Source organism: Polaromonas sp. OV174 (assembly GCF_900112285.1).
Classification (GTDB): Bacteria; Pseudomonadota; Gammaproteobacteria; order Burkholderiales; family Burkholderiaceae_C; genus Polaromonas.
On sequence record NZ_FOKZ01000004.1, the window covers coordinates 223,289 to 271,442 of the forward strand.

The following is a 48,154-nucleotide window of genomic DNA, read 5'->3' on the forward strand; positions in this document are numbered from 1 at the left end:
CTGCTCATGGCGCTTCCTTATTTCCTTGTGGTGGGCAAAGGCTTTGAGCGTTGCAAACAGGCCTTGCCTTAGCGCATTATGATGAGCTTGCCCCAACCTTTTTCGGAGTGTCATCACCATGAGCGGTCGAATTCTTGTCACGGCGAGCCTGTTCGCGCTGGTTTCAGCGGGCGCCGTTGCGGGCGTCTCTGAAACCGCCAGCGCGACGGCGCACAAGGCTTCGGGGGTTGCCACCAAGGTGGAAGGCGCGGTCAAGCGCGGTGTCGGCAAGGCCGCTGGCGCCGTCGAGCATGGCGGTGCCGTTGCGGGAAAGGCCGTCAACCGTACTGCCGGGAAGCTTGGTTTACCGGCGTCGGCGGCATCCAGCCCCAGCTTTCCACCCAATCCAAACAGATAGATAGGGGCCTGGCAAACCGCCATGCAGGCAAAAAAAGACCACCTCTCGGTGGTCTTCCCAATTCATGGTGCCAGGGCCTCAGGCCGCCACCGGCAATTCAACAATGAATGAGGCGCCGCCGCCGGGCCGGGCTTCGCAGTGCACCGTGCCGCCGTGGCGCTCGCTGATGGATTTCACCAGGGCCAGGCCCAGGCCCACGCCGCCTTCGCGCTCGCTGGCGCCGGGCAGGCGATAAAAGGGTTCAAAAATGCGCTCACGCTGGGCGGCGGGCACGCCCGGGCCGCGGTCGTGCACCTTGATCACGGCCCTTTGCTGCTTGCCGACGCGAATCTGCGTCAGCTCCAGGCTGATGTCGCCGCGGCCGTAGCGCCTGGCGTTTTCCAGCAGGTTGCGGATCAGCCGGCGCAGCAGGCGCGGCGAGCCCTGCACCGTCAGGCTGTGGCCGTTGTTGGCCACGCCCATTCCCAGTTCCTGGCCGCTGGCCTGCTCGGCCTGCAGTTCGGCGTTGACGCGCGAGCACTCCTCGGCGGCCAGCCCGGTCAGGTCCAGGGTCTCAAAGGGTTCGGCATCGGCCTGCTTGGCATCGAGCCGGCTGGCCAGCAGGATTTCGTCGATCAGCTGGTCGAGCTCATTGATGCTGCGTGCTATTTCCAGGCGCTGCGGCGAGGCCGGGTCCACGCCCATCAGCTCCAGTCCCATGCGTATGCGCGCCAGCGGTGAGCGCAGCTCGTGTGAGGCATTGGCCAGCAGCGATTTGTGCGAGTTCATCAGGGATTCGATGCGCTCTGCGGCATGGTTGAAGCGCTCGGCCAGAAAGGCCACCTCGTCGCTGCCACTGGCGTTGACCCGCGCCGACAGGTCGCCCGCACCCCAGCGCTCGACGCCGCGCTGCAGCGCCTCCAGCCGCAAGGTCAGGCGCCGCATGACGGGGTAGGCGCCCAGCGCCACGGCCAGACCGACCAGGCCCAGCATCCAGCCAAAACCAAAACCGAAGGGCAGGCGAATCCAGCTGTTGCCGGGCGGGCGTTTCGGCCGGGGCAGCAGCAGGTTCAAGGTCTGGCCGTCATTGGTGACGACATCAAATTCCAGATCCTCGCCGAGTTTGCGATCCGGCTTGGTTTGCGCCGTGCCTATGACTTCGCCGGCGGCGTTGTGCACCAGCACCTCGCGAATGGGCAGTTGCGGCGGGTCCACGCTCAGGCGCCAGGCGGCGCCGACCAGAAAAGTCAGCACCACCACGGTGGCCACCACGGCCAGCCAGATGCGTACATAAAGATGGGAGGTAAAACGGGCCCACATTTTCAGCATCAGTCTTGTTGCTTGGCAAAGACATAACCCACGCCGCGCACCGTGAGAATGCGTTTCGGGTCCTTGGCGTCCAGTTCGATGGCGCTGCGGATGCGGCCCATGTGCACGTCGATGGAGCGGTCAAAGGCTTCGAGTTCGCGGCCGCGCACGGCTTCCATGATCTGGTCCCGGCTGAGCACGCGGCCGGCGCGTTCGGCCAGCGCCACCAGCAGGTCGAACTGGTAAGAGGTCAGCTCGCAGGGCTTGCCCATGACAGACACGGTGCGCGCATCGCGGTCGATTTCCAGCGAACCAAAGCGCATCACCTTTTGGCCACCGGCGCTGGCCGCCGTGCTGCTTTCGCCGCCGCGCCGTAGCACGGCGCGAATGCGGGCCAGCAGCTCGCGCGGCTCAAAGGGCTTGGGCAGGTAGTCGTCGGCGCCGATTTCCAGTCCGACGATGCGGTCCATAGGATCGCCCTTGGCGGTCAGCATCAGCACGGCGGTGTGCGCCGTCTCATTGCCCAGGGCCTTGATGCGGCGGCAGACTTCCAGGCCGTCCATGTCGGGCAGCATCAGGTCCAGAATCACCAGATCTGGCGGGCTGGCCTGCAGCGCGGCCAGGCCGCTGGCGCCATCGGCGGCATGGCTGAAGCCATAACCCGACTGGCGCAAATATTCACCCACCATGGCGGCCAGGCGGGTGTCGTCTTCGATCATTAAAAGTTGCTGGGTCATGGGCGGGTCCTCGGTTGCGGGCGATGTTCTGTGGGTTGGCGCATCACCATGAAACGCATGGTGCGCCGGACGCAATAATTGCGCTTGAAGCCGCCGTAAAGTTACGGTAAACCGTGACGGCCAGGCGCCTGCCAGCCGGCTGGCATAGGGCGCCTAGTTTTTATGAAATGCTATTTAATTAATAGCTGTCAGCGTTTGTTGTTATTGGCTTGCAGGCTTAATTTGTCTTGAAGCCAGGGCCACCAGAACGAGTACCGGCAAGCCCAGCAAGGCCGAGGCGGTGAAAAACTGGCTGTAACCAAAGGCATCGACAAACTTGCCCGAATAGCCGGCCAGAAACTTGGGCAGCAACAGCATCATGGAGCTGAACAGCGCGTATTGCGTGGCCGAGTAGTTGACGTTGGTCAGGCTGGACAGGTAGGCGATGAAGGCGGCCGAGGCAATGCCGCTGGACAGGTTGTCGGCCGAAATCACGAAGATCAGCGCCGTGACATCATGGCCGCGCGTGCCCAGCCAGGCGAACAGCAGGTTGCTGGCGGCGCTCAGGATGGCGCCCAGCATCAACACCTTCATCACACCAAAGCGCATGGCCAGACCGCCGCCGACAAAGGCGCCGACCAGGGTCATGATGACGCCGTAGATTTTGGTCACGGTGGCGACTTCGTCCTTGGTGTAGCCCATGTCCACGTAAAACGGATTCGCCATGATGCCCATCACCACATCGCTGATGCGGTACACCGCGATCAGCGCCAGGATCAGCAAGGCCTGCTTGCCGTAGCGGCGCAGAAAATCGGCAAAAGGGGCGATCAGCGCGCCCTTGAGCCATTCGGCCAGGTTTTTGCTGGGCGGCAGCTCGCGGCGCTGCGGTTCGGGCGAGCACAGCACCGTCACCATGCCCAGCAGCATGGAGGCGGCCATCACCAGGTAGGCGGTTTGCCAAGCGCCATGCTGGTAGCCGGTGAGGCTGGTGATTTCGGCGCGCGCGGCAATCCACAGCGCGCCGGCGCCGGCCCAGATCATGGCGATGCGGTAGCCGGTCTGGTAGGAGGCGGCCAGCGCGGCCTGGCGCTGGATGTCGGCCGACTCGATGCGATAGGCGTCCAGCGCAATGTCTTGCGTGGCCGAGCCAAAGGCCACCGCCAGCGCGCACCACACCACCGGCAGCAAAGCCTGTCGGGGATCGGTCAGGGCCATGGCCACCAGCGCCGTCATGATGAGGGTTTGCGACAACAGCAGCCAGCTGCGGCGCCGGCCCAGCCAGCGCGTCAGCAAGGGAATCGGCAGCCGGTCCACCAGCGGCGCCCAGACCCACTTGAAGCCATAGGCCAGGCCGACCCAGCTCAGGTAGCCAATGGTGGTGCGGTCTATGCCGGCTTCGCGCAGCCAAAAACTCAAGGTGCCAAATACCAGCAGCAGCGGCAGGCCGGCCGAAAAACCCAGCAACAGCATGCGCAGGGTGGCGGCCTCGGTGTACACATGCCAGACATCACGCCAGCTTTTTTTGGGGGCGGCGCTAGCCGGCGCCGCTGCTTGGCTAACAGGGAGAGAAGAGATTTTGTCGGTCATGAGGTTTTGAGATTCTGGCTATTATTGACGCATGTGCTTTTTATGCGACGCCAAACATTCCGCCTGGCCAGGCCGCCGGGCTTTTCTGCTGGCGGCCGCCGGCGCAACGGCGGCGGCAGTCGCTACGCCCTTGCAGGCCCAGGTCAATGTCGGGCCGGCTTCGGGGCTGCGCAATCTGGTGCCGGCCGACGAGCTGGAAGGCGCGGCGACGCAGGAATACGACAAGCTGCTGGCCGAGGCCCGCGCCAAGGGCACGCTGGCGGCGCCAAGCAGTCCACAGCTGCAACGCCTGCGCAAGATTGCCCAGCGCCTGGTGCCGCAAACCGCTCAGTGGAATGACCGGGCCAAGGACTGGCGCTGGGAAGTCAACCTGATCAGCAGCAAGGAACTCAATGCCTTTTGCATGCCTGGCGGCAAGATTGCCTTTTACACCGGCATTCTGGAGCAGCTCAAACTGAGCGACGACGAGGCCGCCATGATCATGGGCCACGAGATGGCCCATGCCCTGCGCGAGCATGCGCGCGCCCGCATTGCCAAAAGCCAGGGGACCGGCACCTTGCTGTCCCTGGGCGCGCAACTGCTGGGGCTGGGGCAGCTGGGCGACGTGGCGGCCAGCATAGGCACGCAACTGCTCACGCTGCGCTTTAGCCGCGATGATGAAACCGACGCCGATCTGGTCGGACTGGAGCTGGCCGCGCGCGCCGGCTACAACCCGCAGGCCGCCGTCAGCCTGTGGGAGAAGATGGGCCAGGCCAGCGCTGGCGCGGGCGGCCCGAGCTTTCTGTCCACCCACCCTTCGGGGCCGGATCGCATCCAGCAGCTGCAGTCCAATGTGCCCAAGGTTCAGGGTCTTTATCTGCGCGCGCGTGGCTGAGGCCGCCTAGGCCACAGCACGCCGTCTTGGTTTTGCCGGCCCCGCGTTCATGAGCGATCCTGTTCCGCCCGACTTGCGTACTGGTGATCAGCTCCGCTTGCCGGCTTTCTTCAGCCGGGCCTGGTGGCGCGCTTTCCGGCCGGCCCGCACCCGTATCAACACGCGTGAGCGCCTGCGCCTGGTGGCGGGCTCGCTGATCGGCATTTTTCTGACCGGTCTGCTCTGTCATCTGGTCAGCGGCACGGCGGTAGCGAGCCTGCCCTGGCTGGTGGCGCCTTTGGGTGCCAGTGCGGTGCTGGTGTTTGCCCTGCCGGCCAGCCCTTTGGCCCAGCCCTGGTCCGTGGTGGGGGGCAATACGGTGTCGGCCCTGGTGGGCATTGCCGGGGTTCATGGCATGCACCTGTTGGGCTCACCCGAGTTGGCGGCCGCGCTCGCCGTGGCCACGGCCATCGCCCTGATGCTGGCGCTGCGCTGCCTGCATCCGCCGGGCGGGGCCACCGCGCTGATGATGGTGCTGGGCGGCATTTCAGACCCGCTGTTTGCCTTTTATCCGGTGCTGCTCAATTCGGCCCTGCTGGTGGCCGCCGGCATTGTCTACAACAACGCCACGCGCCGGCCCTATCCGCACATGCAGCTGGCGCCGGCCACGGCGCCGCTTTCCGGCCAGGCCAAGCTGCTGGATGCCGACCTGGACGCCGTGCTGGCGCGCTACAACCAGGTGCTGGACGTCAGCCGGGATGACCTCAAGGCCTTGCTGGTGCAAACCCAGTCGCGCGCCTACGACCGCAAACTGGCCGAAGTGCGCTGCGCCGACATCATGTCGCGCGATCTGGTGACGGTGGAGTTCGGCACGCCGCTGCAGGAAGCCTGGGCGCTGCTGCGTGAGCGCCGCATCAAGGCGCTGCCGGTGGTGGACCGCACGTTTCGCATTGCCGGCATCATCACGCTGGCCGATTTCATGCGGGCCGCCGAGCTGGACCTGTATGAAGGCTTCGACGACAAGCTGCGCAAACTGATACGCAGCAGCCGCACCATCCACTCGAACAAGCCCGAGGTGGTCGGCCAGATCATGACGCGTAATGTGCGCGTGGCCAGCGAGCAGCGCCATCTGGTGGAGCTGGTGCCGCTGTTCGGCAGCACCGGCCATCACCACATTCCCATCATCGGCGAGGGCGAGCGCCTGGTCGGCATGATCACCCAGTCCGACCTGGTCGCCGCCTTGGGGCGGGCCGCCGACCCGGCCTCGTGAAGCCGGCGGCGCTTCAGGCCATGAAGGCCAGGGGAACGGGGTTTTCGCCCAGGGCATTGAGCAATATGGCCCAGTGCATGGATTCATCGCCCAGGATGCTGGCGGCGGCCTTGGCCAGATCACGGTCGGCGAACAAGGGCACGGCCCCCAGGTAGGCGCTGACGGCGCCTTTTTCCAGCGTGGCGGCAAAGCGCAGCACATCGGCCTGGTTTTTCAGCTTGTCGACCGGAAATTCGTATTTGTCCTTGGCCAGCACCGGTTTGCCGCCCAGCTTGCTGACCACCGAGGCCAGCAGTGCGGCATGTGCCTTGTGATGGCCCTGGAATTGCACGGCCAGATCCAGCACCGGCTTTTGCAGCAGCCCGCTTTCGGCGCCGACCTGATAGGCGGCAACCGCCTCCAGCTCCGCGCCCAGCGCCGAGTTCAGGATGCCGACATCCTTGCCCGGGGATTTGGTGGGCTTGCCGGCGGCCAGGCTTTCGCGTCCGGCCAGCATGGCAATGGCGGTGCCCGACAGGGTCAGGCCGGTGACGCGCAGAATGCCGCGGCGGCTGCTCAGGATTTGTTCGCCCTGTTGAATAAAGCTGAATGACATGATGATCTCCTCCAAGTGGACCGAGCGCAGACGAAGTTATTCCCAAGTCATCTGCGCTGAAAATGACTTGATGAAGTGACTGAGTGAGTGGGGGGACGTGGTCTAGGGCTAGGGCGGTGGCGTGCTGCCAACGCCGCTGCCATGGCGTATCGCCTGCAGCACCGTGTTAACCATGCGGTCGCAGCGTCCGCCTTCAAAGGCAAAGGCATCTTGCAGACCAAGCTTCACGTCACGCTGCAAGGACTGGCGCAGCATCTGGCGGGCCCGAAACAGCCGGGTCTTGACCAGGGCCGGTGAAATGTCCAGGCATTGGGCGGTTTCCTCAACGCTCAACTCTTCCACCGCGCGCAGCATGAACACCGTGCGGTGCTCGTCGGGCAGGCGGTCAATTTTGCTTTCGAGCAGACTTCGTAATTGTTCGCGCATGGCCAGGTCCTCCGGCGTTTCCGAAAGCATCAGTTCGATGGCGTTGAGGGCGTGGTTGTGATCCATGGCAAAGGCCGTATCGCCTTGCAGGCGCTGCCCGGCCCTGCTCTGCTGGCGTTTTTTGTTCAGGGCCTCGTTGATCACGATGCGTGTCAGCCAGGTGGAAAGCTGGGCCGTGCCCTGGAAGTTTTTCAAGGCCACGAAGGCGCGCAAATAGGCTTCCTGCACCGCGTCCTCGGCATCGCCATCGGCGTGCAATATGCTGCGCGCCACGCGGAACAGGCGCCGGTTGTGGGTGCGCATCAGCTGCTCGAAGGCTTGCAGATTGCCTGCGGCAAGTTGCGCCATCAGCACTTGCGGATCGCTGGGTGCCGGGGCTGCGGGCGACAGGGTTTGCATGCATTCACCTTTTTGGGTCGGTATTGCTGCATTAGATGGTTTGCGCGGCAGTCAGGTTACAGCTATTTATCGCAAGAGGGCGTTTGCGCTGGCGCATGCGCGGCTCGTCACCATCTGCTGTAATACGCTGACTCGGGCTGAGCGCTCATGGCGGCCCGGTTTTGGAGCCGTGCCGATGAAACTCAACATCCTGTCCGATCTGCACCTGAGCTGCGGTGATCTGGACCTTCCCGACAATGACGCCGATGTGGTCATTTTGGCCGGCGACATTGCGCGCCCGCTGGAGGCGGTGACGTGGGCCCGTGGTTTTGACAAGCCGGTGCTCTATGTCCCGGGCAACCACGAGTTTTACGGCGGCAGCCTGGCCGACACGGTGGCCGAACTCAAACGGCTGTGCAGTGGCAGCCGCATTCAGGTGCTCGACTGCGATGAAGTCATGCTGGATGGCGTGCGCTTTCTGGGCGCCACGATGTGGACCGATTTCAGGCTTTTTGGCGAGGGCGAGCCCCGCCTGCAGGCGATGAAAGAAGCGCAGGGCTTCATGGGCGACTTCAAGAGAATCCATGCCGACAAGCTTGCCGAGCGGCTGTTCACGCCCGAGGACTGCGCCCAGTTGTGCCTGCACCACGCCAACTGGCTGGAAGGCCGGCTGGCCCAGCAGCATGCCGGGCCTACCGTGGTGCTCACCCACCATGCGCCCTCGCGCGCCAGCATTCATCCGCGCTTTGCTGGCTCGGCGCTCAACGCCTGCTTTGTGTCCGATCTGGCGCACCTGGCCGGCGCCGACCGCGCGCAGCTGTGGGTGCACGGCCATACCCACGACAGCTTCGACTATGAGATCAAGGGCACGCGCGTGGTCTGCAATCCGCGCGGCTATGCCCGGGACGGCGTCAATGAAAACCCCTTGTTTGACCGCAATTTCGTGGTCGAGATAGGGCGCTGAAACGCCGGCATCCACGGCTTGGCAAGGAGGCAAGACATGAGCACATGGTTTTCAAAACAGCTGGGCGATGGCGTCTGGTCTTTCAGCATGAGGGACCAGGTCAAGGATGCCTTTTTGCCCTTGTATGTGCTGGCCGGCCGGCCCGTGGAGATGGCGGTGTTCACCCGGCATGAGTCGGAAGGGCGTTTGCAGTGTGAAGTCGTGGCCTATTTTTCGCCGGCGGCCGTTAGCGTGGCGCGTGCCCTGCACGCCACGCCGTGCCAGAAGCCGGCGCGCGGCGAGCTGGACTTGCTGGCGGGCGAGCCGGGCTGCTGGCCGCTGCTGTTTCCGTCTGACGCCGCGGAATGAACAAGGAGCCCGTCGTCATGGCGGGAATGTTCTATTTTATCGATAAAAATGGCATGTAGCGCCCGTATGACATGCGCCAACAGCTATATATTTGATAGCAAAAAAAGGCGCTTGCTAGCTCGGAGCTGCAAGCCGTACGCCACCGCAGGCTAGGCCGGCACGGCACACTGCCTGGATCGGTCAAGCTTCAGGCAGCGCTTGAACGGGTAATTGCGACCTTCCTTGATCGCCAGGATCATTTGCTCAACCTTCTTGGCAGAGCGAGTGCCGAAGTAATAGTCGTAAATCTCGCCATTGACGATGATGGCCACCTGTGGCGATCCATTTCGCCCGGAACTGGCCTCATCAAGTTTTGCCTTGTAGGGCTTCACCTCATCGGGCAGGAACATCGACGATGGCACGGGTGAGGTGACTGCTTTTGACACATACGAGAACCGAATCGCCTTAAACGCCGCAGTCTGTTGGAGCTTGGGCAATTCGAGCCCTCGCCAAGCCACACAAGGCGGGCAATCGTTGCCTCCCATGACGACCATGTGAATGTTCGGCGGCGTGGTTGGCGCCGCGGCATGATTGGCGGCAGCCGCCGTAGCCGAGTTAACGGCGACGCTCTCAAGCCGTTCCAGCTTGACCGGCTTCACAACGCCGTTCTTGGAAGTAAAGGTACCCGTAAAAGAGCCATCCGTGAGCTGTTTGGCAACGATTTTGCTGTCGGCTGGCGTCACTAGCTCCAGCCGGCGTTCTGTGCCCGATTGCGTCATCTCGCCCCGAATTGGCGAGCGCTTGCCGTCAAGCCATCCATAAGTCGCATCGAGCAGGAAGGCGCCGTTCGTCCCCGTCGCAACACCGCGAATGATCAAACTGCGCTGACGCGGCTCATCGGCAACCGTCACGACCCAGGAAGCAATCAGATCGCTCTGCGGTGGATTGACCGCAGGCTGGCCGGATTGCGCGGACACCGTATCTACCCGCGCAAAGAGAAGAAGAACCAGCAAGCACCTAAATGCCCAGAACAGCTGTCGCATGATGATGTTTCCGATTCGACAAAGAAAAAACACCTCAATTTCCTGGGCCAATCGTAAGCCGAGGTGAGGGCGCTGTGCAAAACCTCCTCAGCTGTGTGCTTGATGCCAGCCCAGGTTCTTGGCATAGGCTCGCCTTGAACCCGAACTCTTCCCGCTGGCGGCGTTGACCTTGTACCGCGGTTCGCTGCCACGGAATTCGGCGAGCCAGGGTCGTGCCAAGACATTGCGGTTAGCATATCCGGCTGGAGAACCAATGCGGATATTGCTTGTAGAGGATGACAAGGTGCTGGCGGACGCGCTCTCGCGGGCGCTGGTGCAGTCCGCCCACGCCGTAGACATGGTTTCCAACGGTGAGATGGCCGACCATGCGCTCACTATTGGCATTTACGACTTGGCGATCCTGGACATCGGCTTACCCGGGCTGAGCGGATTGGACGTGCTGCGGCGGCTGAGGGCACGCCGGTCCACGACGCCAGTGCTGATGCTCACTGCCTTCGACACCCTCCAGGACCGCGTCCGCGGGCTGGATCTAGGCGCCGACGATTACCTGGCCAAGCCCTTCGACCTGCCGGAGCTGGAAGCGCGCGTGCGGGCGCTGCTGCGCCGCGGTAGCAACTCCACGCCTTGCCTGGAGCACGGCCTGCTGCGCTTTGACACGGTGGGCCGCCGCGTGTTCTACGAGAAGCGACCGCTGGAGCTGTCGCCGCGCGAACTCGCCGTCCTGGAACTGCTGCTGATGCGCGCGGGGCGTGTCGTGAGCAAGGAGCAGATGGTCAACCATCTCTATGGCTGGGGCGACGAGGTCGGTGACAACGCGATCGAGGTCAACATCTACCGCCTGCGCAAGAAGCTGGAGCCGCTCGGATGTGAGATCCGCACCGTGCGCGGCATGGGCTATCTGATGGACCGCAACGATGCGGAGGCCTGAGCCCAGGCTGCAGCGCAAGCTGCTGGCTTGGCTGCTTGGGCCGCTGGCCGTGCTGCTGGTGCTGGACACCGGCGCCGCCTACTGGAACTCGCAGCGTTTTTCCAACCTCGCTTACGACCGTGCGCTGTACGAGATCGGACGCGAGATCGTGCTGCACGTGAAGCTCGACGGCACCCGCCCCCGGCTCGACCTCTCGGAGACCGCGGACAAGATCCTGCTGCAGGACTCGGACGACCGCCTCTTCTACCGTGTCGTCAGCGAGGATGGAACGCTGTTGGGCGGCGATGTGGATATGCCGTCGCCGCGCGTGGCTGAAACCGTCAAATCGCGCTTTTACGGCGATGTCTTGCGCGGGGAGCCGGTACGGATGATGGTGGCCCGGATGCCAATCAGTGCCGACGCCGCTGCTCCGCTGGTCTTGGTGCAGGTTGCTGAAACCCTCAACAAGCGCACGCGCTTCGCGTGGGAGATGGTGGCCAACGTGGTGCTGCCGCAGCTGCTGCTGATCGTGATGGCCACGGCGGTGGTCTGGTTCGGCGTTTCGCGTGGGCTCGAGCCGCTGCAGCGGCTGCGGCGCGCGGTGTCGGATCGCTCGCACCTGGATCTGAGTCCGATCGACACCCAAGACGTTCCGGGAGAGGTGCGACCGCTGGTGGACGAAGTCAACGAGCTGATGGCGCGGCTGGGGCGAACCTTTGATTTCCAGAATCGCTTTGTGGCCGATGCCGCCCACCAGCTGAAGACGCCGGTCAGCGGCCTGAAGGCCCAGATCGAGCTGGCGCTGCGGGAGAGCGACGCGGAGCGGGTGCGCCATTCGCTGGCGCAGCTCTACATCAGCGCCGACCGGCTGTCGAGGCTGGTGCGCCAGCTGCTTTCGCTCGCCCGCAACGAGCCCGGTGCGCTCGACTTCATGCAGCTACAGCCGCTGGACCTGAACGCTCACGTCCTGGAGATCAGCATGGACTGGGTGCCGGAGGCGATCAAACGCAACATCGACCTGGGCTTCGAAGGGGCCGGTCATCCGCTGATGATCGACGCCGACCGGGACCGGCTGCGTGAGCTGATCAACAACCTGATCGACAACGCAATCCGCTACAGCCAGGAAGGCGGCCGGGTGACCGTGCGCTTGGGCCAGAGCGGGGGAGACCAGTGCCGCCTGGCCATCAGCGACGACGGCCCCAGCATCCCGGTGCAGGAGCGCACCCGCATCTTCGAACGCTTTCACCGCCTCCTCGGTACGCAGGAGGATGGCAGCGGCCTCGGTCTTGCCATCGTCAGCGAGATCGCCACGCTGCACGGCGCGCGCATCACGCTGGAGGAAGACACCGACGGCGTGGGCAACACCTTCAGCGTCTTCTTCCCCTTGCGAGCGGTCTGAGCCCGAAGGCTTCCGAAACCGTCGCGCAGCAGCCGGCTGTAAGCTGGCCGACAGCTTGCCGATAACTGGCTGACAGGGCGCCGGCAGAAAGGTGACAGCACAGGCCCGTAACCTCGAAGAGCTCGGAACCACCGTGGTCCCGCATCTTTTTTCGAGGAGACATCATGTCGTTTTTGCTGAGTCCGGAATTCTGGATCGCCCTGTCGCAGATCATCTTGATCAACATCGTTCTGAGTGGCGACAACGCCGTTGTCATCGCGATGGCCTCCCGCTCGCTGCCGCCCGCGCAGCAGAAGAAGGCGATTCTGTTCGGTAGCGTCGGCGCCATCGTGCTGCGCCTGATCCTGACCTTCTTTGCCGTCTACCTGCTGACGCTGCCCTACCTCAAGCTGGTGGGCGCCGCGCTGCTGCTGTGGATCGGCATTGGCCTGATGAAAGGCGAGGGCGACGAGGAGAACCTGGCAGGCCACTCCAGCCTGGCTGCGGCCATCAAGACCATCGTGGTCGCCGACCTGGTCATGAGCTTGGACAACGTCATCGGCGTCGCAGCCGCCGCCAAAGGCAACATTCCGCTGCTGGTGTTCGGTCTCGTGATCAGCATTCCCCTGATCATTTTCGGCAGCACCTTGATCCTTAAGCTGATGGGCCGTTTCCCGATCATCATCACCCTCGGGGCTGGCCTGCTCGGTTGGGTGGCCGGCGACATGGCGATGTCGGATCCGGCCATCGCCGGCTGGGCCGCCAACCAGCATGCGCTGCACAACGCGGTTCCTGCGCTGGGTGCCATGTTCGTGGTGGCGGCAGGCAAGTGGCTGGCCAGCCGCCAGCAACCGGAACCGGCCAACCAACCCGCGACCTGAAGGTGCTCGCATGAGAAACATCCTGGTCCCCATTGACCCGACCCAGCCGGCTCGGACGCGCTCAGCCATTGATCAAGTCGTGTGCATTTTCCGGGAAGAGCCGGTCACCGTTCGCCTGCTGCGGGTGCAGCCCCAGGTCTCCGGTCACGTCGCGATGTTCTTCGACAAGCGCGAGTTGCGCGAGTTGCAGCAAGGCGCAGGCGCCGAGGACCTGCAGTTTGCGCAGAATCTGCTCGACGCGGCTGGCGTGCCTTACACCAGCACCGTGCTGGTGGGGCGCAGTGCCGAGACCATCATTGTGGCTGCGCGCGACCATGGCTGCGACCGCATCGTCTTTGGCCGGGAGGAGCCCAGCCTGGCAGGAAAGATCTTCGGTTCGCTGGCGCAGCAGGTGCACCAGCTACTGGGCGCGAGCGGCGACCCCCAGGTCATCGGCTCCTGACCCAAGGCCCCTCGGCGGGCTTCAGCGGCCCGGCTGCTCCAAGGGATCGGCCTGGCGCTGCGGTGAGCGTGTCTGAGCCAGTTAAGACGCGAATGCCTGCCCCGGGGCGTTAACACGGGTTCGCCGTCCCAAACGCAAGCCTCACAGCTTCATGTCGTAGTCCACGCTGATCGGCGCGTGATCGGAAAAGCGCTGTTCCTTGTAAATATGTTCGCTGCGCGCCAGCGCGGCAAAGGCCGGCGTGGCCAGGTGGTAGTCGAGCCGCCAGCCCACGTTCTTGGCGTAAGCCTGGCCGCGGTTGCTCCACCAGGTGTAGGCGGCGTCGGTGGCCGTGGGCTGCAGCTTGCGGTAGACGTCTACCATGCCGCCGCCGCGCACCGTGTCCTGGGTGAGCTCGTCGGCGGCCTCGTTGGCCAGTTCGGCGTCGCGCAGCAGTTCCGTCATCCAGGCGCGCTCTTCGGGCAGGAAACCGCTGTTCTTGCGGTTGCCCTTGAAGTTTTTCAGGTCGATTTCCTGGTGCGCGATATTGATGTCACCGCACAGCACGAAGTCGCGCGTCTGTTTCAGGGTCGCCAGATGCGGGTAGAACTCGGCCAGAAAGCGGAACTTGGCGGCCTGCCTGTCCTCGCCGGAAGATCCGCTGGGGAAATAGGCGCTGATGATGGAGAACTTGGGGCAATGCGAGCGGCCGGGGCGGTCAAAACGCAGCTCCACATAACGGCCTTCGGCATCGAATTCGGTCGAGCCATAGCCCACAATGACCTCGCTGGGCTCATGCCGGCTGTAGACGCCGACGCCGGAATAACCCTTTTTTTCGGCAAAATGAAAATGCCCCTTGAGGCCGGCAATTTCCTCGAACTTGCCGCTGATGTCGGCCGCCTGCGCCTTCAACTCCTGCACGCAAATACAATCTGGCATGGATTGGGCAAGCCAATCCTGCAAGCCTTTGCTGGTGGCAGAACGGATACCGTTGAGGTTGAGGCTGGTTAATTTGAACATGGGACTTTCAATGAGCACGACAGGGCAGACAACAAACAAGGGCCAGGCGGCGCAGGCGGACGACAGTCTGGCACAGGAATTCGTGCAGTTTGCCGTCGAATCGGGCGTGCTGCGGTTTGGCGAATTCAAGACCAAGGCCGGGCGCATGAGCCCTTACTTCTTTAATGCCGGCCTGTTTGACGACGGTGCCAAGCTGGGCCGGCTGGCGCAATTTTATGCCCGCCACCTGCTGGCCGAGGAGCAGCGCAGTGGGCTGGCCTTTGACATGATTTTCGGACCCGCCTACAAAGGCATTCCGCTGGCGGCCGCCGTCTCGGTGGAATTGGCGCGGCTGGGGCGCAATGTGCCCTTTGCCTATAACCGCAAAGAGGTCAAGGACCATGGCGAGGGCGGCTCGCTGGTCGGTGCGAAGGTAGCGGGTCGGGTGCTGATTGTCGACGACGTGATGTCCGCCGGCACCGCCGCGCGCGAGTCCATCGCCATCATCAAGGCCGCCGGTGCCATTCCCCATGCCATCGCGCTGGCGCTGGACCGGCAGGAAAAAGCCACCGAAAACGGTGTCGATGTGAACCACAGTGCCGTGCAATATGTCACACAACAACTGGGTTTGCAGGTTTGCGCGATTGCGCGTTTGACCGACTTGCTGCAGTATCTGTCCAGGCAAAGCAGCGCCTCGGACACCGATGCATCCGGCGCCTTGTCTTTGAAACAGCACTACCAGTCGGTGCTGGCTTACCGGGAACGCTACGGCGTCGATTAAGGAGACGAATGCTCGCGCCAACAATGCGTACTCTCGGGTTGCTGTGTACCGCATGGCTTTGCGGTTCTGCCGCGGCGCAAGGCATTTACACCTGTGTTGATGGCAAGGGCCGCAAGATCACTGCAGATCGCCCCATCATCGAGTGCATAGACCGCACGCAGCAGGAGTTGACGCGTACCGGCACCATCAAGCGAGAGCTGGGCCCGTCGCTCACCGCGCCGGAGCGGGCCGCCCAGGAAGAAAAAAACCGGCGGGCCGCCGAGCTGCTGGCTCGCGAAGCCGAGGAAAAGCGCCGCGATCGGGCCCTGCTGCTGCGTTACCCCAACCGCGCGGTGCACGACCAGGAGCGCAGCACGGCGCTGGCGCAAATCGACGAGGTCATCAAGGCGTCGAGCAAGCGAACCGGCGAGTTGGCCGCCCAGCGCCAGGCCATCGCCAGTGAGTTCGAGTTTTATGCCAAAGATCCGGCCAAAGCCCCGACCTCCCTCAAGCTTAGGCTGGAGGACAACGAGAGCAGCGTGGATGTGCAGCAAAAATTCATTGCCGATCAGCAGCGCGAGAAAAAACGCGTCAACCAGCGCTTTGACGAAGAGCTGGTCAAGCTCAAGGAGCTCTGGACGTTGAGGGGCGGCACGCCCGCCGGCGCGAGTACGGCAAAGAACTGATTTGCAAGCGAAATAAGCCTGTAGCCCAATCGAGGCGAGCGCTGGCAGCTATGTATTTGATAGTGTCAAGGCGCCGGCCCGGCGTTTGAAAACCAGGCCCCCACCGCAGCTTGGTGGCCTGGCGGCCCGGCAGGCCTCAGGCCAGTTTCTTCTTCAGCAACTCGTTGACCTGCGCCGGGTTGGCCTTGCCCTTGGTGGCCTTCATGGCCTGACCGACCAGGGCGTTAAAGGCCTTGGCATTGCCGGCCTTCACCTCTAGGGCGTTCTTGGCATTGGCCGCCAGCACCTCGTCGATGATTTTTTCCAGCTCGCCGCTGTCGCTCATCTGCTTCAGGCCCTTGGCCTCGATCACGGCGTCGACATCACGGCCTTCGCCGCTCCACATGGCCTCAAACACCTGGCGGGCGGCGTTGTTGGAGATGGTGCCGTCGGCAATGCGCTTGATCAGCTGGGCCAGTTGCGCCGGGCTGACGGTAGAAGCCTCAATCGATTTTTCCTCGGCATTGAGGCGGCGCGACAGCTCGCCCATGACCCAGTTGCTGGCCAGCTTGGCTTGCCCGCTGGCGCCGGCCACGGCCTCAAAGTAGGCGGCAGTGGCCTTGCTTTGCGTCAGCTGGCCGGCGTCGTACTCGTTCAAGGCGTAGTCGGCGATGAAGCGGGCCGCCATCACGCGCGGCAGCTCGCTCATCTCTGAACGGGTTTTCTCGACCCAGTCGCGGCCAATCACCAACGGCGGCAGGTCCGGATCGGGGAAATAGCGGTAGTCGGCGGCATCTTCCTTGCTGCGCATGCTGCGGGTTTCGCCGGTGTCCGGGTCGAACAGCACGGTGGCCTGCTGGATCGCGTGGCCGTCCTCGATTTGCTCGATCTGCCAGCGCACTTCAAAATCTATGGCTTGCTGCATGAACTTGAAGCTGTTCAGGTTCTTGATTTCGCGCCGCGTGCCCAGCGGCTCGCCAGGCTTGCGCACCGACACGTTGGCGTCGCAGCGAAAGCTGCCTTCCTGCATGTTGCCGTCGCAAATGCCTATCCAGGTGACGATTTTGTGCAGTTCCTTGGCATAGGCCACGGCCTCCGCCGATGAGCGCATGTCGGGCTCGGTGACGATTTCCAGCAGCGGCGTGCCGGCGCGGTTCAAATCGATGCCGCTCTGGCCGATGAAGTCTTCGTGCAGCGATTTGCCGGCGTCTTCTTCCAAATGGGCGCGCACCAGGCGCACCGATTTTTTCTCGTCGCCGAGGAAGAATTCGACCACGCCGCCTTGCACCACGGGAATTTCGAACTGGCTGATCTGGTAGCCCTTGGGCAGATCCGGGTAGAAGTAGTTCTTGCGGGCGAACACGCTGCTTTCGGCTATGTGAGCATTCACTGCCAGGCCGAACTCGATGGCGCGTTGTACCGCACCCTTGTTCATCACCGGCAGTGCGCCGGGCAGGGCGAAGTCCACCGCCGAGGCCTGGGTGTTGGGCTCGGCGCCAAAGGCGGTCGAGGCGCGGCTGAAGATTTTCGAATTTGTCGTCAGCTGGGTGTGGGTTTCAAAGCCGATCACGACTTCGTAGCCCTGCACCAGCAGGGAGGCGGTAGCTTTGCTCATGCCAGGGTTCCAGGTGCTTTTTGATGCCAATCGGTGGCCAGCTGGAACTGGTGGGCGGCGCCCAGCAGCTGGCCTTCCTTGAAGTAATTGCCTATCAGTTGCAGGCCGACGGGCAGGCCGCCGGCGCCAAAACCGGCCGGCACGCTCATGCCGGGCAGGCCGGCCAAGCTGGAGGACAGGGTGTAGATGTCGGCCAGGTAGTTGGCCACCGGGTCGTCGGACTTTTCACCGATTTTCCAGGCCACCGTGGGCGACACCGGGCCGGCAATGATGTCGCACTGCGTGAAGGCTTTTTGGAAGTCCTGCGCGATCAGGCGGCGGATTTTCTGCGCCTTCAGGTAGTAGGCGTCGTAGTAGCCGTGCGACAGCACATAGGTGCCTATCATGATGCGGCGCGTGGCCTCGTCGCCAAAGCCTTCACTGCGCGACTTTTTGTACATGTCGGTCAGGTCGCCGTAGTTGGCGGCGCGGTGGCCATAGCGCACGCCGTCAAAACGGCTCAGGTTGGAGCTGGCCTCGGCCGGGGCGATCACGTAGTAAACCGGAATCGACAGCTCGGTCAGCGGCAGGCTGACATCGACCAGGGTCGCACCGAGCTTTTCAAATTCGCCGAGCGCGCCGCGCACGGCGGCCAGCACGTCGGGCGAGCAGCCGGCGCCGAAGAATTGCGTTGGTAAACCAATTCTTAAGCCTTTTAGGGGTGTAGCGCCCGTCCCGCTTGCGCTGGCAGCTATCAAATCTGCAGCGTAATCGACGGCCGGCAGGTCCAGCGAGGTCGAGTCGCGGTCCGGGTCTGGGCCGGCCATGGCCGAGAGCAGCAGGGCGCAGTCGAGCGCGCTGCGCGCCATCGGGCCGGCCTGGTCCAGGCTGGAGGCAAAGGCCACCATGCCGTAGCGCGAGCAGCGGCCGTAAGTCGGCTTGATGCCGGTGATGCCGGTGAGCGATGCCGGCTGGCGAATCGAGCCGCCGGTGTCGGTGCCGGTGGCGGCGGGCACCAGGCGCGCTGCCACGGCGGCGGCCGAACCGCCCGAGGAACCGCCGGGCACGCGGCTCAGGTCCCAGGGATTTTGTACCGGTTTGTAAGCACTGTTGTCGTTGCCCGAGCCCATGGCGAACTCGTCGCAGTTGAGTTTGCCCAAGGTGACCATGCCGGCGCCGCCCAGTTGGCTGACGACGGTGGCGTCAAACGGGCTGCGGTAGTTTTCCAGCATCTTGGAGCCGGCGGTGGTCGGAAAGTCGCGGGTGACAAACACGTCCTTGTGCGCCAGCGGCACGCCCAGCAGCGGGCTGCGCTCGCCGGCGGCCAGACGCGCATCGGCGGCTTTGGCCTGCGCCAGCGAGACGTCGGCGTCGGTGGCCAGGAAGGCGCCGAGCGCCTCGCCCTGGACGCGCTTCAGGAAATGCTGGGTGACTTCGACGCTGGAGACTTCGCCGGCGGCCAGCTTGGCGGCCAGCTGGGCCACGCCCAGGTCGTGTAAATCTTGCTGGCTCATTCGATCACCTTGGGCACGAGAAACAGGCCGCGCTCGACGGCCGGGGCGCTGACCTGGCTGGCCTCGCGCTGGTTGGGTTCGCTGGCGATGTCCTCGCGCAGGCGCAGGGCCACCTCGCCCAGTACCGCCGCCGGGTGAGCCAGTGGCTCCACGCCGTCGGTGTTGACGGCTTCCATCTGTTCAACCAGGGCAAAAAAGCCGTTGAGCTGATGCAAGGTGTGCTCTGTTTCGTCGGGACGCAACTCCAGCCGCGCCAGATTGGCGACGCGTGCGATGTCTTGGGGTGTCAATGCCATGTTGAGATGTGAAGGAGTACGGGAAAGTTAGTGAAAATCAGGGGCTGAAACGAGTTGTAAAGCCAAAAAAACGCCACTTGCGCTGCCCTTGGTTCACAGGGGATGCGTTATTATCCCGCCTTTGATGTGAAATCAGGGCCGGATGCACTCTTTAGGCGCTTTTTAGGTGCTGGAAACCCGGTTTCATCAGGCTTTGGCCCGACTTTCCTCAGAATGGCTTAATCATAAAAGGCGATGGCGCAACGAAGTTTGCCCATGCCTCAACCGGACTCCTGCATATGTTTGAAGCATTCCGTCGGTACTTTTCAACCGACCTGGCGATCGATCTCGGCACCGCCAACACCCTGATTTTTGCACGCGACAAGGGCATCGTGCTGGACGAGCCCTCGGTCGTCGCGATTCGCCACGAAGGCGGTCCGCACGGCAAGAAAGTCATCCAGGCCGTGGGCCGCGAAGCCAAGGCCATGCTGGGCAAGGTGCCCGGCAACATCGAGGCGATTCGCCCGATGAAAGACGGCGTGATTGCCGACTTCGTCATCACCGAGCAGATGATCAAGCAGTTCATCAAGATGGTGCATCCGCGCCGCTTGCTGACGCCCAGCCCGCGCATCATCATCTGCGTTCCCTGCGGCTCCACCCAGGTCGAGCGCCGCGCCATCAAGGATGCGGCCGAGGCCGCCGGCGCCGCCGCGGTGTATCTGATTGAAGAGCCCATGGCCGCGGCCCTGGGCGCCGGCCTGCCGGTGTCCGAGGCGAGCGGCTCCATGGTCGTCGATATCGGCGGCGGTACCACCGAAGTCGGCGTGATTTCGCTGGGTGGCATGGTTTACAAGGGCAGTGTGCGCGTCGGCGGCGATCGCTTTGACGACGCCATCATCAACTACATCCGCCGCAACTACGGCATGCTGATCGGCGAGCCGACGGCCGAAGCTATCAAGAAAAACATCGGTTCCGCCTTTCCCGGCTCCGAAGTCAAGGAAATGGAAGTCAAGGGCCGCAACCTGTCCGAAGGCGTGCCGCGCAGCTTCACGATTTCGAGCAACGAAATCCTGGAAGCCCTGACCGACCCGTTGAACCAGATCGTCTCGGCCGTGAAAAACGCGCTCGAGCAGACGCCGCCCGAGCTCGGCGCCGACATTGCCGATCGCGGCATGATGCTGACCGGTGGCGGCGCCTTGTTGCGTGATCTGGACCGTTTGCTGGCAGAAGAGACCGGTTTGCCGGTGTTGGTGGCCGAAGACCCGCTGACCTGTGTGGTGCGCGGCTGCGGTATTGCGCTGGAGCGCATGGACCGCCTGGGTTCCATCTTCACTTCGGAATAAACCCTTGGACGCCGCCCTTCATGTGCATGTTTATGCTGCATGAAGCGGGGGCCAGCGCACCATGTCCCTAGGTACCCTAGACAGATCCCCGCCGCCCTTTTTCAACCAGGGGCCGTCGGCGCTGTCCAAGCTGATGTTCTTTGGCGCCTTGTCGCTGTTCCTGATGGTGGCCGATGCGCGCTTTGGCGTCACCCAGCCGATCCGCTCCGTGCTGGCCACGGCGCTTTATCCGGCGCAGTGGTTGGCGCTTCAGCCGGTGCACGCGATCAGATACGGCAGCGACTATCTCACCGGCCTGCGCCAGGCCCAATCGAGCAGCGAAGAGGCCGGCAAAAAGTTGGCCTTGCAATCGCTGCGTGCCGGCCAGGTCGAGCAATTGACGCAGGAAAATAACCGGCTGCGCAAGCTGCTGGGTCTGCGCGATCAGCTCACTACCTCGGTCATGGCGGCCGAGGTGCTGTACGACGCGGCCGATCCCTATACCCGCAAGGTCGTCATCGACAAGGGGCTGGCCCAAGGCCTGGAGTTGGGCTCGCCGGTGCTGGACGAATCCGGCGTGCTGGGCCAGGTGACACGCGTGCATCCGCTGCTCAGTGAGGTCACGCTGCTGGTGGACCGCGACCTGGCCATTCCCGTGCTGAATGTGCGCACCGGTGCGCGCAGCGTGGCCTATGGCGACCCGAGTGCCTCGGGCAGCGGGCTGGAACTGCGCTTCATGGGCAGCAATGCCGATGTGCAAGAGGGCGACTTGCTGACCACCAGCGGCGTCGATGGGGTTTATCCTCCCGGCTTGCCGGTGGCCAAGATCAGCCGCATAGAGCGCCGCGCCGAATCGGCATTTGCCAAAATTTACTGTGTACCGCAGGCGCTGGTTAGCGGCGCGCGCCATGTCATCGTGGTCAAGCCGGTGGCCGGCCAGATACCGCTGCGGCCCGACGCCCCCGCGCCGGAAGCGGCGGCGAAGAAAAAGGCTTCCAAATGATCATGCGATCAGGCCAGCAGTTGCTGTTGCCCGCCAATCCGGTATTCATCTGGAGCAGCCTGATCGTGGCGCTGCTGCTGGACATGCTGCCCTTGGGGCGCGTGCCCTGGATGCCGGATTTTCTGGCGCTGGTGCTGGTGTTCTGGAATGTGCATCAACCGCTGCGCGTGGGGATTGGCGTGGCCTTCATGTTTGGCCTGGTGGTGGATGTGCATCAGTCGTCGCTGTTGGGCCAGCACGCGCTGTCGTACACGGCACTGAGCTTTTTTGCCACCATGATTCACCGCCGCCTGCTCTGGTTTCCTGTGCCTTCGCAGGCCTTGCAGGTGCTACCGCTGTTTGCCGTGGCGCACGGCACCGAGCTCCTCATCCGCATGATGGGCGGGGGCATATTTCCCGGCTGGATCATGCTGGTGGCGCCACTGGCCGAGGCCTTGCTGTGGCCGGTGGTCAGCGTGCTGCTGCTGGTGCCGCAGCGCCGCGCGCCGAATCCGGATGAAAACCGGCCGCTGTGATGCCCCCACGGTCGTTCACTGCGTGTAACTCCCTGCCCCCCGAGGGGGCCGCCCGCCTGCGGCCCGGCGGAGCCGGTTCCGCGGCTCATGCTGGCCTTCGGTCGGCTCGCTTCGCATCGCCTTCGCAACAGGGAGTGTGGGCACTTTTTGCCGCTTGTAGAGTCGTATTGCGATGACTGAACTGCGCAACGTCGAAGCCGACCTGTCGCGCTTTCGCGCCCGTGTGCTGGCGGCTAGCCTGGTGGTGCTGTGCGCGTTCGGGTTGCTGGCGGCGCGGCTGGTGTATCTGCAGGTGTATCGCCATGCCGACCTGAGCGAGCAGGCCGAAAGCAACCGCACGGCGATTGTTCCCATCGTGCCCAATCGCGGGCTGATCCTGGACCGCAACGGCATCGTGCTGGCCTCCAACTACTCGGCCTACACGCTGGAAATCACGCCGTCCAAGGTCGCCGATCTGGAGGAAACCATTGCGGCGCTGGGCCAGTTGGTGAACATAGAGCCGCGCGACAAGCGGCGCTTCAAGCGCCTGCGCGAGGAGTCGAAAAGCTTTGAATCGATTCCTCTGCGCACCCGTTTGAGTGACGAGGAAGTGGCCCGCTTCGCGGCGCAGCGCTATCGCTTCCCGGGCGTGGACATCAAGGCCAGGCTGTTTAGAAGCTATCCCTATGGCGAGCTGGGCAGCCATGTGATCGGCTACATAGGCCGCATCAACCAGGCCGAAAAAGACGCCATCGAAGACCGCGAGGAAGAAGGCAATTACCGCGGCACCGACTACATCGGCAAACTGGGGGTGGAGCAGAGCTTTGAGCAGCAGCTGCATGGCACCACCGGCGTCGAGCAGATGGAGACCTCGGCGGGCGGGCGCGCCGTGCGCAAGCTGGCCAGCAACCCGGCCACGCCGGGCAATACCGTGATGCTGTCGCTGGACATCGGCCTGCAGAAAATGGTGGAGGAGCTGTTTGGCACGCGGCGCGGCGCGCTGGTGGCGATAGATCCGAAAACCGGCGAGGTGCTGGCCTTTGTCAGCAAGCCAACTTTTGACCCCAATCTGTTTGTCGACGGCATTGACCAGGAGAGCTGGCAGGCACTCAATGAGTCCATCGACAAGCCGCTGCTGAATCGGGCCTTGCGTGGCACTTATCCGCCGGGCTCCACCTACAAGCCCTTCATGGCCATGGCGGCGCTGCAAACCGGTACCCGTTCACCGACGACGCTGATCAACGACACGCTCACCTACACCTTTGGCGGCCGCCGCTTTGGCAGCCCCGCGGGCGAGCGCGGCGGCATCATGGACATGCACCGCGCCATTGCCGAATCCAGCAATGTGTACTTTTATTCGCTGGCCAATGAGATGGGGGTGGAGGCCATGCACGACTTCATGGCGCCGCTGGGTTTTGGTCAGATCACCGGCATTGACATCAACGGCGAGGTGCGCGGCGTGCTGCCCAACCAGGACTGGAAGCGCCGTTATTTCAAGCGTCCCGAGCAGCAGAAATGGTTTGCCGGGGAAACCATCTCGCTGGGCATTGGCCAGGGCTATAACAGCTTCACCATGCTGCAGCTGGCGCAGGCGACCGCCGCGCTGGCCAACAATGGTATCAAGCACAAGCCGCGGCTGGTGATGGGCACGCGGGACACCGTGACGGGCGCCTTGCATCCCTTGCCGCCAGACCCGCCTGTGGATTTGGGCTACAAACCCGAAAATGTCGCGATTGTGCGCAAGGCGCTGGTGAGCGTGACGCAGGGCGGCACGGCAACCCGGGTATTTACCGGCGCCGGCTACGTCAGTGGCGGCAAGACCGGTACCGCTCAGGCGGTGAGCATGGGCGCGAAGGAAAAATACAACAAAGCTAAGCTGGAGGAGCACCAGCGTGACCACGCGGTCTACATGGCGTTCGCCCCGGCCGACGAGCCCAAAATCGCGCTGGCGGTGATCGTGGAAAACGCCGGCTGGGGCGTAGGCGCGGCTGCACCGATCGCGCGCCGGGTGTTTGACTACGTGTTGATGGGTCAGTACCCCAGCGAGGACGACATGGCGGCGGTGCAAAAAGGGCTGGGCGCAGCCCCTATAGGCAAGCCGCGCCGGGCCGCCGACATGATCGGCCTGCTGGCTGGCGATAGTCCGGTCGCCGCACCATTGGCTGTTGCGGCCAAAGGCGCGGATGCGGCCATGGCCGCAGCCCCGGTGGTACCGGCACCGCCAGCGTCGCGCCCACAAGCCAAGCCCAACTGAGCCTGGGCGGGCGCTACCGCCGCAGCGCTTTATTTCAAAAAGGCATCAAAGCCGGTTTTCAGGATTAGCACGCTGACCACCGCGATGAAGACCAGCCGCACAAAACCGGTGCCATGCTTGAGCGCCAGGCGCGTGCCCAGCAGGCTGCCAAGCACATTGGCAACCGCCATGGTTAGGGCGAAATGCCACCAGATATGGCCTTTCCAGGCAAAAAGACCCAAGGCTGCCAGGTTGGTGGCGGTATTGAGCAGTTTGGCCGAGGCCGAGGCATTGAGAAAATCGTAGCCCAGCCAGCGCACAAACAAGAAAACGAAAAAGCTGCCGGTGCCGGGGCCGAAAAAACCGTCGTAAAAGCCCAGCAGCAGGCCTATGCAGCAGGCAGCCAGCGTTTCGGCCCGGCCGCTATAGCGCGGCGCGTGTTGGCTGCCCAGGTCTTTTTTCACCAAGGTGTAGAGCAGCACCGCCAGCAACACAAAGGGCAAGGCCTTGCGTAAAAAGCCAGGCGCCATGATGGTGACCAGCCAGGCGCCCGCCAGTGAACCAAAAAAACCGGCGAAGGCGGCCGGCAGCAGCGCGGCCCAGCGCATCTCGACACGCCTGGCATATTGCAGCGTTGCCACGCCCGTGCCCCAGATGGCCGCGCCCTTGTTCAGGCCCAGCAGTGTGGCGGGCGGACTGCTGGGAAAGACGGCGAACAGGGCAGGCACCAGAATCAGGCCGCCGCCGCCGACGATGGCGTCCACAAAACCGGCCAGCAGCGAGGCCAAGGAGACAATCAGTAATTCCATGGTCGGATTGTCTCATCGCCCTGGTTGGCGTTAACTATGATTTTTATAGCTTGCTACGCCCGTCGCTATTGGGCTAACGGTCAATTTGTACAAGATATTGAAAAGACAAGCGGACATAAAAAAGCGCTGGGGTTGCCAGCGCTTTTGTTAAACAGCCATCTTTTGGAATGCCTGTTTAATTTGTAGTTGCTCTTTTGTGTCTCCTCGACTCCCCGCATTGCGAGCAGCAAGGCTCGTCAGCAAGTACGTAAATATAGCGTGAACGCAGCGAATCGTGCATTGGGGGTTTCCCGCACCACCTCGGTGCCTTTTGTTACTTTTGTTGCTTGCTGCCCGGTGATAGCATCCTTGAAAAGGGTGACATGCCGCAGCTGCTGGCAACCGAGGCCCGACTGATCCCAACCTACAAGAGGCGTTCCTATGAAATCTGGTTTGATGATGCTTGCACTCGGCTTGTCTGCGCTCTGTTTTGGCCCGGCACATGCCCAGGGCCAGCAACTGGTTCTGGGCATCAGCGAAGGGACTTCGGGCGGGCTGGATCACGCACAGGTGATCACCAAATACCAGGGGCTGGCGGAAGCGGTTGGCCGGGCTCTCAAGGCCAAGGTCAGCGTGGTGTTCGCACGTGAATTCAAACAGCTTGAGGAAGGCATGCAGACCGGACGCTTTGACTTCGTGATGGCCAGACCCAGCGACTATCCGGCCCGCGGCATGCGCGACTATGGTTACAGCTACATTGCCAGCGCCAAGCCCGATGGTCAGTGCCTCATCATCGTTCCCAAGGGCTCGCCGCTCAAGTCCATCAATGAGGTCAAGGGCCAGCGCATTGCCTTGCCCGAGCAGGTGGCCTATATGTCGCGCTTTTGCGCGGCGGATCTCCGGGACCAGGGGGTCCAGGTGGAGAAGGAGAAAGTGCAGTACGTGCGCGAGCAGGCCGCCGTTGGCTTTTACCTTGACAACAAATTCGCCGATGTTGGGGGCATAGCCTCTTATTCGGGCATTGCCAAGAAGTGGGAAAAAGACGGCAACCGCATCCTGCACAAAAGCGTCGCGCAGCCTTATTTCCCCATGGTCGCCCACAAGCGGATACGGCCGGATCAGCTCAAGGCGATTCAGGCCGAGTTGCTGACGTTGCCCGACAGCGAATCCGGCAAGGAACTGCTCAAACGCATAGGCATAGACCGCTTCGACACCGGCTCCGAAGCGCGCATGCGCGAGCTGCTGAAGTGGCTCAATCTTTAGGCGGCGTCAGATGCCGGCCTGTATCCACTGCGCCGCTTTCTCGGCAATCATCAAGGTCGGCGAGTTGGTGTTGCCGCTGGTGATCAACGGCATCACACCGGCATCGACCACGCGCAGGCCGCGTATGCCGCGCACCCGCAGGTGCGAATCGACCACCGCCATCGGGTCATCGTCCCGTCCCATCTTGGTCGTGCCGACCGGGTGGAAGATGGTGGTGGCGATGTCGCCCGCCAGTCGCGCCAGCTCCTCATCGCTCTGAAACTGCAGGCCGGGCTTGAACTCTTCGGGCCGGTATTTGGCCAGCGCGCCCTGGCTGACGATTTTGCGCGTCACGCGCAGCGAGTCGGCCGCCACCTGGCGGTCCTGGGCCGTGCTCAGGTAATTGGGCGCAATCGCCGGGGCATCTTCAAAACGGGCGCTTTTGATCCGGACACTGCCGCGGCTGGTCGGATTCAGGTTGCAGACGCTGGCGGTAAAGGCATTGAAGCTGTGCAGCGGCTCGCCAAAGGCCTCCAGCGACAGCGGCTGCACGTGGTACTGGATGTTGGGGTAGGGCTGATCGGGCGAGGAGCGCGTGAAAGCGCCCAGCTGCGAGGGTGCCATGCTCATGGGGCCGCTGCGCTTGAGCGCGTATTCCAGCGCTATCTTGGCCTTGCCCAGCCATGAGCTGGCCATGGTGTTGAGCGTGGCCACGCCCTGCACCTTGTAGACCGAGCGGATCTGCAAATGGTCTTGCAAGTTGGCGCCCACGCCGGCCAGATCCTGCACCACCGGGATGCCGTGCTGCTGCAGCAGCGCCGCCGGGCCTATGCCCGAGAGCTGCAGGATCTGCGGCGAGCCTATGCTGCCGGCGCACAGCAATACCTCGCCGGGGTGGCCGGAGTCGCGCGTGGCCAGCGCCGTGACGCGCTCCTCGCCGGTCCAGACCTCGACACCGGTGCAGCGCTGGCTGCCGTCGGCCTGCTGCTGTATCACCAGCTTGCTCACCTGGGCGTTGTTCCAGAGCTCGAAGTTGGGGCGGCCAAAACAGGCCGGCCGCAAAAACGCCTTGGCGGTATTCCAGCGCCAGCCGTTTTTCTGGTTGACCTCAAAATAGCCCACGCCCTCGTTGTCGCCGCGGTTGAAGTCGGCGCTGGCTGGAATTCCGGCCTGGTTGGCGGCTTGGGCAAAGGCATCCAGGATGTCCCAGCGCAAGCGCTGCTTTTCGATGCGCCATTCGCCGCCGGCATTGCGGTGGCGCAGCAGCTTTTGATAGGGCGTGTTCTTGTCCTGCATCAGCTCGGGGGCGGTGCCGCGCGCGCCGTGCATCGCGTCGGCGCCCTTGTAGTGGTCTTCGTGCAGCTTGAAGTGCGGCAGGGCGTTGTCCCAGCGCCAAGCCATGTCGCCGGTCAGTTGCGCCCACTGGTCGTAGTCGCGCGCCTGGCCGCGCATGTAAATCATGCCGTTGATGCTGGAGCAGCCGCCCAGCGTCTTGCCGCGCGGGTAGCGCAGCGAGCGGCCATTCAGGCCGGCATCGGGCTCGGTGCTGTAAAGCCAGTCGGTGCGCGGGTTGCCTATGCAGTGCAGATAGCCCACCGGAATGTGGATCCAGTGATAGTCATCCTTGCGGCCGGCCTCTATCAGCAGCACGCGCTTGGAGGCGTCGGCGCTCAGGCGGTTGGCCAGCAGGCAGCCGGCCGTGCCGGCACCAATGATGATGTAGTCAAAAACGTGGCTCTCGTCGTGCATGGGGGCTCTTGTCTCTTGGTGTTTTAAGGGCGTCTTGTCTTGGCCTGCCGGTACTGGCCGGCTGAGGGCGGGTGCGCTGATGAGGGCTATCGTGCCTGTCTTGCCTAACGCGGAACTGACCGCCCTGCTGGCTGCCGATTGTGGCAAAGGCGCGCCGGCCCGTGCGGCGGGGATTACCCGCTGGCCGCTGCGGCGTGTGCAGTTACTATGGCACTTTCCCCAACCAGGTGTTTGCCCGTCCGACAGGCTCCCAGCCTCACCCAAGTTCATGGAAGAATCCACCCCCCGCATTGAAACGCAAGACACGCCGGAAGGCCGGCTGCTGGTCGTGCGCGGGACCTGGACGGCGACCCACCTCACGGGTCGGGCGGTGTGGACGGCGCTGACGGCGCAGCTCGAGAGCCTGAACGTTGACGCCCGTTTCGCCGCCGAGCCGCCCCAAGCAAGCACGACCGCCTCGGGAGACAGCGCAGCACACGCAGTGACAAGCGTGGGGGCCAACGGCCGCAGCGCCGGGCCGCCCCAAGCAAGGCCAGCCCCCTCGGGGGGCAGCGCAGCACACGAAGCGGCAAACGACGAGGCCGATGTGCGCAGCGCTGCACACGCAGTGGCAAGCGTGGGGGCCCATCTCGTGCGCTGGGACTTGCGCGCGCTGGAAAAACTCGATTACCTGGGCGCCCAGGTGCTGTGGCGGCACTGGGGTCAGCGCTGGCCGGCGCAGTTGCAGCTGGCGCCGGACCAGCGCGAGGTGCTGCAAAGCGTGGCCCGCTTCACCGTCAGTCCGGCCAAGCGCCCGCCGTTTGACTGGCGCGCGCCGGTGATTTTGCTGGGCCAGCGGGTGTTTGAGCTGCTGGATCACAGCAAAGGACTGGTGCGCCTGCTGGGTCAGTTGCTGCTCGACATCCTGAGCCTGTTTCGTCATCCGCGGCGTGGCCCATGGCGTGATCTTTCCGGCCATCTTTATCACTTTGGTGCCACGGCCCTGCCCATCACCGCGCTGGTGGGGTTTTTGATTGGCGTGGTGCTGGCCTACCTGATCGCCCAGCAGCTGCGTCAGTACGGCGCGGATGCCTTCATCGTCAACATCCTGGGCATCTCGCTGATCCGCGAACTCGGGCCGGTGCTGGCCGCGATCTTGATTGCCGGGCGCAGCGGCTCGGCCATCACGGCGCAGATCGGCGTGATGCGGGTCACCGAAGAGCTAGACGCCATGCGCGTCATGGGCATTGCCAAGGGCTATAGGCTGGTGATGCCGCGGGCGCTGGCGCTGGCGCTGGTGATGCCGCTGATCAGCGTCTGGACCACCCTGGCGGCCTTGCTGGGCGGCATGCTGGCGGCCCAGGTTTCCATGGGCGTGACACCCTCATTTTTCATCAACGCGCTGCCGGCCGCGGTGGATGTGGCCAACCTGACGCTGGCCACCGGCAAGTCCGTCGTCTTTGGCGTGCTGATTGCCCTGGTGGGCTGCCATTACGGCTTGCGCGTCAAACCCAATACCGAGAGCCTGGGCCAGGGCACCACGGCCTCGGTGGTGACCTCCATCACCGTCGTCATCCTGGTTGATGCGCTGTTTGCCGTGCTGTTCAAGGGCGTAGGCATATGAGCGAAGCCGTCGTTGACATCAAAAAGCTGTGGACCGTTTTTCAAAACGGCGACAAGCAAGCGGTGATCCACAAAAACCTGGACCTGCGCGTGGAGCGCGGCGAAATCGTGTCGCTGGTGGGCGGCTCGGGCACCGGCAAGACGGTGCTGCTGCGCCAGATGCTGGGGCTGGAAACACCAAGCCAGGGCGAGATCAGCGTGCTGGGCAAACCGGCTGCCGAATTGGGCAAACACGGCGCGGCCAGCCGGGTCGGCATGCTGTTTCAGCGCGGCGCCTTGTTTTCCGCCTTCACGGTGCTGGAAAACATCGCCTTTCCGCTGCGCGAGCTCAAGATACTGCCGGCCGAGCTGATACGCGAAGCCGCCATGGTCAAGCTGCAAATGGTGGGCCTGGGGCCAGAGGCGGCCGACAAGATGCCCAGCGATCTGTCGGGCGGCATGATCAAGCGGGTGGCACTGGCGCGTGCCCTCATCATGGATCCGCCGCTGCTGCTGCTCGATGAGCCCACAGCCGGGCTGGACCCGGACAGTTCCGACAGCTTTTGCGCGCTGCTGCGCTCGCTGCACCAGGGCATGGATTTGACGGTGGTCATGGTGACGCACGATCTGGATACGCTGTACGAGCTGAGCACCCGGATTGCCGTGCTGGCCGAGCAAAAGGTCATCATCAACGATACGCCCAGGGCCGTGGTGGCCTTTGACCACCCTTTTATCAAAGCATTTTTCCTGGGGGAAAGAGGGCAGCGCGCCATGGCGCTGCTGCCGCCCGCCAGTCATCCGGTCTAGAAAGGTTTGCAACATGGAAAACAAAGCCCATGCCCTGCTCGCCGGCATTTTTGTGCTGGTGGTGACGCTGCTGCTGGCCCTGCTGGCGCTCTGGCTGACGCGCGACAACACCCAGCGTCACCTGTATGAGATGAGCACCGGCGACATCATCTCCGGGCTGCAGCCGCAGGCGGCGGTGCGTTTTCGCGGCGTGCCGGTCGGCAAGGTCGAGTCCATAGGCTTTGACGACAAGGTCAAGGGCAATGTGCTGATCCGGGTTTCCATAGACCGCGAGGCGCCCATCACCCAGTCGACCTTTGCCACGGTGGCATCCCAGGGCGTGACCGGGCTGGGCTTTATCCAGCTCGACGACAACGACGGCTCGTCGGTGCGGCTGACGCCCAATGACGCCAACCCGCCGCGCATCCCGCTCAAGCCCGGCACTCTGGACAAGCTGCTCAGTCAGGGCGAGATGATCCTGAACCACCTGGAGCAGGCCAGCAGCAGCCTGAACAAGCTGCTGTCCGATGAGAACCAGCGCACCGTCAGCGCGGCGGTCGCGCAGTTCGGCGAAGCCACTGCCAGCCTCAAACGCGTGTCCCAGGGCCTGGAGCCCACGGTGGCCGGCCTGCCGGCGCTGTCGCGCGAGACCAGCGCCACCTTGCTATCGGTCAAGCGCGCCAGCAACGAGGTGGCCAGCACCGCGCAGCGCCTGAATGCCGTCGGCGGACCACTGGACAAGCTGACGCAGGGCGGCACGGCGCTGGCGGCCGGGGTGGAAACCTTTAGCACCGCCACGCTGCCCAAACTGGGCGAGGTGGCGGACGAAACCGCGCGCGCCATGCGCCAGCTGCGGCGCACCGTGAGTGCCGTCGACGACAACCCGCAGGCGCTGATTTTTGGCAATGGCCCGCCCTTAGCCGGCCCGGGCGAGCCCGGCTTTTCCGCCACTGGAGTGAACCCATGAAGCGCTTTGAATGCACTCGTTTCGCTATTGATTCGGTAGCTGCTTGCGCCCGTCCGTCAAGGGTAAAGGGCCTTTTTTGTTTAATGTCAGCGCTTGTTTTGCTGACCGCTTGCGCGCTGCCCGACAAGCCGACGCGCTCCCTCATGTACGACTTCGGGCCGGGCGCATTGAGCAGCGCGCCGGCGACGCGCCAGGCTTTGTTGCCGGCGCTGGCGGTTGACGACATCACGACCGCCGGCGGCGCGCTGGACAACATGGCGGTGCTCTACCGCCTGGGCTATGCCGACAACCAGCGGCTGCGGCCGTATTCGCAGGCGCGCTGGAGCATGCCGCCAGCGCAACTGGTGCGCCAGCGCTTGAGCGAGCAACTGGGCCAGCAGCGCACGGTGCTAAACCCGCGCGAGGGCGCGGCGCTCAACCGCAGCCGGAATGTGACGCTGCCCTTGCGCCTGCGCATTGAGCTGGAAGAGTTCAGCCAGCTCTTTACGGCCGCTGACGCCAGCGTGGGGCTGATCCGCCTGCGCGCCACCTTGCTGGAGCTCACGCCCGGTGGTGAAAAGCTGCTTGGGCAGCGCCGCATCGTGGTGCAGCGGCCGGCGCCCAGCGCCGATGCGGCCGGCGGCGTGCGCGCCCTGACGGCGGCCACCGACGCGGCCATCGCCGAGCTGGATCAATGGCTGCAGCAGCAGCCCTGATTTGCTATTGAAAAAGTAGCTGTCTGCGCCCGCCACACCTGGGCTCTGGCCATTAATTGCTTAAATGACCGGCTGGGGCGGCGTTCAGCCGTGCAAGATGGGAAACAGCTTGCCCAGGCCGTCGGCCATCACCTCTACCGACAGCGCCGCCAGGATCAGGCCCATCAGCCGGGTCATCACATTGATGCCGGTTTTGCCCAGCACGCGGGCGATCGGTTCGGCCAGGGAAAAGCACAGCGCCGTCGCCAGGCCTATCACCACGCCATAGCCAACCAAGGTGCCGAGCTGCACAAAGGTTTTGGCCTTTTCGGCGTAAATCACCACCGTTGACATGGTGGCCGGGCCGGTGAGCAGCGGAATGGTCAGCGGCACCACGGCAATGCTGGCGCCCATGGCGGCCTTTTCCGCGCCGTCTTGCAGTTCGTGAGTGTGCGGCTTGGCTTCGGCCGGCTGGGCGTTGAGCATGTTCATGGAGCTGATCAAGAGCAGCATGCCGCCGCCGACCTGGAAGCTGGCCAGCGAGATGTTGAAAAACTCCAGTATCCGCAGGCCCAGCAGCGCGCTGATGGCAATCACCACAAAGGCGCTGAAGGAGGCGACCACAATGGTGCGTTTGCGCTGCGGCCCGGAAAAGCCCTGTGTGTAGTGAATGAAAAAGGGCACGATGGCCAGCGGATTGACGATGGCCAGCAGGGTGACTAAAGGTTTGAAGTCCATCGGTTTCCTTAAGAGTGACTCAGCGCATGGCAAGCGCGGAATTCATTTTTCCGCCGGACTGCACTGCAAATTTCAGCCGGGGCCGCGGAACCGGCTTCGCCGGGCCGCAGGCGCAGCGCCCCCTCGGGGCTGGCGTCTGCGGCTCTAAACCTGCCTGCGCAGGTTTGGACAGGCGCCAGAAGCGAAGCCTCCGGCGAGCGGCGGCCTGCAAGGTGCAGCGAAGTACACGCAGTGACGAGCGTGGGGGCCATTACCTGCCTCCCGCCACATCCAATAGGGCGCCGGTGGTGTAGCTGGACTGCTCGCCCAGCAGCCAGACGATGGATTCGGCGACTTCTTCGGCCCGGCCGGGGCGCTGCATCGGTAACTGCGGCGCCAGGTCGTGGGCGCGATCGGGCAGGCCGCCCGAGGCGTGGATTTCGGTGTCTATGACACCGGGCCGCACCGCGTTGACCCGGATGCCTTCGGCCGCCACTTCCTGGGCCAGGCCTAGCGTGAAGGTATCTATCGCCCCCTTGGCGGCGGCGTAATCCACATACTGGCCGGGCGAGCCCAGGCGCGCGGCGGCGCTGGAGACGTTGACGATGGCACCGCCGCTGCCGCCATGGCGCGTGCTCATGCGCTTGATGGCCTCGCGGGCGCACAGAAAAGAGCCGAACACATTGACTTCAAACATGCGCTGCAGGCGCGCCAGCGTGATGGCCTCAACGCGCGCGGTGCGGTCGACCACGCCGACGTTGTTCACCAGCGCCGTCAGGCGGCCGAACTTGGCGTCGATTTTTTCAAACATCGCCAGCACCTGCGACTCCTGCGCCACATCGGCCTGGACCGCCATGGCCTGGCCGCCGGCCTGGCGAATCTGCCGCACCACCTCGTCGGCCGCCAGCGAGTTGGCCTGGTAATTCACCGCTACCGCATAGCCCTGGCGCGCCGCCAGCAAGGCGGTGGCCGCGCCTATGCCGCGCGACGCCCCCGTGATCAAAACAAGTTTGGACAAACCAGACCTCCTGCAGGAAATGGCAATCCCGGTTAAAACGGGATTGAAGCGAGTCAATGTACTTTAATTAATGCCCCAAACCGGAGACCGATGTGAGCAGCACTGTGGACTATTTCTTTACACCGCAAAGCCCGTGGACCTATCTGGGCCATCAGCGGCTGGTCAATATGGTCGAGGCGGCCGGCGCCACCCTGCGCATGTTGCCGATAGACCTGGGCGGCAAGGTCTTCCCGATTTCGGGCGGCTTGCCGCTGGGCCAGCGCGCACCGCAGCGCCAGGCCTACCGGCTGCTGGAGCTGCGGCGCTATGCCGACTACCTGCAGCTGCCGCTCAACCTCAAACCCAAATTTTTCCCGGTCTCGGGCGACGATGCCTCGCGCCTCATCATTGCCGTGGACCTGCACGACGGCACGGCGGCAGCGATGCAACTGGGCGGGGCGATTTTCAAGGCGGTGTGGGCGCAGGAGCGCCATATCGCCAACGAAAAGGTGCTGGCCGAACTGCTGGCCGAATGCGGCCTGCATGCCGACCGGCTGGAGCAGTCCTATAGCCAGACGGTGCAGGAGCGCTACGAGGCCAACACCCAGCAGGCGATAGACGCCGGCGTGTTTGGCGCGCCCAGCTATGTGGTGGACGGCGAACTGTTCTGGGGCCAGGACAGGCTGGATTTTGTCGAGCGCAAGCTCAGGGCCGGCGCCTGAACGCCCGCTGTTCCGCACTTCCCAACATCTACAGCCAACAGGAGCATCAACATCATGGGTCAATTCATCACGCTCAAGGCCGCCGACGGCTTTAGCCTGCCGGCTTATGTCGCCCAGCCCGTGGGCCAGCCCAAGGCGGCTGTCGTCGTGCTGCAGGAAATCTTCGGCGTTAATTCGCACATCCGCGGCGTGGCCGACCGCTTTGCCGCGCAAGGTTATCTGGCCGTGGCGCCTGCCACCTTTGAGCGCGTCAAGTCCGGTGTCGAGCTGGGCTATAGCGACGCGGACATGCAGGCCGGCTTCGCGCTGAAAACAGCGGTGGGCGCCTTGCCCGGCGCCGGCGTGCTGCAGGACATCCAGGCCGCCATTGACCATGCCGCCCAGGCCAGCGGCGGCAAGGTCGGCATCATCGGTTTTTGCTGGGGCGGCTTGCTGACCTGGCAGGCGGCCTGCACGTTGACCGGCTTGTCCGCCGCCGTGCCCTATTACGGCGGCGGCATCACGGCCGAGGCGGAAATTGCCCGCCAGCCGAATTGCCCGGTGATGGCGCATTTTGGCGACCAGGACCACTGGATTCCCATGGAAGGCGTTCAGGCCTTCAGCCAGGCGCACCCCGAGGTGGGCGTGCATGTCTATGCGGCCAATCACGGCTTTAATTGCGATCAGCGCGGCTCTTATGACGAAGCCGCCGCTAAGCTGGCACGCGAACGCACGCTGGCTTTCTTCGCCGACAAGCTGGGTTAAAGCGTCTGCGCTGAAGTTTTAAGTGTTTTTGGCTGTTGGCGCTTATGCAATGGGCGCTGGCAGCTATTATTTTTGTAGCAAAAACCACTGTTCCTCATGATTCAACTGCACTACGCGCCCAGCACCGCTTCCATGGCGCCACACATCCTGCTGGAAGAGCTGGGCCTGCCCTTTGAAAAAGTGCTGGTGGACACGGCCCAGGGCGCGCACCGCACGCCGGCTTATCGTCAGCTCAATCCGAACGGCCTGGTGCCTACCCTGGTGGACGGCGAGCTGGTGCTCTACGAAAGCGCGGCCATCTGCCTGCACCTGTGCGACAGCCATCCCGCGGCCGGATTGGCACCGGCGCTGGGCACGCCGGCGCGTGCCCATTTTTACAAGTGGCTGATCTGGCTCACCAACACCTTGCAGGCCACGCTGATCGTCTACTTTTACCCGGAGCGCTGGGTGGCCGCGGGCGATGAGGCCGCCGCGCTGGCGTTGAAGTCGCATGCCGAGGCCAGGGTGGGTCCGCTGCTGGACCAGCTCGATGCCGAACTGGCGCGCCAGGCGCAAAGCCATGGCCAGCCCTGGCTGCTGGGCGCCAATTTTTCCGCCGTCGACATCTATGCCCTGATGCTGTGCCGCTGGACCCGCAACTTCGCCTCGCAGCCGGCACGCGAGCGGGCCCATCTGGGGCCGTATTTGCAGCGCGTGCTGGCGCGGCCGGCGGTGCAGCGGGCGCTGGCGAGCGAGCAACTCACCGCGCCCTTTGTCTGAGCGCTATTCCACCTTCCAGCGTTCCTCGATAAAGGCCAGCAAGGCCTTTAGCGCCGCGCTGTTGTGGCGGCGCTGGGTGTAGGCGGCGTACAGCCACAGGTCGTCCTGACGGTGGTCGACCAGCACGGCCTGCAGGGCGCCGCTGTCCAGATGGCTTTGCACCATCAGCTGCGGCAGGCGGGCCACGCCCATGCCCTGAAGCGCCATTTGCAACAGCGCGATCGGGTCGGACGCGTCCATGCGGCTGCGCAGGGCGACGCTGTGCGATTTGCCGTTGACCTTGAAGCGCCATTCCGGGTGCGTGCCGAATAGCGACAAGGTCAACGCGTCGTGGTCGGCCAGCTCGTCCGGGTGACTGGGCCGACCATGCTGCTGCCAGTAAGCCGGCGTGGCGCAGACCACCAGGTTGACCTGGCGCAGTTTGCGCACGATCAGGTTGGGGTCGGGTGTTATGCCTATGCGCAGCGCCAGGTCCATGCCGTCTTCCACCATGTCCAGCACGCGGTTGCTCAGTTTCAGGCTGATGTGCACCTCGGGGTAACGCCGCATGAAGTCGGCCAGCAGGTCGGGCAGCTCGACGCTGCCTATGCCTTGCGGCGCCGTCATGCGCAGGCGTCCGCTGGGCTCCTGCGAGCGGTGCAGCAGTTCGTCGCGGGTCAGCGCCATCATTTCCAACAAGGGCGTGCTGCGCTCCAGCAGCAGTTTGCCGGCGTCGGTCAGGCTGACGGTGCGCGTGCTGCGGTTGAGCAGGCGCGCGCCCAGCCGGCTCTCCAGTTCGGCGACGTACTTGCTGACATTGGCCTTGGAGACCTCTAGCGCTGTGGCGGCACGGGAAAAGCCGCCGCGGGCAGCGACTTCGCGGAAGGTGCGTATGAGTTCTAGGGTGTCCATTGTTTCCATGCCCGAAACAGACTGGTTCTGTTTCGGCCTGTTTAAAGCGGCTGTGAAGTCTATATCTGACATTCACAGGGGTTGCAAGCTTGTAAACCCTGTGAATCGCTTCCCGGCACAAGCGGCCCTGAATGAGTCACCGCCGCTGCCAAGGGTTCCTGTTTCAGCTGAACTATTTACACATTCGAAGGAAAAATCATGAACAACCGCAAAATTCTGGCTTCTACCGTGATCGCCCTGGCTTCCCTGGCTGCCGGCAGTGCTTTTGCCGATTCTTACGACCAGCAACACCCTGTCATGGCGCCCACCCAGAGCAGCGTGACCCGCGCGCAAGTGCAGGCCGAGTTGCTGCAGGCGCAGAAGAGCGGAACCTGGTCGGCCACGGATGACTACAGCAACTATCCCGCCGTTTCGAATACCGGCACGCCTAAAACCCGTGCCGAAGTCCAGGCTGAACTGCGCCAGGCGCAAAAAGACGGCAGCATTCCCGCCTACCGCGGCTAAGGATGGGGATGGACTAGCGGCTGGTTCTGGCCAGGTAGCGCTTGCGCCAGAACACGGACACCAGCACCACCACCAGCAGCAGCATCAGGCCCAGGGTCCACCAGAATCCAGAGGGGCTGTGGATGATGGGCAGGAATTCAAAATTCATGCCGAAAAAGCCGGTGATCAGGTTGAGCGGCAAGAACACGGCGGTCAGCGCCGTGAGCGTGCGCATGATGTCGTTGGTGCGGTGGCTTTGGGCCGAAAAATGCATCTGTACGGCGGCTTCGGCGCTTTGCTCCATGCGCCGCACATGGTGCACCACGCGCTCTATGTGCTCCAGCACGTCGCGTGATCTCACCTTGAGCAGTTCGCGCTCGCGCTGCGCGGCCGGGGTGGTGGCGTCGGGCCAGGTTTCCACCGAATCTATCCAGTCCTGTAGGGCCGAGCGCTGGTCTTCGCAAGTCTCGTCGAGCAGGTGCAGGGCGCGCCGCGCATCGAGCACCGAGCTCCAGTTGGAAAAGCGCGTGCCGGGCCGCAGCAGTTCGGATTGCCAGTGGTCGAGCTGGCGCGTCAGTTCGCGCCGCAGCTCCAGGTAGCCGTCCACCATCAGGTTGACCAGGCGCAGCATCAGGTCGGCCGGGCTGGCGGGGAGCTTGACGCCGCTGGCGCGCGCCTCGCTGCTGGTGGCGTTGAGCAGCTTGCTGGCGTAGAGATCGCGCACCGCGCAGCCGGCCGGATGCACGGTCAGCAACACCCGGTCAAACACGGCAAAGCCTACCGGGCTGGTGTCTATGTGCTTGAGCACCGGCGGGCCGCCTTGCTTTTTGCGTGGCGGCAAGGGCTGGTCTGGCAGGGGCGTGTCGGTTTCGGTCTGGCCGGAGGCCAGGCGGCGGAACACCAGCACGTCGTACTGCGAGGTGTAGTCGTAGTGCGAGGGCAAATGGTGGTTCAGCAGGTCGGAGATATGCAGGTCGACCAGCTGGGTGCAGCAAAGGTTTTGCAAGGTGGCCTGGATCTGGCTCTGCATCAGCTCGAATTCGCGCCGCGCGCAGGCGATCCAGACAAAGCCTTGCGCCGGCAATTCGGTCGGCAAGACCCCGGATTCCGTGATGCCCTGGCTACCCAAACCAATGTTGAAAACACGCATGCCGGCTCCCGCCCTGAATTAATGATCAAAAAGGCCTGCGGCGCTTGTGTGGCGCGCGCAGGCAGCTATTGATTTGATAGTGATGCCGGCGCTTCAGGCCTGGCGCAGCTTTCTGGCGGCGTCTATGGCGAAGTAAGTCAGCACGCCATCGGCGCCAGCGCGCTTGAAGGCCAGCAGGCTTTCCAGCATCACCGCGTCGTGATCCAGCCAGCCGTTTTGGGCGGCGGCCTTGAGCATGGCGTATTCGCCGCTGACCTGGTAGGCAAAGGTTGGCACCTGGAATTCGTCCTTGACGCGGCGCACCACGTCCAGATAAGGCATGCCGGGCTTGACCATCACCATGTCGGCGCCTTCGGCAATGTCCATGGCGACTTCGCGCAGGGCCTCGTTGCTGTTGCCGGGGTCCATCTGGTAGGTCTTTTTGTCCGACTTGCCGAGGTTGCCGGCCGAGCCCACGGCGTCGCGAAACGGACCGTAAAAGGCGCTGGCGTACTTGGCGCTGTAGGCCATGATGCGGGTGTGAACCAGGCCTTGTGATTCGAGCCCGGCCCGAATCGCGCCTATGCGGCCGTCCATCATGTCGCTGGGCGCGACGATATCGACGCCGGCTTCGGCCTGCGTCAGCGCCTGCTGAACCAGCACTTCCAGCGTCTCGTCGTTCAGGATGTAGCCGGCGCTGTCCAGCAGGCCGTCCTGGCCGTGGCTGGTGAAGGGGTCCAGTGCCACGTCGGTCATCACACCGAGTTCGGGAAAGCGCTTTTTCAGCTCGCGCACCACGCGCGGCACCAGGCCGTCCGGGTTCAGCGCTTCCTGGCCGTCGGGGGTTTTCAGCGAGGCGTCAATCACCGGGAACAGCGCCATCACCGGAATGCCCAGCTTCACGCACTCTTCGGCCACCGGCAGCAGCAGGTCCAGGCTGAGCCGCTCCACGCCCGGCATGGAGGCCACGGCCTCGCGGCGCTGCTGGCCATCGAGCACAAAGACCGGATAAATCAGGTCCTGGCTGGTGAGTGCGTGCTCACGCACCAGGTTGCGGGTGAAGCTGTCACGGCGCAGGCGCCGTGGCCGGCCCATGGGAAAGGGAGCGAAGTTGGAGGCGTGCAAAGTCATGGGCAAATTGTGCCAAAGCTTTGGCCGGGCCATGATTTATTTGGCCCATGGCCTGGGCGCTTGCTGTCGGGTCGGTCTTTACATTGGAATTTGGCCGGGCTGGGGCCGGTGGCTGAACCGGCGTGGTTAAAATTGCCCGGTGCGATGGCCTTGGCCCTTGCATCCCGCTTTTCCTCCCTGAGCGGGGCTTTGATGCTTCACCGCAAAAAGGCTTATTCGCCCGGCTGGACTTTGTGCCGCTGGGCGTTTTTTTGCCCGCATCAAGCCTGGCCGCGAGCCGCCGCGGCCGTCTGCGGCGCCAACCGGGACGCTACACTCCCCGCATGCTCTGGGTCAAATCTCTCCACATCATCTTCATTGTCAGCTGGTTTGCCGGGCTGTTTTATCTGCCGCGCATCCTGGTGAACCTGGCCATGGTGCCGCCGGAAAGCGTGGCCGAACGCGAGCGGCTGATCCTGATGGCGCGCAAGCTGCAGCGTTTCAGCACCTTGCTGGCGGTGCCGGCGCTGGGCTTTGGCCTGTGGCTTTACCTGGGTTATGGCGTGGGGCGCGGGCCGGGCAATGGCTGGATGCATGCCAAGCTCGCGGTGGTGCTGCTGGTCATAGGCTATCACCACGCCTGCGGCAGTTTGCTGGCCAAGTTTGTGGCCAATCGAAACACCCGCAGCCATGTCTGGCTGCGCTGGTTCAATGAGGTGCCTGTATTGCTGCTGCTGGCCGCCGTGATTCTGGTGGTGGTCAAGCCCTTCTAGGTCGCAACGCCGATGACACCGCCCTCTTCACAAGCAGCGAAGCGGCGTGAAGACGTCAGGGGTGTGAAGACACTCTCCTGGCCGCTGGCCCTGGCGCTGATGTGTCTGATCGCTTACGCCAGCCTTTACCCCTTTACCGATTGGCGCAACCAGGGCATCTCGCCGCTGCGCTTTCTGACGGCGCCGCTGCCCAAGTACTGGACCGGCTTTGATGTCGGCGTCAACTTGCTGGGCTATGCGCCGCTGGGTTTTTTGCTGGTGCTGTCGGCCTATAGCCGGCGTGTGCCTTGGCCCGTCAGCGTGGCGGTGCTGGGCGCCGGCCTGCTGTCGCTGAGCATGGAAACCCTGCAAAGCTATTTGCCTTCACGCGTGCCATCCAATGTGGATCTGATACTCAACACCCTGGGCGGCTGGCTGGGCGCCTGCTGCGCCTGGGCACTGGAAAGGGTGGGCCTGGTTGAGCGCTGGCGCCAGGTACGGGCACGCTGGGTGGCGCCGGATGCGCGCGGCGCGCTGGTGCTGCTGCTGTTTTGGCCGCCGGCGCTGCTGTTTCCCGCTGCCGTTCCCATGGGGCTGGGTCAGGTGTTCGAGCGGCTGGAGTCGGCGCTGGCCGATGCCCTGGCCGATACGCCGTTTCTGGAGTGGATGCCGGTGCGTGAGGTGGAGCTGCAGCCGCTGGTGCCCATGGCCGAGCTGATCTGCGTGACCCTGGGCGCGCTGATTCCCTGTCTGCTGGGCTATTGCGTGATTCGCAAGCTGGGCTCACGCGCGGCCTTTGCGGCGGCGGCGATCGCGGTCGGCATTGCCGCCTCGGCCCTGTCGGCCGCCCTTAGTTACGGGCCCCAGCATGCCTGGGCCTGGCTGGATCTGCCGGTGCAAGTGGGGCTGGGGCTGACGGCGCTGCTGGCCTTGCTGCTGCTGGCGGTGCCGCAGCGCGCCGCTGCTGCCTTGACGCTGCTGGCGCTGGCAACTCACCTTGGTTTGCTGAATCAGGCGCCGGCCGATCCCTACTTTGCCCAGACCCTGCAAATCTGGGAGCAGGGCCGCTTTATTCATTTCTACGGCCTGGTGCAATGGCTGGGCTGGCTGTGGCCTTATGCGGCCTTGCTTTATGTATTGGTGCGGCTTTCCGGCCGGGAGCATGCGGGCGTGACCGAAACGTAGAATCGGCCCATGAGCTCCTCAACTTCCCCCAACGCGGCACCCGCTGAGGCCGCAGTCCCCACCTCTTATTACGAACGGCACATCTTTTTTTGCCTGAACCAGCGCAGCAACGGCGAGGCCTGTTGCGCCGACCACCGTGCGCAGGAGAGCTTTGATCGCTGCAAGGCCCAGGTCAAGGCCGCCGGGCTGGCCGGGCCTGGCAAAGTGCGGGTCAACAAGGCCGGCTGCCTGGACCGCTGCGCCGGTGGTCCGGTGGCGGTGGTTTATCCCGAAGCCGTCTGGTACAGCTATGTGGATGAGAGCGACATCGACGAAATTGTCGAATCGCACCTGAAAAATGGCCAGGTGGTGGAGCGTTTGCTGACGCCTGCGCATCTGGGGCGCTAAGCCTGACTTGGCAGGCTGAATTTCCCATCTTTTAGGGCGCTAGCCCAATAGCTGTGGGCGATAGGTGCTATTGTTTTTGTAGTTGTGTGCTTGAGAAAGACGTATTTTTTGTGAACTCCCAAACCCGAAAATCAAGCATTCAAGGCCAGGCCGGCGCGCTGGAAATCGCACTGGATGAACCGGAGGGGGTCTCCCGCGGGGTGGCCGTGATCGCCCATCCGCATCCCCTGTTTGGCGGCAGTATGGATAACAAGGTGGTGCAGACGCTGGCGCGGGCCTTTGTGCAGTGCGGCTGGAGCGCCGTGCGCTTTAACTTTCGCGGCGTCGGCGGCAGTGCCGGTAGCCATGACGAGGGGCGGGGCGAGCTGGAGGATTTGCTGGCCGTGGTGCAGCATGCGGCGCCCGCCGGTGAGGGTGAGCGCGCTCTGGCCCTGGCCGGCTTTTCCTTTGGCGCTTTTGTCACCACCCATGCCTTTGCGCGCCTCAATCCCATTCGCAGCATTGAAAAACTCGTGCTGGTCGGCACCAGCGTCAGCCGTGCGCCGGCGGCGGCTATAGATCAGGCCGCCCACCTCAAGACCCTGGTGCTGCATGGCGAGCAGGACGATACCGTGCTGCTGTCGGCGGTGCTGGACTGGGCGCGGCCGCAGGCACTTCCTGTTACGGTTGTCCCCGGGGGCGGTCATTTCTTTCATGGACAATTGCCCCTGCTGAAAAATCTGGTGGTGCGCCACCTGTCTTCGCCGTCGTCGTGATCCCGGCTGATCTCGGGCGACCCTTTCTTTTCACCCCTCATTTCTTTTTATCGACCACCTGACATGCAATGCACACTCAAGGCCCCCATCGGCCTGCGCGGTCTCTCCGCTGCTCTTTTCCTGACGGTTTCCGTGCTGCTGCCCGCCGCGCACGCTCAGGCGCCGCAAGCGCCTGAAATTGCCGCGCGTTCTTACTTGCTGATGGATGTGACGGCCAACCAGATCCTGGCCGCCAAAGACATCGACTCCCCGGTCGAGCCGGCCTCGCTGACCAAGCTGATGACCGAATACCTGGTGTTTGATGCGCTCAAATCCAAGAAAATCACCCTGACGCAAACCTTTGGCGTCAGCGAGCGTGCCTGGAAAATGCCGGGCTCGCGCATGTTCATCGATCCCAAGATGCAGGTGCCGGTGGAAGACCTGATCAAGGGCATGGTGGTGCAGTCGGGCAACGATGCCACCATGGCGCTGGCCGAGGGCGTGGGCGGCACGGCCGAGCACTTTGTGCAGCTCATGAACCAGCAGGCCAAGGCGCTGGGCATGAAGTCGACCAGCTACAAAAATCCGGAAGGCCTGACCGAGCCCGGCCATACCACCACGGCGCGTGATCTGAGCATTCTGTCAACCCGCCTGATGACGGATTTCCCCGAATATGTTGGCTTCTCGGCGATCAAGAAATACCGCTATCCGGGTACGCCGGCGGCCAATGACACCAACCGCAACACCTTGCTGTTTCGCGATCCCACGGTGGACGGCCTGAAAACCGGCCATACCAACGCGGCCGGCTACTGCATGATTGCCACCGCCAAGCGCGAATTCCCCAATCTGGGGGCCGGCGGCGCACCCGGTGGACGTCGTCTGCTGGCGATCGTGCTGGGCACCGTGAGCGACAGCGCGCGTGCCAACGAGTCGCAAAAACTGATGAACTGGGGCTACACCGCCTTTGAAGCGGTGAAGTTGTTTGATGCCGGCCAGGCGGTCGTCGCGCCCTCGGTCTGGAAAGGCAAGGCCTCCACCGTCAAGCTGGGCCGGCCCGAAGCCATTGTGGTGGCCGTGGCAGCTGGCAGCGCGCCCAAGATCAAAACCCAGGTGGCCAGGCCAGATCCGCTGGTCGCACCCTTTGTGAAGGGGCAGGCGCTGGGAGCGCTAAAGGTCATGCTGGGCGACAACCCCACGCCCGTGGCTGAAGTGCCGCTGGTGGCGCTGGAAGCCGTGGAAGAGGCCGGAATTATCGGCCGCGCCTGGGATTCCATTCGCCTCTGGATCAAGTAAGTGGGGCAAAAGTAGCGCCAGTTACACCGGCGCTACTGCTAGCTATTTGAGCTTTTTTGCCAACCGGTTTATACTAGAAGGCTTTTCCGCTTTTGGTGCGGAGAAGTTTTCGTGTATTTCATATCGTTTTTCAAACGTTTAGGGACGTTTTTCAATGCCAACCATTAATCAGTTAGTCCGTCAGGGGCGCGAGGTCGAAAAGATCAAGTCCAAAAGCCCGGCGATGGAAAATTCTCCACAGCGTCGCGGTGTTTGCACTCGTGTCTACACCACCACGCCTAAAAAGCCAAACTCCGCTCTGCGTAAAGTCGCCAAAGTGCGCCTGACCAACGGGTTTGAAGTCATTTCCTACATCGGCGGCGAAGGCCACAATCTGCAGGAACACAGCGTTGTGCTGGTTCGCGGCGGCCGTGTCAAGGATTTGCCTGGTGTGCGTTACCACATCGTGCGTGGTTCGCTCGACTTGCAAGGCGTGAAAGACCGCAAGCAGTCGCGCTCCAAGTACGGCGCCAAGCGTCCAAAGGCTAAGTAAGTCATTCGGCTCGAACTTTGTAGTTCGCGCCAGAAGATGTCGTCATGAATGGTCATGATCATTTTCAAAAAACAGGTGCTTGACTCATCCTGGCAGATGTTTTGAGCGAAGTGACCCAAGTACAAGTTGTTTGTGCCGGTCGAGTAAGTGAGAGTTCGCTAACTCTCGCGGTGTTGCCGAAAGCAGCGCCAACTGAAGCAAAGAGGTGAAAAAATGCCACGTCGTCGCGAAGTCCCTAAACGTGAAATTCTTCCTGATCCAAAATTTGGCGATGTCGACCTCGCCAAGTTCATGAACGTGATCATGCAAGGCGGCAAGAAGGCCGTCGCCGAGCGCATCATTTATGGCGCGCTCGACTTTATCGAGAAAAAGAACCCTGGCAAAGACCCGCTCGAGGCTTTCCACATGGCCATCGGCAACATCAAGCCCATGGTTGAAGTGAAGTCCCGCCGCGTCGGTGGTGCCAACTACCAAGTGCCGGTTGAAGTTCGTCCCGTCCGTCGTATGGCTCTGGCCATGCGCTGGTTGAAAGAGTCCGCAAAGAAGCGTGGCGAAAAATCCATGTCATTGCGCCTGGCTAATGAGCTGATGGAAGCGACCGAAGGTCGTGGCGGCGCCATGAAAAAGCGTGACGAAGTTCACCGCATGGCAGAGGCGAACAAAGCGTTCAGCCACTTCCGCTTCTAACTCGACGGATTCGTCTCGTTCAAAGTACAAGGCTGCCGGCATTTTGCCTGCGGCCTTGTCTCGATTGAGGCGGCTCCGATCTGTCGGGAGGCTGCAGTCGCCTGCGCGCCCCGAATCCCCGAAATCTCACGACCCCCTATCAAGGATCCATCATGGCTCGCAAGACTCCCATCGAGCGCTACCGCAATATCGGTATCTCGGCCCACATCGACGCTGGCAAGACCACGACGACCGAACGAATTCTTTTCTATACCGGCGTGACCCACAAGCTGGGTGAAGTGCACGACGGTGCAGCGACCACCGACTGGATGGAGCAAGAGCAAGAGCGCGGTATCACGATCACGTCTGCTGCCGTGACCTGCTTCTGGAAGGGCATGGACCTGTCCTACCCAGAGCACCGCTTCAACATCATCGACACCCCGGGCCACGTTGACTTCACGATTGAAGTCGAGCGCTCGATGCGCGTGCTGGACGGCGCTTGCATGGTGTATTGCGCCGTGGGTGGCGTGCAGCCCCAGTCGGAAACCGTCTGGCGTCAGGCCAACAAGTACAAGGTGCCACGTCTGGCCTTTGTGAACAAGATGGACCGTACCGGTGCCAACTTTTTCAAGGTCTACGACCAGATGAAGCTGCGCCTGAAGGCCAACCCTGTGCCTGTGGTGATTCCAATCGGCGCTGAAGACAAGTTCCAGGGCGTGGTTGATCTGTTGAAGATGAAGGCCATTATTTGGGACGAAGCGTCTCAAGGCATGAAGTTCGACTACGCAGAGATCCCTGCCGACCTGGTCGAATCCGCCAAAAAGTGGCGCGAAAACATGGTCGAAGCCGCTGCTGAAGCTTCTGAAGAGCTGATGAACAAGTACCTCGAAGAGGGCGACCTCTCCGAAGCAGAGATCAAGTTCGGCTTGCGCACGCGTACGATCGCGACGGAAATTCATCCGATGCTGTGCGGCACCGCGTTCAAGAACAAGGGCGTGCAGCGCATGCTGGATGCTGTGATCGACTACCTGCCAGCACCGACGGACATTCCTGATGTGACCGGCACCGATGAAGATGAGCAGCCTATCACCCGCAAGGCCGACGACGGCGAGAAGTTCTCGGCGCTGGCGTTCAAGCTGATGACCGATCCGTTCGTGGGTCAGCTGACCTTTGTGCGCGTCTACTCGGGTGTGTTGACCAAGGGCGATACCGTCTTCAACTCGATCAAGGGCAAGAAAGAGCGTATCGGCCGTATCGTGCAGATGATGGCGAACGATCGCGTCGAAGTGGACGAAATCCGCGCCGGCGACATCGCTGCCTGCGTCGGCTTGAAGGACGTGACGACGGGTGAAACCCTGTCTGACATGAATTCGCCGATCATTCTGGAGCGCATGGTGTTCCCTGAGCCCGTGATCACGCAGGCCGTGGAACCCAAGACCAAGGCTGACCAGGAAAAAATGGGTATTGCTCTGCAGCGTCTGGCTGCGGAAGATCCATCGTTCCGCGTCAAGACCGACGAAGAGTCAGGCCAGACCCTGATCGCCGGTATGGGTGAGTTGCATCTGGAAATTATTGTTGACCGCATGAAGCGCGAGTTCGGCGTGGAAGCCAACGTGGGCAAGCCGCAAGTGGCTTACCGCGAAACCATCCGCAAGACCATCGAAGATGCAGAAGGCAAGTTCGTGCGTCAGTCCGGCGGTAAGGGTCAGTACGGCCACGTGGTGTTGAAGATCGAGCCGAATGAAGCCGGTAAGGGCATCGAGTTCGTTGACGCCATCAAGGGCGGTGTGGTTCCTCGCGAATACATCCCCGCAGTGGAAAAAGGTATTAACGAAGCCGTGACTTCTGGCGTGCTGGCCGGTTATCCGGTGGTGGACGTCAAGGTGACGCTGCATTTCGGCTCCTACCATGACGTTGACTCGAACGAACTGGCGTTCAAGATGGCTGCCATTTTCGGTTTCAAGGAAGGCTGCCGCAAGGCCGGCCCGGTGATTCTGGAGCCGATGATGTCTGTCGAAGTGGAGACGCCAGAAGACTACGCCGGCAACGTGATGGGCGATCTGTCCTCACGCCGCGGCATGGTGCAGGGCATGGAAGACATCCCTGGCGGCGGCAAGGCCATCAAGGCCGAAGTTCCTCTGTCCGAGATGTTTGGCTACTCGACCACGCTGCGTTCCGCAACGCAAGGTCGTGCAACCTACACCATGGAATTCAAGCACTACGCCGAAGCACCGCGCAATGTGTCCGAAGCCATCATGGCTGCTCGCGCCAAGTAAGCAATCGAAGATGCCGGTCGCACAAGCGGCTGGCATCATTATTTTCCTGTCTGCGATTGTGTGCCCCTCACTGCCCGTGGTGATGGAATCAGCAACACAGTGCAAACATTAAACCGTACACGGGCAAGTTCTTTATCTGGAGATAGAAATGGCAAAAGAGAAATTCTCGCGGACCAAGCCGCACGTCAACGTCGGCACGATTGGTCACGTTGACCATGGTAAAACCACCCTGACGGCTGCAATCGCAACCGTGCTGGCAGCCAAGTTCGGCGGCGAAGCCAAAGGCTACGACCAAATTGACGCGGCTCCGGAAGAAAAGGCCCGCGGCATTACCATCAATACCGCCCACGTCGAATACGAAACGGCCAACCGCCACTACGCTCACGTTGACTGCCCAGGCCACGCCGATTATGTGAAAAACATGATCACCGGCGCCGCCCAGATGGATGGCGCGATCCTGGTGTGCTCGGCCGCTGACGGCCCTATGCCCCAGACCCGCGAGCACATCCTGCTGGCCCGTCAGGTTGGCGTACCTTACATCATCGTGTTCCTGAACAAGTGCGACATGGTCGACGACGCCGAGCTGCTCGAGCTGGTCGAAATGGAAGTGCGCGAGCTGCTGGACAAATACGATTTCCCAGGTGACGACACCCCCATCATCCACGGCTCCGCCAAGCTCGCCCTCGAAGGCGACAAGGGCC

51 protein-coding genes (1 of these 51 only partly in view) are annotated in these 48,154 nt (G+C 63.1%); 33 read left to right on the forward strand and 18 right to left on the reverse strand.

Annotated features, from left to right (window positions below; all coding sequences use genetic code 11):
• Window positions 1-8: the 5' portion of a carboxymuconolactone decarboxylase family protein gene (locus tag BM160_RS05750; RefSeq protein WP_092001893.1), read on the reverse strand. Its footprint begins 616 nt before the window's first position; only the first 8 of its 624 coding nucleotides appear in the window; its start codon is at window positions 6-8; the stop codon falls past the left edge of the window.
• Between the two features lie 110 nt (window positions 9-118).
• Between BM160_RS05750 and BM160_RS05755 the strand changes: the two genes are divergently transcribed.
• A complete protein-coding gene (locus BM160_RS05755; protein ID WP_092001896.1) occupies window positions 119-397 on the forward strand; it encodes a hypothetical protein in 279 nt (92 codons plus the stop codon).
• Between the two features lie 78 nt (window positions 398-475).
• On the opposite strand, the gene BM160_RS05760 is transcribed toward BM160_RS05755, so the two are convergent.
• The 3 genes from BM160_RS05760 to BM160_RS05770 all read right to left on the reverse strand — a co-directional run bounded on the left by BM160_RS05760 (window position 476) and on the right by BM160_RS05770 (window position 3,987).
• A complete protein-coding gene (locus BM160_RS05760; RefSeq protein ID WP_177218926.1) occupies window positions 476-1,696 on the reverse strand; it encodes a sensor histidine kinase in 1,221 nt (406 codons plus the stop codon).
• A gap of 8 nt (window positions 1,697-1,704) precedes the next feature.
• Entirely contained in the window at window positions 1,705-2,421 is a 717-nt protein-coding gene (locus tag BM160_RS05765) for a response regulator (protein ID WP_092001901.1), read from the reverse strand.
• A 201-nt stretch (window positions 2,422-2,622) separates the two neighbouring features.
• A complete protein-coding gene (locus tag BM160_RS05770; protein ID WP_092001904.1) occupies window positions 2,623-3,987 on the reverse strand; it encodes an AmpG family muropeptide MFS transporter in 1,365 nt (454 codons plus the stop codon).
• Between the two features lie 31 nt (window positions 3,988-4,018).
• Here BM160_RS05770 and BM160_RS05775 point away from each other — a divergent pair, with 31 nt between their 5' ends.
• On the forward strand, window positions 4,019-4,861 hold the full coding sequence (locus BM160_RS05775; RefSeq protein WP_092001907.1) for a M48 family metallopeptidase: 843 nt from the start codon (window positions 4,019-4,021) through the stop codon (window positions 4,859-4,861).
• 49 nt (window positions 4,862-4,910) lie between these two features.
• Window positions 4,911-6,110 (forward strand): HPP family protein, encoded by a 1,200-nt coding sequence (locus tag BM160_RS05780; protein ID WP_092001910.1) that lies wholly within the window; start codon window positions 4,911-4,913, stop codon window positions 6,108-6,110.
• Between the two features lie 13 nt (window positions 6,111-6,123).
• Here the strand turns inward: BM160_RS05780 and BM160_RS05785 are convergent, their stop codons facing one another.
• Window positions 6,124-6,705 carry a ferritin-like domain-containing protein gene (locus tag BM160_RS05785; RefSeq protein ID WP_092001913.1) on the reverse strand — a complete coding sequence of 194 codons (582 nt, stop codon included), beginning with the start codon at window positions 6,703-6,705 and terminating at the stop codon, window positions 6,124-6,126.
• A 108-nt stretch (window positions 6,706-6,813) separates the two neighbouring features.
• Entirely contained in the window at window positions 6,814-7,530 is a 717-nt protein-coding gene (locus BM160_RS05790) for an RNA polymerase sigma factor (RefSeq protein WP_092001916.1), read from the reverse strand.
• Window positions 7,531-7,705: 175 nt separating this feature from the next.
• On the opposite strand from BM160_RS05790, the gene BM160_RS05795 reads away from it, so the two are divergent.
• Together BM160_RS05795 and BM160_RS05800 are read left to right on the forward strand one after the other, a co-directional pair.
• Entirely contained in the window at window positions 7,706-8,473 is a 768-nt protein-coding gene (locus BM160_RS05795) for a metallophosphoesterase (RefSeq protein WP_092001918.1), read from the forward strand.
• Between the two features lie 36 nt (window positions 8,474-8,509).
• Window positions 8,510-8,821, forward strand: coding sequence for a hypothetical protein (locus BM160_RS05800; RefSeq protein ID WP_092001921.1), 312 nt, complete (start codon window positions 8,510-8,512; stop codon window positions 8,819-8,821).
• 149 nt (window positions 8,822-8,970) lie between these two features.
• Here BM160_RS05800 and BM160_RS05805 read toward each other — a convergent pair whose 3' ends face one another.
• Entirely contained in the window at window positions 8,971-9,843 is an 873-nt protein-coding gene (locus BM160_RS05805; protein WP_218156589.1) for a hypothetical protein, read from the reverse strand.
• A gap of 253 nt (window positions 9,844-10,096) precedes the next feature.
• On the opposite strand from BM160_RS05805, the gene BM160_RS05810 reads away from it, so the two are divergent.
• From BM160_RS05810 to BM160_RS05825, 4 genes are all read left to right on the forward strand, one after another.
• The gene (locus tag BM160_RS05810) at window positions 10,097-10,771 is read left to right on the forward strand and encodes a response regulator transcription factor (RefSeq protein ID WP_092001927.1); all 675 of its coding nucleotides are present in this window, start codon (window positions 10,097-10,099) and stop codon (window positions 10,769-10,771) included.
• Window positions 10,758-12,149, forward strand: a complete 1,392-nt coding sequence (locus BM160_RS05815; RefSeq protein ID WP_092001930.1) for a sensor histidine kinase — start codon at window positions 10,758-10,760, stop codon at window positions 12,147-12,149. Before BM160_RS05810 ends, BM160_RS05815 begins: the two co-directional genes overlap by 14 nt.
• A gap of 164 nt (window positions 12,150-12,313) precedes the next feature.
• The gene (locus BM160_RS05820) at window positions 12,314-13,009 is read left to right on the forward strand and encodes a TerC family protein (protein WP_092001933.1); all 696 of its coding nucleotides are present in this window, start codon (window positions 12,314-12,316) and stop codon (window positions 13,007-13,009) included.
• Between the two features lie 10 nt (window positions 13,010-13,019).
• Window positions 13,020-13,451, forward strand: coding sequence for a universal stress protein (locus tag BM160_RS05825; RefSeq protein ID WP_092001936.1), 432 nt, complete (start codon window positions 13,020-13,022; stop codon window positions 13,449-13,451).
• Window positions 13,452-13,592: 141 nt separating this feature from the next.
• On the opposite strand, the gene BM160_RS05830 is transcribed toward BM160_RS05825, so the two are convergent.
• Window positions 13,593-14,450, reverse strand: a complete 858-nt coding sequence (locus tag BM160_RS05830; protein ID WP_092001939.1) for an exodeoxyribonuclease III — start codon at window positions 14,448-14,450, stop codon at window positions 13,593-13,595.
• 10 nt (window positions 14,451-14,460) lie between these two features.
• On the opposite strand from BM160_RS05830, the gene pyrE reads away from it, so the two are divergent.
• Window positions 14,461-15,210: an orotate phosphoribosyltransferase gene (gene pyrE / locus BM160_RS05835; protein ID WP_092001943.1), complete on the forward strand. Its 750-nt coding sequence runs from the start codon at window positions 14,461-14,463 to the stop codon at window positions 15,208-15,210.
• A gap of 8 nt (window positions 15,211-15,218) precedes the next feature.
• Window positions 15,219-15,875, forward strand: a complete 657-nt coding sequence (locus tag BM160_RS05840; protein WP_092001946.1) for a DUF4124 domain-containing protein — start codon at window positions 15,219-15,221, stop codon at window positions 15,873-15,875.
• Window positions 15,876-16,011: 136 nt separating this feature from the next.
• On the opposite strand, the gene gatB is transcribed toward BM160_RS05840, so the two are convergent.
• Genes gatB through gatC form a run of 3 tightly spaced genes read right to left on the reverse strand, consistent with a single transcriptional unit; the run spans window position 16,012 to window position 19,258 of the window.
• Window positions 16,012-17,469 carry an Asp-tRNA(Asn)/Glu-tRNA(Gln) amidotransferase subunit GatB gene (gene gatB, locus BM160_RS05845; protein WP_092001949.1) on the reverse strand — a complete coding sequence of 486 codons (1,458 nt, stop codon included), beginning with the start codon at window positions 17,467-17,469 and terminating at the stop codon, window positions 16,012-16,014.
• Window positions 17,466-18,962 carry an Asp-tRNA(Asn)/Glu-tRNA(Gln) amidotransferase subunit GatA gene (gene gatA, locus BM160_RS05850; protein ID WP_092001952.1) on the reverse strand — a complete coding sequence of 499 codons (1,497 nt, stop codon included), beginning with the start codon at window positions 18,960-18,962 and terminating at the stop codon, window positions 17,466-17,468. Before gatA ends, gatB begins: the two co-directional genes overlap by 4 nt.
• Window positions 18,959-19,258, reverse strand: a complete 300-nt coding sequence (gene gatC, locus BM160_RS05855) for an Asp-tRNA(Asn)/Glu-tRNA(Gln) amidotransferase subunit GatC (RefSeq protein ID WP_092001955.1) — start codon at window positions 19,256-19,258, stop codon at window positions 18,959-18,961. The genes gatA and gatC overlap by 4 nt, the downstream gene beginning before the upstream one ends.
• Window positions 19,259-19,536: 278 nt before the next feature.
• Between gatC and BM160_RS05860 the strand changes: the two genes are divergently transcribed.
• From BM160_RS05860 to mrdA, 4 genes are all read left to right on the forward strand, one after another.
• Window positions 19,537-20,580, forward strand: a complete 1,044-nt coding sequence (locus BM160_RS05860) for a rod shape-determining protein (RefSeq protein ID WP_092001958.1) — start codon at window positions 19,537-19,539, stop codon at window positions 20,578-20,580.
• A gap of 61 nt (window positions 20,581-20,641) precedes the next feature.
• The gene (gene mreC / locus BM160_RS05865) at window positions 20,642-21,562 is read left to right on the forward strand and encodes a rod shape-determining protein MreC (protein ID WP_092001961.1); all 921 of its coding nucleotides are present in this window, start codon (window positions 20,642-20,644) and stop codon (window positions 21,560-21,562) included.
• Window positions 21,559-22,077, forward strand: a complete 519-nt coding sequence (mreD, locus tag BM160_RS05870; RefSeq protein ID WP_092001964.1) for a rod shape-determining protein MreD — start codon at window positions 21,559-21,561, stop codon at window positions 22,075-22,077. Before mreC ends, mreD begins: the two co-directional genes overlap by 4 nt.
• A 172-nt stretch (window positions 22,078-22,249) precedes the next feature.
• Entirely contained in the window at window positions 22,250-24,310 is a 2,061-nt protein-coding gene (gene mrdA / locus BM160_RS05875) for a penicillin-binding protein 2 (protein ID WP_092001967.1), read from the forward strand.
• A gap of 29 nt (window positions 24,311-24,339) precedes the next feature.
• Here mrdA and BM160_RS05880 read toward each other — a convergent pair whose 3' ends face one another.
• On the reverse strand, window positions 24,340-25,098 hold the full coding sequence (locus BM160_RS05880; RefSeq protein ID WP_092001970.1) for a TSUP family transporter: 759 nt from the start codon (window positions 25,096-25,098) through the stop codon (window positions 24,340-24,342).
• Window positions 25,099-25,518: 420 nt separating this feature from the next.
• On the opposite strand from BM160_RS05880, the gene BM160_RS05885 reads away from it, so the two are divergent.
• Window positions 25,519-26,340, forward strand: coding sequence for a phosphate/phosphite/phosphonate ABC transporter substrate-binding protein (locus tag BM160_RS05885; protein WP_255368669.1), 822 nt, complete (start codon window positions 25,519-25,521; stop codon window positions 26,338-26,340).
• A gap of 6 nt (window positions 26,341-26,346) precedes the next feature.
• On the opposite strand, the gene BM160_RS05890 is transcribed toward BM160_RS05885, so the two are convergent.
• A complete protein-coding gene (locus BM160_RS05890; RefSeq protein WP_092001976.1) occupies window positions 26,347-28,068 on the reverse strand; it encodes a GMC family oxidoreductase in 1,722 nt (573 codons plus the stop codon).
• A 268-nt stretch (window positions 28,069-28,336) separates the two neighbouring features.
• On the opposite strand from BM160_RS05890, the gene BM160_RS05895 reads away from it, so the two are divergent.
• The 4 genes from BM160_RS05895 to BM160_RS05910 all read left to right on the forward strand — a co-directional run bounded on the left by BM160_RS05895 (window position 28,337) and on the right by BM160_RS05910 (window position 32,097).
• Window positions 28,337-29,671 (forward strand): MlaE family ABC transporter permease, encoded by a 1,335-nt coding sequence (locus tag BM160_RS05895; protein ID WP_255368670.1) that lies wholly within the window; start codon window positions 28,337-28,339, stop codon window positions 29,669-29,671.
• Complete coding sequence (locus BM160_RS05900) at window positions 29,668-30,456, forward strand: ABC transporter ATP-binding protein (RefSeq protein ID WP_092001979.1); 789 nt, start codon at window positions 29,668-29,670, stop codon at window positions 30,454-30,456. The genes BM160_RS05895 and BM160_RS05900 overlap by 4 nt, the downstream gene beginning before the upstream one ends.
• Before the next feature lie 13 nt (window positions 30,457-30,469).
• Window positions 30,470-31,402, forward strand: a complete 933-nt coding sequence (locus BM160_RS05905; protein ID WP_092001984.1) for an MlaD family protein — start codon at window positions 30,470-30,472, stop codon at window positions 31,400-31,402.
• 83 nt (window positions 31,403-31,485) lie between these two features.
• Window positions 31,486-32,097, forward strand: coding sequence for an ABC-type transport auxiliary lipoprotein family protein (locus BM160_RS05910; RefSeq protein ID WP_255368671.1), 612 nt, complete (start codon window positions 31,486-31,488; stop codon window positions 32,095-32,097).
• Between the two features lie 84 nt (window positions 32,098-32,181).
• On the opposite strand, the gene BM160_RS05915 is transcribed toward BM160_RS05910, so the two are convergent.
• Together BM160_RS05915 and BM160_RS05920 are read right to left on the reverse strand one after the other, a co-directional pair.
• Complete coding sequence (locus BM160_RS05915; RefSeq protein ID WP_092001990.1) at window positions 32,182-32,814, reverse strand: MarC family protein; 633 nt, start codon at window positions 32,812-32,814, stop codon at window positions 32,182-32,184.
• Between the two features lie 250 nt (window positions 32,815-33,064).
• Window positions 33,065-33,811, reverse strand: coding sequence for an SDR family oxidoreductase (locus BM160_RS05920; RefSeq protein WP_092001994.1), 747 nt, complete (start codon window positions 33,809-33,811; stop codon window positions 33,065-33,067).
• A 92-nt stretch (window positions 33,812-33,903) separates the two neighbouring features.
• Between BM160_RS05920 and BM160_RS05925 the strand changes: the two genes are divergently transcribed.
• From BM160_RS05925 to BM160_RS05935, 3 genes are all read left to right on the forward strand, one after another.
• Window positions 33,904-34,512: a 2-hydroxychromene-2-carboxylate isomerase gene (locus BM160_RS05925; RefSeq protein WP_092001997.1), complete on the forward strand. Its 609-nt coding sequence runs from the start codon at window positions 33,904-33,906 to the stop codon at window positions 34,510-34,512.
• 54 nt (window positions 34,513-34,566) lie between these two features.
• Window positions 34,567-35,256, forward strand: coding sequence for a dienelactone hydrolase family protein (locus BM160_RS05930; protein WP_092002000.1), 690 nt, complete (start codon window positions 34,567-34,569; stop codon window positions 35,254-35,256).
• A gap of 96 nt (window positions 35,257-35,352) precedes the next feature.
• Complete coding sequence (locus tag BM160_RS05935) at window positions 35,353-36,015, forward strand: glutathione S-transferase family protein (RefSeq protein WP_092002003.1); 663 nt, start codon at window positions 35,353-35,355, stop codon at window positions 36,013-36,015.
• A gap of 3 nt (window positions 36,016-36,018) precedes the next feature.
• On the opposite strand, the gene BM160_RS05940 is transcribed toward BM160_RS05935, so the two are convergent.
• Window positions 36,019-36,906: a LysR family transcriptional regulator gene (locus tag BM160_RS05940; RefSeq protein WP_092002006.1), complete on the reverse strand. Its 888-nt coding sequence runs from the start codon at window positions 36,904-36,906 to the stop codon at window positions 36,019-36,021.
• Window positions 36,907-37,104: 198 nt separating this feature from the next.
• On the opposite strand from BM160_RS05940, the gene BM160_RS05945 reads away from it, so the two are divergent.
• Window positions 37,105-37,410: a DUF4148 domain-containing protein gene (locus BM160_RS05945; RefSeq protein WP_092002009.1), complete on the forward strand. Its 306-nt coding sequence runs from the start codon at window positions 37,105-37,107 to the stop codon at window positions 37,408-37,410.
• A 13-nt stretch (window positions 37,411-37,423) separates the two neighbouring features.
• Here the strand turns inward: BM160_RS05945 and BM160_RS05950 are convergent, their stop codons facing one another.
• Both BM160_RS05950 and hemB read right to left on the reverse strand, forming a co-directional pair.
• Window positions 37,424-38,539, reverse strand: coding sequence for a magnesium transporter CorA family protein (locus tag BM160_RS05950; protein ID WP_092002012.1), 1,116 nt, complete (start codon window positions 38,537-38,539; stop codon window positions 37,424-37,426).
• 93 nt (window positions 38,540-38,632) lie between these two features.
• Window positions 38,633-39,649 carry a porphobilinogen synthase gene (hemB, locus tag BM160_RS05955; RefSeq protein ID WP_092002104.1) on the reverse strand — a complete coding sequence of 339 codons (1,017 nt, stop codon included), beginning with the start codon at window positions 39,647-39,649 and terminating at the stop codon, window positions 38,633-38,635.
• 323 nt (window positions 39,650-39,972) lie between these two features.
• On the opposite strand from hemB, the gene BM160_RS05960 reads away from it, so the two are divergent.
• The 9 genes from BM160_RS05960 to BM160_RS06000 all read left to right on the forward strand — a co-directional run.
• Window positions 39,973-40,401 carry a CopD family protein gene (locus BM160_RS05960; protein ID WP_092002107.1) on the forward strand — a complete coding sequence of 143 codons (429 nt, stop codon included), beginning with the start codon at window positions 39,973-39,975 and terminating at the stop codon, window positions 40,399-40,401.
• A 12-nt stretch (window positions 40,402-40,413) separates the two neighbouring features.
• On the forward strand, window positions 40,414-41,565 hold the full coding sequence (locus BM160_RS05965; protein ID WP_092002015.1) for a VanZ family protein: 1,152 nt from the start codon (window positions 40,414-40,416) through the stop codon (window positions 41,563-41,565).
• Window positions 41,566-41,574: 9 nt separating this feature from the next.
• On the forward strand, window positions 41,575-41,952 hold the full coding sequence (locus BM160_RS05970) for a (2Fe-2S) ferredoxin domain-containing protein (protein WP_092002018.1): 378 nt from the start codon (window positions 41,575-41,577) through the stop codon (window positions 41,950-41,952).
• A 110-nt stretch (window positions 41,953-42,062) separates the two neighbouring features.
• Window positions 42,063-42,707 carry an alpha/beta hydrolase gene (locus tag BM160_RS05975; protein ID WP_092002021.1) on the forward strand — a complete coding sequence of 215 codons (645 nt, stop codon included), beginning with the start codon at window positions 42,063-42,065 and terminating at the stop codon, window positions 42,705-42,707.
• 63 nt (window positions 42,708-42,770) lie between these two features.
• Window positions 42,771-43,979, forward strand: coding sequence for a D-alanyl-D-alanine carboxypeptidase family protein (locus tag BM160_RS05980; RefSeq protein WP_092002024.1), 1,209 nt, complete (start codon window positions 42,771-42,773; stop codon window positions 43,977-43,979).
• A gap of 154 nt (window positions 43,980-44,133) precedes the next feature.
• Window positions 44,134-44,511: a 30S ribosomal protein S12 gene (rpsL, locus tag BM160_RS05985; RefSeq protein ID WP_092002027.1), complete on the forward strand. Its 378-nt coding sequence runs from the start codon at window positions 44,134-44,136 to the stop codon at window positions 44,509-44,511.
• Window positions 44,512-44,724: 213 nt separating this feature from the next.
• Window positions 44,725-45,198, forward strand: coding sequence for a 30S ribosomal protein S7 (gene rpsG, locus BM160_RS05990; protein WP_092002030.1), 474 nt, complete (start codon window positions 44,725-44,727; stop codon window positions 45,196-45,198).
• Window positions 45,199-45,350: 152 nt separating this feature from the next.
• Window positions 45,351-47,453, forward strand: a complete 2,103-nt coding sequence (fusA, locus tag BM160_RS05995) for an elongation factor G (protein ID WP_092002033.1) — start codon at window positions 45,351-45,353, stop codon at window positions 47,451-47,453.
• A gap of 148 nt (window positions 47,454-47,601) precedes the next feature.
• Window positions 47,602-48,154, forward strand: a 553-nt coding sequence (locus BM160_RS06000) for a GTP-binding protein (RefSeq protein ID WP_143093185.1), incomplete at its 3' end; no start/stop codon positions are given.

Coding starts and splice junctions, on each gene's coding strand:
- BM160_RS05765 (WP_092001901.1), bottom strand. CDS start 2,421: ATGACCCAGCAACTTTTAATGATCGAAGACGACACCCGCCTGGCCGCC.
- BM160_RS05825 (WP_092001936.1), top strand. CDS start 13,020: ATGAGAAACATCCTGGTCCCCATTGACCCGACCCAGCCGGCTCGGACG.
- mreC (WP_092001961.1), top strand. CDS start 20,642: ATGTCCCTAGGTACCCTAGACAGATCCCCGCCGCCCTTTTTCAACCAG.
- BM160_RS05820 (WP_092001933.1), top strand. CDS start 12,314: ATGTCGTTTTTGCTGAGTCCGGAATTCTGGATCGCCCTGTCGCAGATC.
- mrdA (WP_092001967.1), top strand. CDS start 22,250: ATGACTGAACTGCGCAACGTCGAAGCCGACCTGTCGCGCTTTCGCGCC.
- gatB (WP_092001949.1), bottom strand. CDS start 17,469: ATGAGCAAAGCTACCGCCTCCCTGCTGGTGCAGGGCTACGAAGTCGTG.
- BM160_RS05805 (WP_218156589.1), bottom strand. CDS start 9,843: ATGCGACAGCTGTTCTGGGCATTTAGGTGCTTGCTGGTTCTTCTTCTC.
- rpsG (WP_092002030.1), top strand. CDS start 44,725: ATGCCACGTCGTCGCGAAGTCCCTAAACGTGAAATTCTTCCTGATCCA.
- BM160_RS05770 (WP_092001904.1), bottom strand. CDS start 3,987: ATGACCGACAAAATCTCTTCTCTCCCTGTTAGCCAAGCAGCGGCGCCG.
- mreD (WP_092001964.1), top strand. CDS start 21,559: ATGATCATGCGATCAGGCCAGCAGTTGCTGTTGCCCGCCAATCCGGTA.
- rpsL (WP_092002027.1), top strand. CDS start 44,134: ATGCCAACCATTAATCAGTTAGTCCGTCAGGGGCGCGAGGTCGAAAAG.
- BM160_RS05775 (WP_092001907.1), top strand. CDS start 4,019: ATGTGCTTTTTATGCGACGCCAAACATTCCGCCTGGCCAGGCCGCCGG.
- BM160_RS05895 (WP_255368670.1), top strand. CDS start 28,337: ATGGAAGAATCCACCCCCCGCATTGAAACGCAAGACACGCCGGAAGGC.
- BM160_RS05910 (WP_255368671.1), top strand. CDS start 31,486: ATGTCAGCGCTTGTTTTGCTGACCGCTTGCGCGCTGCCCGACAAGCCG.
- BM160_RS05795 (WP_092001918.1), top strand. CDS start 7,706: ATGAAACTCAACATCCTGTCCGATCTGCACCTGAGCTGCGGTGATCTG.
- hemB (WP_092002104.1), bottom strand. CDS start 39,649: ATGACTTTGCACGCCTCCAACTTCGCTCCCTTTCCCATGGGCCGGCCA.
- BM160_RS05880 (WP_092001970.1), bottom strand. CDS start 25,098: ATGGAATTACTGATTGTCTCCTTGGCCTCGCTGCTGGCCGGTTTTGTG.
- BM160_RS05755 (WP_092001896.1), top strand. CDS start 119: ATGAGCGGTCGAATTCTTGTCACGGCGAGCCTGTTCGCGCTGGTTTCA.
- BM160_RS05815 (WP_092001930.1), top strand. CDS start 10,758: ATGCGGAGGCCTGAGCCCAGGCTGCAGCGCAAGCTGCTGGCTTGGCTG.
- gatA (WP_092001952.1), bottom strand. CDS start 18,962: ATGAGCCAGCAAGATTTACACGACCTGGGCGTGGCCCAGCTGGCCGCC.
- BM160_RS05800 (WP_092001921.1), top strand. CDS start 8,510: ATGAGCACATGGTTTTCAAAACAGCTGGGCGATGGCGTCTGGTCTTTC.
- BM160_RS05790 (WP_092001916.1), bottom strand. CDS start 7,530: ATGCAAACCCTGTCGCCCGCAGCCCCGGCACCCAGCGATCCGCAAGTG.
- BM160_RS05980 (WP_092002024.1), top strand. CDS start 42,771: ATGCAATGCACACTCAAGGCCCCCATCGGCCTGCGCGGTCTCTCCGCT.
- BM160_RS05885 (WP_255368669.1), top strand. CDS start 25,519: ATGAAATCTGGTTTGATGATGCTTGCACTCGGCTTGTCTGCGCTCTGT.
- BM160_RS05970 (WP_092002018.1), top strand. CDS start 41,575: ATGAGCTCCTCAACTTCCCCCAACGCGGCACCCGCTGAGGCCGCAGTC.
- BM160_RS05905 (WP_092001984.1), top strand. CDS start 30,470: ATGGAAAACAAAGCCCATGCCCTGCTCGCCGGCATTTTTGTGCTGGTG.
- BM160_RS05780 (WP_092001910.1), top strand. CDS start 4,911: ATGAGCGATCCTGTTCCGCCCGACTTGCGTACTGGTGATCAGCTCCGC.
- BM160_RS05840 (WP_092001946.1), top strand. CDS start 15,219: ATGCTCGCGCCAACAATGCGTACTCTCGGGTTGCTGTGTACCGCATGG.
- BM160_RS05810 (WP_092001927.1), top strand. CDS start 10,097: ATGCGGATATTGCTTGTAGAGGATGACAAGGTGCTGGCGGACGCGCTC.
- BM160_RS05890 (WP_092001976.1), bottom strand. CDS start 28,068: ATGCACGACGAGAGCCACGTTTTTGACTACATCATCATTGGTGCCGGC.
- BM160_RS05950 (WP_092002012.1), bottom strand. CDS start 38,539: ATGCGTGTTTTCAACATTGGTTTGGGTAGCCAGGGCATCACGGAATCC.
- BM160_RS05930 (WP_092002000.1), top strand. CDS start 34,567: ATGGGTCAATTCATCACGCTCAAGGCCGCCGACGGCTTTAGCCTGCCG.
- BM160_RS05830 (WP_092001939.1), bottom strand. CDS start 14,450: ATGTTCAAATTAACCAGCCTCAACCTCAACGGTATCCGTTCTGCCACC.
- BM160_RS05785 (WP_092001913.1), bottom strand. CDS start 6,705: ATGTCATTCAGCTTTATTCAACAGGGCGAACAAATCCTGAGCAGCCGC.
- BM160_RS05900 (WP_092001979.1), top strand. CDS start 29,668: ATGAGCGAAGCCGTCGTTGACATCAAAAAGCTGTGGACCGTTTTTCAA.
- BM160_RS05940 (WP_092002006.1), bottom strand. CDS start 36,906: ATGGACACCCTAGAACTCATACGCACCTTCCGCGAAGTCGCTGCCCGC.
- gatC (WP_092001955.1), bottom strand. CDS start 19,258: ATGGCATTGACACCCCAAGACATCGCACGCGTCGCCAATCTGGCGCGG.
- BM160_RS05965 (WP_092002015.1), top strand. CDS start 40,414: ATGACACCGCCCTCTTCACAAGCAGCGAAGCGGCGTGAAGACGTCAGG.
- BM160_RS05945 (WP_092002009.1), top strand. CDS start 37,105: ATGAACAACCGCAAAATTCTGGCTTCTACCGTGATCGCCCTGGCTTCC.
- pyrE (WP_092001943.1), top strand. CDS start 14,461: ATGAGCACGACAGGGCAGACAACAAACAAGGGCCAGGCGGCGCAGGCG.
- BM160_RS05860 (WP_092001958.1), top strand. CDS start 19,537: ATGTTTGAAGCATTCCGTCGGTACTTTTCAACCGACCTGGCGATCGAT.
- BM160_RS05935 (WP_092002003.1), top strand. CDS start 35,353: ATGATTCAACTGCACTACGCGCCCAGCACCGCTTCCATGGCGCCACAC.
- BM160_RS05915 (WP_092001990.1), bottom strand. CDS start 32,814: ATGGACTTCAAACCTTTAGTCACCCTGCTGGCCATCGTCAATCCGCTG.
- fusA (WP_092002033.1), top strand. CDS start 45,351: ATGGCTCGCAAGACTCCCATCGAGCGCTACCGCAATATCGGTATCTCG.
- BM160_RS05760 (WP_177218926.1), bottom strand. CDS start 1,696: ATGTGGGCCCGTTTTACCTCCCATCTTTATGTACGCATCTGGCTGGCC.
- BM160_RS05960 (WP_092002107.1), top strand. CDS start 39,973: ATGCTCTGGGTCAAATCTCTCCACATCATCTTCATTGTCAGCTGGTTT.